This is a genomic window from Micromonospora phaseoli (genome assembly GCF_900109115.1).
Lineage (GTDB): Bacteria > Actinomycetota > Actinomycetes > Mycobacteriales > Micromonosporaceae > Micromonospora > Micromonospora phaseoli.
Map to the genome: position 1 here is coordinate 1 of NZ_FNYV01000013.1, position 57,212 is coordinate 57,212.

52 protein-coding genes and 1 pseudogene (1 of these 53 running past the window's edge) are annotated in these 57,212 nt (G+C 72.7%); 22 read left to right on the top strand and 31 right to left on the bottom strand.

Annotation, left to right across the window (positions count from 1 at the left end):
* From BMY89_RS25430 to BMY89_RS25445, 4 genes are all read right to left on the bottom strand, one after another.
* Positions 1-231: transposase (locus tag BMY89_RS25430; RefSeq protein WP_139218009.1), on the bottom strand; the 231-nt coding region annotated here is incomplete at its 3' end.
* Between the two features lie 166 nt (positions 232-397).
* A complete protein-coding gene (panD, locus tag BMY89_RS25435; protein ID WP_092382610.1) occupies positions 398-817 on the bottom strand; it encodes an aspartate 1-decarboxylase in 420 nt (139 codons plus the stop codon).
* A 29-nt stretch (positions 818-846) separates the two neighbouring features.
* Positions 847-1,695, bottom strand: coding sequence for a pantoate--beta-alanine ligase (panC, locus tag BMY89_RS25440; protein WP_092382715.1), 849 nt, complete (start codon positions 1,693-1,695; stop codon positions 847-849).
* Positions 1,696-1,733: 38 nt separating this feature from the next.
* Positions 1,734-2,696 carry a Rossmann-like and DUF2520 domain-containing protein gene (locus BMY89_RS25445; protein ID WP_092382611.1) on the bottom strand — a complete coding sequence of 321 codons (963 nt, stop codon included), beginning with the start codon at positions 2,694-2,696 and terminating at the stop codon, positions 1,734-1,736.
* 113 nt (positions 2,697-2,809) lie between these two features.
* Between BMY89_RS25445 and BMY89_RS25450 the strand changes: the two genes are divergently transcribed.
* Both BMY89_RS25450 and BMY89_RS25455 read left to right on the top strand, forming a co-directional pair.
* Positions 2,810-3,859, top strand: coding sequence for an SAM-dependent methyltransferase (locus BMY89_RS25450; protein WP_092382612.1), 1,050 nt, complete (start codon positions 2,810-2,812; stop codon positions 3,857-3,859).
* A gap of 49 nt (positions 3,860-3,908) precedes the next feature.
* Positions 3,909-5,090 carry an NADH-quinone oxidoreductase subunit D gene (locus BMY89_RS25455; protein ID WP_175510422.1) on the top strand — a complete coding sequence of 394 codons (1,182 nt, stop codon included), beginning with the start codon at positions 3,909-3,911 and terminating at the stop codon, positions 5,088-5,090.
* A gap of 58 nt (positions 5,091-5,148) precedes the next feature.
* On the opposite strand, the gene BMY89_RS25460 is transcribed toward BMY89_RS25455, so the two are convergent.
* From BMY89_RS25460 to BMY89_RS25475, 4 genes are all read right to left on the bottom strand, one after another.
* Positions 5,149-6,813, bottom strand: coding sequence for a hypothetical protein (locus BMY89_RS25460; protein ID WP_092382614.1), 1,665 nt, complete (start codon positions 6,811-6,813; stop codon positions 5,149-5,151).
* A gap of 121 nt (positions 6,814-6,934) precedes the next feature.
* The gene (locus tag BMY89_RS25465) at positions 6,935-7,936 is read right to left on the bottom strand and encodes a glycine betaine ABC transporter substrate-binding protein (RefSeq protein WP_092382716.1); all 1,002 of its coding nucleotides are present in this window, start codon (positions 7,934-7,936) and stop codon (positions 6,935-6,937) included.
* Between the two features lie 192 nt (positions 7,937-8,128).
* Entirely contained in the window at positions 8,129-8,851 is a 723-nt protein-coding gene (locus BMY89_RS25470) for an ABC transporter permease (protein ID WP_092382615.1), read from the bottom strand.
* A gap of 94 nt (positions 8,852-8,945) precedes the next feature.
* The gene (locus BMY89_RS25475) at positions 8,946-9,632 is read right to left on the bottom strand and encodes an ABC transporter permease (RefSeq protein ID WP_092382616.1); all 687 of its coding nucleotides are present in this window, start codon (positions 9,630-9,632) and stop codon (positions 8,946-8,948) included.
* A gap of 2 nt (positions 9,633-9,634) precedes the next feature.
* On the opposite strand from BMY89_RS25475, the gene BMY89_RS25480 reads away from it, so the two are divergent.
* Positions 9,635-10,630, top strand: a complete 996-nt coding sequence (locus BMY89_RS25480; RefSeq protein ID WP_092382617.1) for an ABC transporter ATP-binding protein — start codon at positions 9,635-9,637, stop codon at positions 10,628-10,630.
* Positions 10,631-10,824: 194 nt separating this feature from the next.
* Here the strand turns inward: BMY89_RS25480 and BMY89_RS25485 are convergent, their stop codons facing one another.
* The 7 genes from BMY89_RS25485 to folP form a co-directional block, all read right to left on the bottom strand.
* The gene (locus BMY89_RS25485; protein WP_092382618.1) at positions 10,825-11,316 is read right to left on the bottom strand and encodes a hypothetical protein; all 492 of its coding nucleotides are present in this window, start codon (positions 11,314-11,316) and stop codon (positions 10,825-10,827) included.
* An 87-nt stretch (positions 11,317-11,403) separates the two neighbouring features.
* Positions 11,404-11,709 carry a hypothetical protein gene (locus tag BMY89_RS25490; RefSeq protein WP_092382619.1) on the bottom strand — a complete coding sequence of 102 codons (306 nt, stop codon included), beginning with the start codon at positions 11,707-11,709 and terminating at the stop codon, positions 11,404-11,406.
* 64 nt (positions 11,710-11,773) lie between these two features.
* Complete coding sequence (locus BMY89_RS25495) at positions 11,774-12,991, bottom strand: ABC transporter permease (protein WP_092382620.1); 1,218 nt, start codon at positions 12,989-12,991, stop codon at positions 11,774-11,776.
* Between the two features lie 186 nt (positions 12,992-13,177).
* Positions 13,178-13,666, bottom strand: coding sequence for a DUF3180 domain-containing protein (locus BMY89_RS25500; protein ID WP_372433300.1), 489 nt, complete (start codon positions 13,664-13,666; stop codon positions 13,178-13,180).
* 106 nt (positions 13,667-13,772) lie between these two features.
* Positions 13,773-14,300 carry a 2-amino-4-hydroxy-6-hydroxymethyldihydropteridine diphosphokinase gene (folK, locus tag BMY89_RS25505; protein ID WP_092382622.1) on the bottom strand — a complete coding sequence of 176 codons (528 nt, stop codon included), beginning with the start codon at positions 14,298-14,300 and terminating at the stop codon, positions 13,773-13,775.
* Positions 14,297-14,662 carry a dihydroneopterin aldolase gene (gene folB / locus BMY89_RS25510; RefSeq protein WP_092382623.1) on the bottom strand — a complete coding sequence of 122 codons (366 nt, stop codon included), beginning with the start codon at positions 14,660-14,662 and terminating at the stop codon, positions 14,297-14,299. The genes folK and folB overlap by 4 nt, the downstream gene beginning before the upstream one ends.
* Positions 14,659-15,564 (bottom strand): dihydropteroate synthase, encoded by a 906-nt coding sequence (gene folP, locus BMY89_RS25515; protein ID WP_092382717.1) that lies wholly within the window; start codon positions 15,562-15,564, stop codon positions 14,659-14,661. Before folP ends, folB begins: the two co-directional genes overlap by 4 nt.
* Positions 15,565-15,909: 345 nt before the next feature.
* Here folP and BMY89_RS25520 point away from each other — a divergent pair, with 345 nt between their 5' ends.
* Genes BMY89_RS25520 through BMY89_RS25550 form a run of 7 tightly spaced genes read left to right on the top strand, consistent with a single transcriptional unit; the run spans position 15,910 to position 24,223 of the window.
* The gene (locus BMY89_RS25520) at positions 15,910-16,227 is read left to right on the top strand and encodes a hypothetical protein (RefSeq protein ID WP_092382624.1); all 318 of its coding nucleotides are present in this window, start codon (positions 15,910-15,912) and stop codon (positions 16,225-16,227) included.
* A 13-nt stretch (positions 16,228-16,240) separates the two neighbouring features.
* The gene (locus tag BMY89_RS25525) at positions 16,241-16,603 is read left to right on the top strand and encodes a hypothetical protein (RefSeq protein WP_092382625.1); all 363 of its coding nucleotides are present in this window, start codon (positions 16,241-16,243) and stop codon (positions 16,601-16,603) included.
* A gap of 49 nt (positions 16,604-16,652) precedes the next feature.
* Positions 16,653-19,958 carry an ATP-binding protein gene (locus tag BMY89_RS25530; protein WP_092382626.1) on the top strand — a complete coding sequence of 1,102 codons (3,306 nt, stop codon included), beginning with the start codon at positions 16,653-16,655 and terminating at the stop codon, positions 19,956-19,958.
* Between the two features lies 1 nt (position 19,959).
* A complete protein-coding gene (locus BMY89_RS25535; RefSeq protein WP_092382627.1) occupies positions 19,960-21,897 on the top strand; it encodes a hypothetical protein in 1,938 nt (645 codons plus the stop codon).
* Entirely contained in the window at positions 21,894-22,454 is a 561-nt protein-coding gene (locus BMY89_RS25540; RefSeq protein WP_092382628.1) for a hypothetical protein, read from the top strand. The genes BMY89_RS25535 and BMY89_RS25540 overlap by 4 nt, the downstream gene beginning before the upstream one ends.
* Positions 22,447-23,616, top strand: a complete 1,170-nt coding sequence (locus BMY89_RS25545) for a M23 family metallopeptidase (RefSeq protein WP_092382629.1) — start codon at positions 22,447-22,449, stop codon at positions 23,614-23,616. Before BMY89_RS25540 ends, BMY89_RS25545 begins: the two co-directional genes overlap by 8 nt.
* Positions 23,617-23,629: 13 nt before the next feature.
* A complete protein-coding gene (locus BMY89_RS25550) occupies positions 23,630-24,223 on the top strand; it encodes a hypothetical protein (RefSeq protein WP_092382630.1) in 594 nt (197 codons plus the stop codon).
* 3 nt (positions 24,224-24,226) lie between these two features.
* Here BMY89_RS25550 and BMY89_RS25555 read toward each other — a convergent pair whose 3' ends face one another.
* Positions 24,227-24,793: a hypothetical protein gene (locus BMY89_RS25555; protein ID WP_092382631.1), complete on the bottom strand. Its 567-nt coding sequence runs from the start codon at positions 24,791-24,793 to the stop codon at positions 24,227-24,229.
* Positions 24,794-24,991: 198 nt separating this feature from the next.
* Here BMY89_RS25555 and BMY89_RS25560 point away from each other — a divergent pair, with 198 nt between their 5' ends.
* Together BMY89_RS25560 and BMY89_RS25565 are read left to right on the top strand one after the other, a co-directional pair.
* Positions 24,992-27,559 (top strand): FtsK/SpoIIIE domain-containing protein, encoded by a 2,568-nt coding sequence (locus BMY89_RS25560; protein WP_092382632.1) that lies wholly within the window; start codon positions 24,992-24,994, stop codon positions 27,557-27,559.
* Positions 27,556-28,263: a hypothetical protein gene (locus BMY89_RS25565; RefSeq protein WP_092382633.1), complete on the top strand. Its 708-nt coding sequence runs from the start codon at positions 27,556-27,558 to the stop codon at positions 28,261-28,263. The genes BMY89_RS25560 and BMY89_RS25565 overlap by 4 nt, the downstream gene beginning before the upstream one ends.
* A 35-nt stretch (positions 28,264-28,298) precedes the next feature.
* Here the strand turns inward: BMY89_RS25565 and folE are convergent, their stop codons facing one another.
* The 4 genes from folE to BMY89_RS25585 form a co-directional block, all read right to left on the bottom strand.
* Positions 28,299-28,967 carry a GTP cyclohydrolase I FolE gene (gene folE, locus BMY89_RS25570; protein ID WP_092382634.1) on the bottom strand — a complete coding sequence of 223 codons (669 nt, stop codon included), beginning with the start codon at positions 28,965-28,967 and terminating at the stop codon, positions 28,299-28,301.
* 38 nt (positions 28,968-29,005) lie between these two features.
* On the bottom strand, positions 29,006-31,021 hold the full coding sequence (ftsH, locus tag BMY89_RS25575; RefSeq protein ID WP_092382635.1) for an ATP-dependent zinc metalloprotease FtsH: 2,016 nt from the start codon (positions 31,019-31,021) through the stop codon (positions 29,006-29,008).
* A gap of 341 nt (positions 31,022-31,362) precedes the next feature.
* A complete protein-coding gene (hpt, locus tag BMY89_RS25580) occupies positions 31,363-31,938 on the bottom strand; it encodes a hypoxanthine phosphoribosyltransferase (RefSeq protein WP_092382718.1) in 576 nt (191 codons plus the stop codon).
* A 99-nt stretch (positions 31,939-32,037) separates the two neighbouring features.
* Entirely contained in the window at positions 32,038-32,235 is a 198-nt protein-coding gene (locus BMY89_RS25585) for a hypothetical protein (protein WP_111313872.1), read from the bottom strand.
* A gap of 92 nt (positions 32,236-32,327) precedes the next feature.
* Between BMY89_RS25585 and BMY89_RS25590 the strand changes: the two genes are divergently transcribed.
* Complete coding sequence (locus BMY89_RS25590) at positions 32,328-33,296, top strand: GlxA family transcriptional regulator (RefSeq protein ID WP_092382637.1); 969 nt, start codon at positions 32,328-32,330, stop codon at positions 33,294-33,296.
* Between the two features lie 76 nt (positions 33,297-33,372).
* Here BMY89_RS25590 and BMY89_RS25595 read toward each other — a convergent pair whose 3' ends face one another.
* From BMY89_RS25595 to dacB, 4 genes and pseudogenes are all read right to left on the bottom strand, one after another.
* Positions 33,373-35,019, bottom strand: coding sequence for a gamma-glutamyltransferase family protein (locus tag BMY89_RS25595; protein WP_092382638.1), 1,647 nt, complete (start codon positions 35,017-35,019; stop codon positions 33,373-33,375).
* Positions 35,020-35,093: 74 nt separating this feature from the next.
* A pseudogene (tilS, locus tag BMY89_RS25600) lies at positions 35,094-36,080 on the bottom strand (tRNA lysidine(34) synthetase TilS); the annotation flags it as partial.
* A gap of 11 nt (positions 36,081-36,091) precedes the next feature.
* The gene (locus tag BMY89_RS25605; protein ID WP_092382640.1) at positions 36,092-37,159 is read right to left on the bottom strand and encodes a zinc-dependent metalloprotease; all 1,068 of its coding nucleotides are present in this window, start codon (positions 37,157-37,159) and stop codon (positions 36,092-36,094) included.
* 60 nt (positions 37,160-37,219) lie between these two features.
* Positions 37,220-38,656: a D-alanyl-D-alanine carboxypeptidase/D-alanyl-D-alanine endopeptidase gene (gene dacB, locus BMY89_RS25610; RefSeq protein WP_092382719.1), complete on the bottom strand. Its 1,437-nt coding sequence runs from the start codon at positions 38,654-38,656 to the stop codon at positions 37,220-37,222.
* Positions 38,657-39,058: 402 nt separating this feature from the next.
* On the opposite strand from dacB, the gene BMY89_RS25615 reads away from it, so the two are divergent.
* A complete protein-coding gene (locus BMY89_RS25615) occupies positions 39,059-39,565 on the top strand; it encodes an inorganic diphosphatase (protein ID WP_092382720.1) in 507 nt (168 codons plus the stop codon).
* 27 nt (positions 39,566-39,592) lie between these two features.
* Here BMY89_RS25615 and eccD read toward each other — a convergent pair whose 3' ends face one another.
* Positions 39,593-40,993, bottom strand: a complete 1,401-nt coding sequence (gene eccD, locus BMY89_RS25620) for a type VII secretion integral membrane protein EccD (protein WP_092382641.1) — start codon at positions 40,991-40,993, stop codon at positions 39,593-39,595.
* A gap of 100 nt (positions 40,994-41,093) precedes the next feature.
* Here eccD and eccCa point away from each other — a divergent pair, with 100 nt between their 5' ends.
* The 3 genes from eccCa to BMY89_RS25635 all read left to right on the top strand — a co-directional run bounded on the left by eccCa (position 41,094) and on the right by BMY89_RS25635 (position 47,244).
* Positions 41,094-45,038, top strand: a complete 3,945-nt coding sequence (gene eccCa / locus BMY89_RS25625; RefSeq protein WP_092382642.1) for a type VII secretion protein EccCa — start codon at positions 41,094-41,096, stop codon at positions 45,036-45,038.
* Between the two features lie 85 nt (positions 45,039-45,123).
* Entirely contained in the window at positions 45,124-46,434 is a 1,311-nt protein-coding gene (gene mycP / locus BMY89_RS25630) for a type VII secretion-associated serine protease mycosin (RefSeq protein ID WP_092382643.1), read from the top strand.
* Between the two features lie 171 nt (positions 46,435-46,605).
* Positions 46,606-47,244, top strand: a complete 639-nt coding sequence (locus BMY89_RS25635) for a phosphatase PAP2 family protein (RefSeq protein ID WP_232521553.1) — start codon at positions 46,606-46,608, stop codon at positions 47,242-47,244.
* Between the two features lie 25 nt (positions 47,245-47,269).
* Here the strand turns inward: BMY89_RS25635 and BMY89_RS25640 are convergent, their stop codons facing one another.
* The 6 genes from BMY89_RS25640 to BMY89_RS25665 all read right to left on the bottom strand — a co-directional run bounded on the left by BMY89_RS25640 (position 47,270) and on the right by BMY89_RS25665 (position 52,498).
* Positions 47,270-48,448, bottom strand: a complete 1,179-nt coding sequence (locus tag BMY89_RS25640) for a MarP family serine protease (RefSeq protein ID WP_092382645.1) — start codon at positions 48,446-48,448, stop codon at positions 47,270-47,272.
* A gap of 63 nt (positions 48,449-48,511) precedes the next feature.
* Positions 48,512-49,228 carry an NUDIX hydrolase gene (locus tag BMY89_RS25645; RefSeq protein ID WP_092382646.1) on the bottom strand — a complete coding sequence of 239 codons (717 nt, stop codon included), beginning with the start codon at positions 49,226-49,228 and terminating at the stop codon, positions 48,512-48,514.
* 10 nt (positions 49,229-49,238) lie between these two features.
* Complete coding sequence (locus tag BMY89_RS25650) at positions 49,239-49,841, bottom strand: TlpA family protein disulfide reductase (RefSeq protein WP_175510423.1); 603 nt, start codon at positions 49,839-49,841, stop codon at positions 49,239-49,241.
* Positions 49,838-50,617, bottom strand: coding sequence for an endonuclease III (gene nth, locus BMY89_RS25655; protein WP_092382647.1), 780 nt, complete (start codon positions 50,615-50,617; stop codon positions 49,838-49,840). The genes BMY89_RS25650 and nth overlap by 4 nt, the downstream gene beginning before the upstream one ends.
* 71 nt (positions 50,618-50,688) lie before the next feature.
* A complete protein-coding gene (locus BMY89_RS25660; RefSeq protein WP_092382648.1) occupies positions 50,689-51,837 on the bottom strand; it encodes a CapA family protein in 1,149 nt (382 codons plus the stop codon).
* A 58-nt stretch (positions 51,838-51,895) separates the two neighbouring features.
* A complete protein-coding gene (locus BMY89_RS25665; RefSeq protein WP_372433301.1) occupies positions 51,896-52,498 on the bottom strand; it encodes an adenosylcobinamide amidohydrolase in 603 nt (200 codons plus the stop codon).
* A 278-nt stretch (positions 52,499-52,776) separates the two neighbouring features.
* Between BMY89_RS25665 and BMY89_RS25670 the strand changes: the two genes are divergently transcribed.
* The 5 genes from BMY89_RS25670 to BMY89_RS25690 form a co-directional block, all read left to right on the top strand.
* Positions 52,777-53,454 (top strand): Crp/Fnr family transcriptional regulator, encoded by a 678-nt coding sequence (locus BMY89_RS25670; protein ID WP_013736306.1) that lies wholly within the window; start codon positions 52,777-52,779, stop codon positions 53,452-53,454.
* A gap of 250 nt (positions 53,455-53,704) precedes the next feature.
* The gene (locus BMY89_RS25675; protein ID WP_092382722.1) at positions 53,705-54,340 is read left to right on the top strand and encodes a TetR/AcrR family transcriptional regulator; all 636 of its coding nucleotides are present in this window, start codon (positions 53,705-53,707) and stop codon (positions 54,338-54,340) included.
* Between the two features lie 33 nt (positions 54,341-54,373).
* Positions 54,374-55,198: a TIGR03084 family metal-binding protein gene (locus BMY89_RS25680; RefSeq protein ID WP_092382650.1), complete on the top strand. Its 825-nt coding sequence runs from the start codon at positions 54,374-54,376 to the stop codon at positions 55,196-55,198.
* A complete protein-coding gene (locus tag BMY89_RS25685; RefSeq protein WP_092382651.1) occupies positions 55,195-57,009 on the top strand; it encodes an acyclic terpene utilization AtuA family protein in 1,815 nt (604 codons plus the stop codon). The genes BMY89_RS25680 and BMY89_RS25685 overlap by 4 nt, the downstream gene beginning before the upstream one ends.
* Positions 57,006-57,212, top strand: the 5' portion of a protein-coding gene (locus BMY89_RS25690; RefSeq protein ID WP_092382652.1) for an acyl-CoA dehydrogenase family protein. Its footprint extends 933 nt past the window's final position; 207 of the gene's 1,140 nt are visible here — the first part of the coding sequence; the start codon lies at positions 57,006-57,008; its stop codon lies off the right edge, out of view. The genes BMY89_RS25685 and BMY89_RS25690 overlap by 4 nt, the downstream gene beginning before the upstream one ends.

A 57,212-nucleotide genomic window follows, 5' to 3' on the forward strand; every position in this document is an offset into this window, starting at 1 on the left:
GCGCTGCCACCGACGGAACAACCCGTACACCGTCTGCCACGGCCCATACGCTGCCGGAACGTCACGCCACGGCGAACCGACCCGCATCCGCCACCGGATCCCGTCGATCAACTGCCGTCTAGTCCATTTCGGCGGACGTCCCGACCGTCCAGGGCGGGGCAACAACGGCTCCAGCGCCGCCCACTGCCCGTCGGTCAGATCGTGTCGCCTCGTCACCGCTAAGGTGGCCACGAGGTCTCCGGTATGAAAGTTCGTCTTGGTCGATGAACCCTCTACCGGAGACCTCGCTGTCTATCGATCACCGACACGCCCACGCGGGATCAGACGGTTTCATTTTTGAAACAGGCCCTAACAAGGGGCCCTTTCACCTCATGAGGCGTTAAGAAGGGGCCCTTCCTTACACCGAGAGGGGGTTGGGGACGGGGGTGCCGGCGGTGCCGGGGGCGGCGGTCGACGGGTCGGTGCCCAGGTCGATCACCTTGTTCTCGGCGTCGACGTGCACCACCCGCGGGCGGTAGGTGCGGGCCTCGGCGTCGTCCATCTGCCCGTACGAGATCAGGATCACCAGGTCTCCCGGGTGCACCAGCCGGGCGGCGGCGCCATTGATGCCGATCACACCGCTGCCCCGCCGGCCCGGGATGACGTACGTCTCCAGGCGCGCGCCGTTGGTGATGTCCACGATCGCCACCTGCTCGCCGGGCAGCAGGTCAGCCGCGTCGAGCAGATCCTCGTCAACGGTCACCGAGCCGACGTAGTGCAGGTCCGCCTGGGTCACCGTGGCTCGGTGGATCTTGGACTTCAGCATCGTGCGGTACATCGGGACGCCTTTCGCGGGTCGGGTGCGGGTCAGGAAGACGGATCGAGCCGGAGCGGGGCGTTGTCGATCAGGCGGGTGCCGCCCACCCAGGCGGCGACGAGCAGCCGGGCCGGGCCGCGGACCGGTCCCGGCTCCAGGTCGGGATCGGTGAGCACCAGATAGTCGAGTCGCGCGCCGGACTGGCCGGCGCCGAAGGCGACATGCGCGGCGGTCAGCACCGCCGCGGCGTCCCGGCCGGCCTCGGCGGCCTCGGCACCGGCTCGCAGCGCCCTGGACAGGCTCAGCGCCACCTGCCGCTCGGCGCCGGAGAGGTAGCGGTTACGGCTGGACAGCGCCAACCCGTCCGGCTCCCGGACCGTGGGCACCCCGACCACCTCGACCGGGATGTCCAGGTCCCGGCACATCCGCCGGACCAGGGTCACCTGCTGGTAGTCCTTCTCGCCGAAGAAGGTCAGATCGGCCCGGGTGAGCTGCAGCAGTTTCAGCACCACGGTGAGCACGCCGTGGAAGAAGCCCGGCCGGCTCAAGCCCTCCAGGTCCTCGCCGAGCGGCCCCGGGTTGACCCGCACCGCCGGCTCGCCGCCGGGGTACATGTCCGCGACCGAGGGGGCGAAGACCAGGTCGGCGCCGGCCCGCCGGCAGACTTCAAGATCAGCTTCGAGGGTACGCGGGTAACGGTCGAAGTCCTCGTTCGGCCCGAACTGCAACGGGTTCACGAAGATCGTCACGATCACGTGGTCGGCGCGTTCCCGGGCGGCCCGCAGCAGCGTCTCGTGGCCCTCGTGCAGGGCGCCCATGGTCATCACCACCCCCACCGTGCCGGTGAGAACGGCCCGCGCCCGCGCCAACTCGGCCCGGGTGTGCAGCAGTTCCGTCACGTGATCCACCTCGCTCGACACCCTCGTCCCGCCCGCCGTCATGCCGCCACCTCGGTCTGGTCCCGACCCAGGACGCCGAAGAGGGGCTGCGCGTCGACGGGACGCAGCCGGCCGGCGGCCACGGCCCGGTCGGCGGTGCGGCGAGCCAGCGCCAGGTAGGGGGCGACCGACTCGGGCGCGGCGACGGCGAGCCGGGAGAGATGCCGCTGCACGGTGCCCGCGTCGCCCCGGGAGACCGGGCCGGTCAGCGCGTCGTCGCCGAGCCGCAGCGCGTTCTCCAGGGCGGCGTGCAGCAGCGGAGCGAGCACCTTCTCGGGCTGGCCCACCCCGGCGTCGCGCAGCCGATCGGCCGCCTCGTTGACCAGGGTCACCAGGTGGTTGGCGCCGTGCGCCAACGCCGCGTGGTAGAGCGCCCGGTCATCCTCGGAGATCCACTCGGGTACGCCGCCGAGATCGGCGACCAGCCGGGCGGCCAGCGGACGCAGTTCGGCCGGCGCGGTCACCCCGTACGAGATACCCGGCAGCCGATCGAGGTCGTCGGGCGTACCGGCGAACGTCATCGCGGGATGCAACGCCAGCGGACGGGCGCCGACTGCGGCGGCCGGGGCCAGCACCGCCAGACCGTGCGCCCCGGAGGTGTGGGCGACCACCTGGCCGGGGCGGAGCGCACCATCGGCGGCCAGACCGGACACCACCCCGGCGAGCGCGTCGTCGGGCACGGCGATCAGCAGCAGATCGGTGGCGGCCCGGGCGACCGAGGCGGCCGGGCGGCGGGAGACGGTGGGCAGCAGCAGCGCCAGACGGGCCCGGGACGCGCCGGAATCTCCGGTGGCGGCGATCACCCGATGGCCGGCGGCGGCCAGCGCGGCGCCCAGGGCGGCGCCGACCCGACCGGCGCCGATGACGCCGACGGTCAGCACGGCCGGGGTGGCGACCCGGGTCGGTGCCCCGGGCGCGGGTCGCCGACGGGCGGTCGGTCGGGTGCGCAGCGGTGCGCTCATGTCACGATCCAGTCCTCGAGATGGGTACCGGTCGAGGGCAAGTATGCGTCGTTGGCACGGACCTGAAACAAGGATGTGTGAAATCGTTCACCGACGTTCGAGGAGGTCCGGCGATGTCGATGCGGTGGCGGGGCGCGATGCAGTCGGCGCTCTACGGAGCCGAGGGCTTCTTCGTCTCCGGAACCGGGCCGGCGGCCCACTTCCGCACCAGCGTGCACGCCTCCCCGATCTTCGCCTCGGCCCTGCTCCGGTTGGTCCACCAACTCGACGCCGCCCTCGGCTTTCCCGATCAGTTCGACGTGGTGGACGTGGGCGCTGGGCGGGGTGAACTGCTCCACGCTCTCTCGGTGGGGGCCACCACGGTCGCCGTCCATACCGCGCCGGTTGCGCTGGCCCGGCGGGTACGGTTCACCGCCGTCGAACTCGCCCCGCGCCCCGACGACCTCCCCCAACAGATCATCTGGACGAACGAGATCCCCGCCAACCTCACCGGCCTGCTCCTGGCCACCGAATGGCTCGACAACGTCCCTCTCGACCTGGCCAGCCGGACCGAGGACCGCTGGCACTACCTCCTGGTCGACCCCGCCACCGGCAACGAGACCACCGGCGAACCAGTCAGCCACGAAGACGCCGCCTGGCTACGAACCTGGTGGCCACCACCAGCACAGCGTGCGGAGATCGGGCGCACCAGGGACGAGGCGTGGGCCGACGCCGTCGGCCACGTCGACCGAGGGCTGGCGTTGGCCGTGGACTACGGGCATCTGCGTGGTGAGCGGCCGCTCGGCGGGACGTTGACCGGATACCGGGGCGGGCGGCAGGTGCGGCCGGTGCCGGACGGCTCCTGCGACGTCACCGCGCAAGTCGCCATCGACGCGGTCGCCTCCGCCGGTGCGCGGGTCGCCCGGTGCGCGTACTCCCTGGGATCGCAGCGGGACGGGCTGCGCGCGCTCGGGGCCGACGGCGGGCGACCACCACTGAGCCTGGCCGCCCGCGACCCGGCCGGTTACGTGCGGGCGCTGGCCGAGGCGTCGGCGGCGGCTGAGCTGACGGACCCGGCCGGCCTCGGCGGGCACTGGTGGCTCTGGCAGCCGGTCGGCCTGCCCACCGAAGAGATCCTGGTACGGAACCGCCCCCCGGAGGACCGTTCCGTACCAGGATCCTGATCGGATCAGGACCGGGCGTCCACCGCCGGAACCGGACGTTCATGGCACGATGGCGGGCATGACCACGGGCGACCTGCGCGAGCTGACCGTCGGTACCGGCGCCGGGCTGGTGGCGGGCGTCGGTGGGGAGCAGCTCGGCACGGACATGGTGCTCAACATCGGGCCGCAGCACCCCTCGACGCACGGCGTGCTGCGGCTCAAGCTCGTCCTCGACGGCGAGCGGGTGCTCGCCGCCGAACCGATCATCGGCTACATGCACCGCGGCGCGGAGAAGCTGTTCGAGGTACGCGACTACCGGCAGATCATCGTGCTGGCCAACCGGCACGACTGGCTCTCGGCGTTCGCCAACGAGCTTGGCGTGGTGCTCGCGGTGGAACGGCTGATGGGCATGGAGGTGCCGGAGCGGGCCACCTGGCTGCGGATGGCGCTCGCCGAGCTGAACCGGGTGCTCAACCACCTGATGTTCCTCGGCTCGTACCCGCTGGAGATCGGCGCGATCACCCCGATGTTCTACGCCTTCCGGGAGCGCGAGACGCTGCAGGCGGTGATGGAGGAGGTCTCCGGCGGTCGGATCCACTACATGTTCAACCGGGTCGGCGGGCTCAAGGAGGAGGTACCGTCCGGGTGGACCGGACGGGCCCGGTCCGCGATCGCCGAGGTACGCCGCCGGATGCCCGACCTGGACAACCTGATCCGGCGCAACGACATCTTCCTGGCCCGCACGGTGGGCGTGGGGGTGCTCTCCGCGGCCGAGGCCGCCGCGTTCGGCGCGTCCGGGCCGGTCGCCCGGGCCTCCGGGCTGGACCTGGACCTACGCCGCGACGATCCGTACCTGGCCTACGACCAGCTCGACGTGCCGGTGGTCACCCGGAACACCGGCGACTGCCACGCCCGTTTCGAGGTGCTGCTCGACCAGGTGTACGCCTCACTCGACCTGGCCGAGCAGTGCCTGGACCGGGTCGACCGGCTCACCGGGCCGGTCAACACCCGGCTGCCGAAGGTGCTGAAGGCACCCGAGGGGCACACCTATGCCTGGACGGAGAACCCGCTCGGCATCAACGGCTACTACCTGGTGTCCCGGGGCGAAAAGACACCGTGGCGACTGAAGCTGCGCACCGCCTCGTACGCCAACGTGCAGGCGCTGGCCACCCTGCTGCCCGGTTGTCTGGTGCCGGACCTGATCGCCATCCTCGGCTCGATGTTCTTCGTGGTCGGCGACGTCGACAAGTGAACCGGGGCGGCCCGCCGCACGTGCGACGCGCCGCCGGTCCGTCGACCTGTGGACCAGGTCAACGCCAGCGGTTGGCGCCGCCGTCCCGGGCCGGGTACCCGTAGTCGGGCTCCTCGGCCTGGTGCCGCCGGCCGTACGGCTCCGGGCCCGACCGCTGCCCACGCACCGGCTCGGCCTGATACCCGTGAGCCGGCTCCTGCTGGTACCCGCCCACTGCTTCCTGCTGGTATCCGTGCTGGCGGGCCGGGCGCCACTGCGGGGGCACCGGCACCCCGCCGGCCGGGAGCGCCGGCGGGCTCTCCGGCTCACCCCAGGCGTCCCGCCGCGCCTCGTCGCCGTTGCCACCTCGGTGCTCGTCGCGGCGCACACTGGCCCAGCGGTCCGCCACCCGGTACTCGGTGCCGCTGGGGTCGGCGTGCAGCTCGGCGCGGCGCTCGCCGACCCGCAACTCGCGGCCCTGCTCGTCGTCCCGTACCGCAGCCCAACGGTCACCGGCGCGCAGCTGCGCCCAGTACTGACCGGTGTCGTCCACCCGGTGCGCCCGACCGACCGGAGCCGCCTCGGCGGGTACCTCCCATTGCGGCGCACCGCCGTCCCAGCCCCGGTCGTCGCGGGGCGCGCCCCAGTCGTGGTCGTCGCGGTTCACCGACGGCTCGTCGTAATGGCCGGAGCGGTCGTCGCGCGGCGCGGACCAGTCATCACGCTCACCGGACCACTGCCGTTCCTCCCTCGGCTGCGGCCAGGAGCGCTCCTCCCCGCGCGGCGAACCGGACCAGGCGCGCTCGTCGTTCACCGCCGCGTCCGCCCAGGCGCGCTCGTCATGCTGAGCCGGACCGGACCAGGCGCGACCACCGTCCCGGCGGGGTCGGTCGCCGCCGTCGGACCAGGCACGGTCGTCGCGGTCCGGGCCGTGGCCGCCCCGCGCGTGCTCCTCCGGCTGCTTCGCCGGCCAGGTGGCCGGGTAACCGCCGTACCGGTTGCCGGACTCGCCGACACCACCGTCCATGATCGTGTGCCGGGTGGTGACGTGCACGGTCTCGGTGTGCCGGACCACCCCCAGCGGGCGCGGCGCCGGATCGCCGGGACGGTTGTCCTGCTCCGGCCGGGCAGCCGAACCGTAGACCCCGGCGGCGCCGCTTGCCGGTCGATCTCCACCGTGCGCCGGCGGGCGGTCTCCGCCGTAGACCGGTGCGCGCTCGCCGGCGTACCCGCCCTCCGGCCCGCGCCCCGACGGCTGGCCTGCGCCGTACACCCCGGCCTGGCCGGCGGGCCGCTCGGCGTGGGGCACCTCCGGTTCCGGCACCGGCACCCGGGCCCGGCCCGGGCCGGGCGGCTCCTCGGACCCGGTCGACCCGGCGCCGCCGGAGTCGACTCGCCGCCGCAGCCCGGCCAACGCCGCCTGCGCCCGCTGGACCTCGTCGAGCGCCTGGTTACCACGTTGGGCGGCGGCCACGATCTCACCGCGCAGCTCCCGCCGCAGCTCGTCGATCTCCTCGCGCAACTCCTCGGCGTGGGCCTGCCCACCGCTCTCGGTACGCAATGCGATGGAAAGCCCGATCAGCACCACCGCCAGGATCGCCAGCACCGCGGCGAAGCGCAGCGGCCCGTTGCCGTCGGCGACCAGCAGTATCAGCGCCGCGACCGGGGCCAGGGCGGCACCACCCCAGAAGAGCACGACAAGCAGCTGGGGGTGGCGCGGATCGGCGGGCACCGGGGCGGGCATGGGTCCGCAGCCTACCGAGAGTTGTGTCACGTGGGAACGGCTCGGCGGCAGGTGTCGGCGGCAGAGACGACGCGGCGCCCCCGGCCAGGCTGGCCGGGGCGCCGCGGTTGATCGAGTCGACTCAGCCCTGTGCGTACGCCGCGTCGGTGGAGAAGACCAGGCCAACGCTGATCGTGCCGTTGCGCAGACCGGTCTTGGTCAGCGGACCGCCCCCGTCGAGCGAGGAGAACGAGCCCACCGTGAGCCCGTAGGTCTGCTCCAGCCCGGGCTTGCAGAACGGGCGCTCCTGGCACTCCGGCGGGCCGCCCAGCACCGTCGCCGTACCTGAGCACTTCTCGGCCAGCTCCGACAGGGTCCGCACGCCGTACTTCTCGGAGAATTCCCTGGTGACGGCGAAGGCGTTCTGGGTCTGGGCGGCGGCCGGCGCGCCGAAGCTCAGGCCCACCTTCTCGCCGAGACCGCGCAACGCGGTGACGGTCTTGTCGACGTCCGGCGAGGAGACCGGCTGGGCTCCGCTGTCGGCCTTGCCGTTGAGGAACTCGGCCATGGTGGCCGCGTACTCCGGCACGACCTGGATCTCGCCCTTCTCCAGCGCCGGCTCGTACAGCTCCCGGTTGCCGATCTGCTGCACGTTGACCTGGTAGCCGGCGGCGGTCAGCTGGATCCGGTAAAGCTCGGCGATGATCTCACTCTCGGTGAAGTTGCCCGCCCCCACCGTGATCCGCCCGCCGGGCCCCTGCTCGACGCCGTCGGTGAGTCCGTTGGCGTCGGCGAACTCCTGCGCGGCGACCTGGGCGCTCTTGCGGTCCACGTCGACCGCCTTGTTGAGCAGCACCAGCTTCGGGGTGTCGAGCACGGCGGAGACCTTGTCGAGCGCCGCGACCAGCTGTGGCGTCGCCACCTCGCTGTTGATGGCCGGAATGATGTTGTCGGCGTTCTGCAGGGACTTGTCGTCTTCGAGCGCAATCAACTGCTCACCGGCAACCGGTGCGCAGCCCTCGCCCGAAGCCGCCTGCTGGGGCGCTTCCGTGCCGGAGGAGCCGGCGTCGCCGCACCCGGTCAGCACCGTCGCCGCCGCGACGGCACCGACGAAGGCGATGGACAGTCTTCTACCTGCGCGCATGAGCCCGCCTTCCGTGTCCCGGCGCGACCCGTCCCGGGCCGGCCGCGTGTCCGACGGGCGATCCGCCTTCCGGCCGCCCGCAGTCTCCACCCAACATCCTGACCGGGGCCACCGACAACTCAACGAGGCGTTCTTCACCGGAACGTCACCATCCGTCCGCGCCGCACCGTCTCCGGTGCCGGCCGAAGCGGTTCAGGAGCCGGTGACCGCGTCCGCCGCGCGCCGCCCGGCACGCCGTCGCACCCGGCGCAGCGGGCGGGGGGTGACCAGGCGCTCGACCAGCGCGAAGAGCAGTTCAGCGGTGAGCGCGAGCCCGGCGACCAGCAACCCGCCGGCGAGGATCTGACCGCCGCCCACCGCGATGCTGAGGCCGAAACCGAAGCGGATGATCTCGCCGAGGCCACCACCGTTGACGAAGGTCGCCAGCGCCGCCGTGGCGACCACCTGAACCGCTGCGGTCCGGAAGCCGGCCGCGAGGTAGGGCACCGCCAGCGGCAGTTCCACCCGGCGCAGCACCTGCATCCCGGTCATGCCCATGCCACGGGCCGCCTCCCGGGTCTGCGGATCGACCTGGCGCACCCCGGTGTACGCGTTCGCCAACAGCGGCGGCACCGCGAACACCGCAAGAGCGATCACCACCGCCGGCCGGCCGAACCCGAGGAAGGTCAGCGGCAGGATGGTCAGCAGGGCCAGCGTGGGCACCGCCAGGGTGAGGTTGGAGACGAGCACCACCAGCCCGCCCCCACGGCCGACGTGGCCCAGCCAGAGCCCGAGCGGCCAGGCCACCAGGCAGCCCAGCAGCACCGCGGCGGCCGACATGCTGACGTGCTCGCCGAGCCGGTCCAGGATGCCGCCCGGGTTCGTCCAGTTCAGCGGGTCGTTGAGCCAGACCACCGCCTGCTCCACCGGGTTCATCGCGGCCTCCGCCTGGTCATGCCCCGCCGGCCGCCCGCCCTGGCGCTCAGCCGGTCACCGCACCTGGCGCACGTCCGACCAGCCGCCCTGGCGCTCATCCGGTCCGTCCTCGCAGCCACGGCGTGAGCAGCCGGCCGGCCCCGATCAGCAGCAGGTCGAGCACCAGGGCCAGCAGGACGCAGAGCAGGGTCCCGGTCATGATCTGTGCCTTGTAGAGGTTGTTCTGGAAGCCCGCGAAGATGATCTGCCCGAGCCCGCCGCGGCCGATCACCACGCCGACGGTGACCAGGGCCACCGTGGAGACCGTGGCCAGCCGCAGACCGGTGAGGATGCCGGGCACGGCCAGCGGCAACTCGACCCGCAGCAATTGCCCCCACCGGCTGTACCCCATCCCCTCGGCCGCCTCGCGGACCTCCGCCGGCACCTGGTTGAGCCCGGCGACGGTGTTGCGGACGATCACCAGCAGCGCGTACAGCACCACCACGGTCAGCACGGTCGCCACGCCGATGCCGAGATAGGGCGCGACGAACGCGAACAGGGCCAGCGAAGGAACCGTGTAGAGCACTCCGGTGAGTGCGAGAATCGGGCCGGTGAGCGGCCGGTACCAGTACGCCACCACGGCCAGCGGGACGGCGATCAGCGCGGCGATCAGCACCGCCCGGACGGTCAGGGTGGTGTGGTCGCGCAGGGCGGCGAGCACCGTGTCAGAGTTGTCCCGCACGTACTGCCAGGAGAACCACGGGTTACCCGGGTCGGCCCGGTAGCTCAGGCGGAAGGACATACGTGGACGTTACCCCGGTCGCGGACGACGGTCAGCGCGCGGCGTCGATCACTCTCGACGGCATCGGCAAGCGTTACCCCGACGGCACCGAGGCGGTCCGCGGCCTCAGCCTGCACGTCGACGCGGGCGAACTGGTTGTGCTCATCGGCCCCTCCGGCTGCGGCAAGTCGACCGTGCTGCGGATGATCAACCGCCTGATCGAACCGACCGCCGGCCGGATCATGCTCGGCGACTCCGATGTCACCCGGGTCGACCCGGTGAAGCTACGGCGGCAGATCGGCTACGTCATCCAGAACGTCGGGCTCTTTCCCCACCAGACGGTGGCCGCCAACGTCGCCACGGTGCCCCGGCTGCTGGGCTGGTCCACCGACCGCGCCCGAGGTCGTGTGGCGGAGCTGCTGGAGCTGGTCGGCCTGGATCCGGCGCAGTTCGGCCGGCGCTACCCGCACGAACTCTCCGGCGGCCAGCGGCAGCGGGTCGGCGTGGCGCGGGCGCTCGCGGCCGACCCGGTGGTGCTGCTGATGGACGAGCCGTTCTCCGCCGTCGACCCGATCGTGCGTACCCGGCTACAGGAGGAGTTCCTGCGGTTGCAGGCCGAGGTACGCAAGACCATCGTCCTGGTCACTCACGACCTGGACGAGGCAGTCCGGCTCGGCGACCGGATCGCGGTGCTCTCCGAGGGCGGCCGGCTGGAGCAGTACGACCAGCCGGCGGTGCTGCTCGGTGACCCGGCGACCCCGTTCGTCCGCGAGTTCGTCGGTGCCGACCGGGGAATCCGCCGGCTGGCGGTCACCCCGATCACCCGGGAGGTGCTCGATCCGCTGCCCGCCGACGGTGGTGCCGAGCTGCCGGCGGTGCCGCTGGGCGGCTCGGCGTACGACGCGTTGGCCGTGCTGCTCACCTCGGCCGGCGGGCACGCCGTGGTGACCGAGGGTGGGCGGCCGGTCGGAATGCTCAGCCGGGCGCGCATCCTGGCGCTGGCCGAATCGGCGGGCTGAGCCGCCGGGCAGCCACCCGCGATGGTGGCGGGCCCGCGACGAGGTCCGGCGGGACCCGGCGTGCGTTGGCCGGACCCGGCACGTCCCGGTCGGGCCCACCTGCACGGCGGACCCGACCGGAACGGCGCGGCGGGCAGTCGGTCACACCCAGGGCGGGCTGGCCCGGAACGCCGATCGCCGGGCCGGCCACGCCGTCAGCGTCGTCCCCGGTAGCCGCCCAGGGCGGCGATGCCGATGATCCAGCCGGTGAAGAGGCCGTACTCGGCGCCGTCGCCAGCGGCCTGGAAGGCGCCCAGCAGCGACGGGTCGGTCCGGATCAGCGTGGTGAGCAGGGCCGCGAAGGCACCCGCGAAGACGTACGCCGCCCAGCCGGCGAAGAACTGGCTGAGCGTCCCCCGGGCGCGGGCAAGTTGGGAACCGGGAAGCAGGTAGAGGAACAGGAAGGTGAGGGCGACCACGAGGATCGCCTTCAGGTCGTCGGCGAAGATCTCCTGGATCGAGTCGGAGGAGTCGAATCGCCAGGCCGGCCAGGCGAGCAGGCGCAGGAACCACCCGCCGGCGCTGTCCGGGTCGGTGTTGTCCCGGGCCCAGTCGACGTACCAGGGACTGCCGAAGACCAGGACGAGGATGAGCGCGGCGAGCGTGCCGGCGCCCGGTGCGGACTTGTATCGATTGGTGAGAGCCATGGCCCCGCTAATTCCCAGCGGATCGATGTGGGCAAACGCGAGGCCTGATTTATGGTGGTACGCCGGGCTCAGCCGGTCGCTGCCACGTCAGTGCTTCATCAGGTAGTCGATGAAGGCGGCGCGCAGCAGCGGCGCGGACTCCTCGTAGCCGTGACCGGTCATCTCCCGCCAGAGGGCGGCCGCCTCGTCGATCGTCGGCCCCACCGAGTTCGGGGCCCCGTCCAGCGCGGCGGCCTCGTCCGCGTTCGGCAGGTGCCGCAGCACCGACCAGAAGAAGCCCACGTCCCGGCGCTCCCGGGCCAGCGCGAACGCCTGCTCGCGCAGCTCCTCCGTGGAGAGTGCGTCCAACTCCTCGAACGACCGGCTGCCGGCGGTCGATGATGTGTCGGTCATGGGCCGAGCCTAACCGCCGAGATCACATTCGGCGCGCCGACGGCGCGCGGGACCTGCCTGCCCCTCACCGTTCCTCGCCGTCCCAGGTTCGCTGGCCGGTCTCCCACCGCCGGGACCCCCACGGGTCGGTGCTGCTCGCGGTGGGCTGGGCCGGCATCACCGGCGGCCAGTCCCCGACCGGCTCGTGCTGCGCCACGCTCCACTCAGCGCCGGTGTTGACGTCCGTGTCCGGCGACGGCGTGACGGGCAACGCCACCGGTCCCGACGCCGGCCGGCCGTACGTCTCGACCAGGCGGGTGGCCGCGAGTCCCACCGCCAGCGCGACGCCGCCGACCGCCCAGCGACTGAACGTCCACCCGCGCGCCTGCGCGTACGCGAGGAACAACCCGATCGAAGCTGCCGTCAGCAGGGTGCCGAACACCCCACCCCGGAGGCCGAAAGCGCTGGTCCCGGCGAGCAGCGCGGCACCGACCGCCAGCACCGTCCAGTCCAGCCCCGCCGCCGGCGTCACCGCGCCGTCGGCCGAGGCGATCAACGCACCGGCGAGCACCGCCAGCACGGTGGAGCAGACGTACCCGGCGGTGGTGGCGACCGCAGCCGCGACACCTCGCCGTCGGGCCGGGTCAGCGACCGGACGGAACCGGCCCACCAGCCGACGGATCGGCCCCACCGCCCCGAACAGCCCGCCGACCACCGCGATCGCGGCGAAGCCGACGAAGAGCTGCCCGGCCGTGCTGAGCGGGTCGTAGTCGCCCTGCACCAGCACGGGCGTGGACCGCTGCTCGACATAGACGATGACGCCGGCCGCGCCGCCGAGACTCGCCGCCCAGCCCGGCACGTGCAGCAGCACGACGACCAGTCCCAGCAGCAGGCCACCGAGCGCGGCCACCGCGGCGGCCGTGCCGACGGTGACGAGCACGCCACGGTCACTCTGCTCGGCGAAGTGCAGTCCGGCCGCGACCGCCACCGGCCCGACGGCGAGGTTCACCGCGGCGGTACGCAGGCTGAGCCCGGCGGCCAGGGCCAGCAGGCCGAGGCCGACCACGTCGACGATGAGACCCCGCAGGCCGTTGCCCCGCAGCAGCGCCGGATCCTCCCGCCACACCAGGTAGACCAGCGCGCCGAAGCCGAGCAGCAGGAGCGTCTCCCAGACGATGTGGACGCCGAAACGGTCCCTGCCCGGCTCGGAGTCCGGGTCTTCGAGAACGGTGTCCACCCCGACGGCGGGAACGGCCGAGGTCGGCTCCGGCTGTCCGCTCCGGCCCGGTTCGTCGTACCCCATTTTTCCTGCCTCCCAGCGGCCGCCCGGACTCCACCGACGCACGGGCGGACCGGCGGCGGGGCGTTGCCCTGCGGTCGCAGGCACCGTACCCGCGCCCCGGAGCCGGACGTAACCCCCCGGCCACGGAGGTGTCGAAGTCGTGCCGTTGGCACGACTTCGCCGGGACGGGGCGACCTCGATACCCGGCTAGCGTCGACCCCGACGGGTCTGCCAGTCGTCGTCCGGGTCGTCTTCGTCGTCGGGCCGGTCCGGGACCCGGCAGGACCGCTCCAGCCACAGCGCGGCGACCACCAGTGCCGCCGCGGCCAGCAGGCCGGCGAGGGCGGCCGGGCGGTCGTCGGCGGCCGCCCGCGTCGCCTGCACGAACAACCAGCCCGCCAGTCCCGCGTACGCGCCGACGAAGATCGCACCGACCAGGGCGGACGCCTTGGCCAGCACGACGAACCGGGCAACCACCAACGGGTTCACCGGTTCGCGGCCGGGTCGGCGATCGATCCGGCCCCGGGTGTTGACCGCCGCGTACGCCTCCAGCACGGCGAGCCCGGCGAGGGTGACCACCGGCAGCCACGGCAGCGGCGGAAGCCCGTCGTAGTAGAAGGTGCTGATCAGCAGCCAGGCTACGGCCGCGGCGCCGAGGGCGGCCACCACCAGGGTCGAGACACGGGTGAGGCCCATCGACCCGTCGGGCGGCGCGGACCGCGTCATGCCGGCCCTCCGCCCCGCTGCGTGGCGGCACCAGGCACCAACGCGCTGCGCCTGGTCATTGGCTGGCCGCGCTCGTTCATGGCATCGACTCTAACGGCAGATCGGGGCGAGGGCTCAGTTCCGGCACCTCGGCGGCGGCCGGTCCCGAGGTGAGCAGGTCGGTCAGCCAGCCCTGTCCGGGCAGTTGGCCGTACGGCTGGATGTCGATCCACGGCCGGAGCACGAAGGCCCGCAGATGCGCCCGGGGATGCGGCAGGGTCAGCTCGGGGTCGTCGCTGAACACCGGCTGGTCGTCGTCGGTCCAGACCGCGATGACATCGACGTCGAGCGTGCGGGGGCCGAGGCGCCGTCGCGGGTCCCGGACGCGGCCGGCGGCACGCTCCGCCGCCCGCGCCCGCGCCAACCAGTCGTACGGCCCGGCGGTCGGATCCACGGCCAGCAGCACCGCGTTCAGGTACGCCGGCTGATCGGGGTCGCCCCACGGCGGGGTCTCGTACACCCCGGAGACCACCAGGACGGCATCGCCGAGCGTGGCCACGGCGGTGCGCAAATGATCAAGCCGGTCGCCGAGGTTGCTGCCGAGGGAGAGCACGGCCCGGGTCATCGGGCACGTGCCCGGCGCATCGTCACGGCCACGTCGGTGAAGGCGTGCGGTACGGGCGCCTCGGGCTTGTGCACGGTGACCGTCGCGGCGGACACCCGCGGATCGGCCAGGCAGACGTCGATCAACCGGTCGGCGAGGGTCTCGATCAGATTGACCGGTTCACCGGTCACCACCGCGACCAGGCGCTCGGCCAACTCCCCGTAGTGCACGGTGTCGGCCACGTCGTCGGAGTGGGCAGCCGGTGCGAGATCCAGTTCCAGCACCGCGTCGACGACGAACTCCTGCCCCCGGGCGCGTTCGAAGTCGTACACCCCGTGCCGGCCGCGCGCCCGCAGGCCGGTCAACTCGATCCGGTCGCTCACCGCCGGGCCTCCTGGTCGGTGCCGCGGCCGCCGCCAGCGGCCACGGCGGGCCGGCTCGACCCGGTGCCGAGACCGGGTCGGCCGGTGGCCTGCCAGACGGCGAGCGCGTCGACGGTGGCGCGAACGTCGTGCACCCGTACGCCCCAGGCACCGGCGGCGACCGCGAGCAGGCTGGTGGCCACGGTGGCCGTCTCCCGCTCGCGGGTGGGCCGTGGCGTGCCGTCGGGACCGGCCAGCAGCAGGCCCAGGTACGACTTTCGGCTGGCGCCGAAGAGCAGTGGATAACCCAGGTCGAGCAGCTCCGGCAGCCGCGCGCTGAGCTGCCAGTTGTGCGCCGCCGTCTTGGCGAAGCCGAGGCCCGGGTCGACGATGATGCGGTCCGGCGCGACCCCGGCGCCGAGCGCCGCGGCCACCCGCTGGCCGAGTTCGGCGCGTACGTCGGCGACGACGTCACCGTAGTCGGCCAGCTCGGTCATCCGCCGGGAGTGGCCACGCCAGTGCATCAGTACCCAGGGGCAGTCGGCGTCGCGGACGACCCGGGCCATGTCCGGGTCGGCGAGGCCGCCGGAGACGTCGTTGACGACCACCGCCCCGGCATCGAGCGCCGCCCGTGCGACGCGGGCCCGGGTGGTGTCGATGCTGACCGGCACGCCGGCCGCGGCCAGTTCCCGGATCACCGGCACCACTCGGGCGGCTTCGGTCTCCGCGTCGATCCGGTCGGCGCCGGGTCGCGTCGATTCGCCACCGACATCAACCAACGCGGCTCCGTCGGCTCGCAACCGGACGCCGTGTGCGACAGCGGCCTCGACGTCGGCGTAGCGTCCGCCGTCGGAGAACGAGTCAGGCGTGACGTTCAGGACGCCCATCACCACCGGGGCCGAGGCCCGTACCAGATCGGTCACGACTAGGACGGTACCGGGCTGGCTGACCGTCCCCATCAGCCCGGGGTCGAGGGTCTGACATGCCAATTGAAACAGGTGTACGATCGGTCGTCCGGGCCGGATCGGGCAGACTCTTCGCGGCTTGTCGCAAAGGGGGGCGGCCCGTACGCTGTGGAATTGCCCAGCATCGAGATGGCGACGCGGTTGAGGGAGGGCCAAAGCGGGACAATCCGCCCAAAAATCGCCACCTTCCGTGGCGAATGACATACGCAGGGTCTCGGACGCTGCGCAGCGTGAGCACCGATCCCGCAAGGCTTGCCTACTGCACCACCGCGGCGCCGCCGGCCGCGACTTGGGGAGGTTCCAGTGATCGCCATCGAGCTGATGGAAGCGGCGTCCACCAACGCCGCCCACCTGCTCTCCACCCTGGCGTCGTCGATCCCGCTCGCGGCAGAGGAGCCGAAAGGGATCAACACCGAGGGCGTCGTCACCTTCTTCGCCAGCAAGATCGCTCCGATCCTGCTCGCCGTGCTGGGCGTCATCTTCATCGGCCGCGCCAGCCGGGGCGAGATTTCCAAGGTGCTGACAAGTTCCGCCATCGCGATCGTCGGGCTGGCCTTCATCGCCGGAGCCGCCACCCTCTTCTTCATCGGTGACTTCCTGATCAACCTGATCTTCCAGTAGGCGCGGGCACGAGATGCGGCTGCGCACCGACGACGACATCTACCGGGCCCGCCTGGTCTATCTCGGGCCGCCCGGCTACACCCTTCCGGTCCACCTGCCGTACGCCCAGTACGGGTTGTTCATCCTGCTCGTTCCCCTCTACATGTTCATCCACTGGCTGTTCACGATGCAGGTCGAGCTCTTCCCCGCCTGGGAGATCGCCCTCGCCATCGTGTCCACCTCGTTCGTCTTCCGGTACGTCGACCCGGACCGTCCGGCGCGGATGGTGATCCGTACCGCGCTGACCGACTGGCGACGCACCCGGGAGCCGGCCGCCGAGCAGCGTGATCCACGCCTGGTCGGCAGCAGGATCAGGATCCGGGAGGAACTGGCATGACCGGCTGCACGCCGTACGGGCCGAACGAGGACACGGGCAGGGCGATCGCATGAGCCGCTCCTCCACGCCGGGATCCCCGGCCGGACATCCTGCCGCACCACACGGTAACCGTGCGCGTTCGTTCGACTACCCGCAAGCCGGCGAGCTCGACGACGCCACCCTGGATCCGGCGCTCGCCGCCACTGCGGGTCACGGTGGTGTCGGCGTATTCCAAGCGCCCCGGCCACCGCAGCGCCGGGCGATTCCGGCCGAGCCCACGCCGGCCACCCGCGACGGCGCCGACATCGACTCGCCCTTCCTCGACCTGTTCGGCGGCGCGTACCCCAGACCCGGCGCCACCCAGCGGGGTACCGCGCTTCCGGCGCGTGCCGTACCGCAACAGGCGATTCCCGCCGCGCCGCCACCCGCCGGGCCCGCACCGGCGACCCACCGGCCGGCGCTGTCCCCGTTGCCGGCGCAAACGCCCATTCCTGCGCCGGCCGCACCGCCCACCCGGCCGGTCGACGACGCCGCGACGGCCACCGGCCACCGGCCACCGGCCACCGCACGACCGGCACCGCCCGGAGACCGGCTGCCCAACGCCCGACCACCGGCCGACGACCACCCCACCCGGGAGGACCACCCGACCCGTAACGAGCGTCCCATCCGGGACGAGGCGCAGCCGACCGAGACCGCAACCCGGACGTCACCCCGGGCAGCGCCACCGGCCACCCGCACCACCTCGGCCCCCCGGCAGCGTTCGGTCGACCACCGCGACCGGCCGGTCAAGCCGGTCCGGGTCCGCCCGCCGAAGATCAAGTTCGGGGACCGCGACCCTTCGGTCGAACTGGCCATCACCGAGATCGCCGGACACCTGACCTTCACCCCCAACACGGTCACCGCCTGGTACTGGCTGCCCGAGGTGCGCTGGGCGTTCCGACCGGACGCGGAACGCGAAGCCCTGCTCTCGGCCATCTCCGAGCAGTACGCCGGCCTGGCCGGCTTCCGACTGCACCTACGCCGCACCACCCGGCCCTTCCCGGCCGACGAGTGGGCCCGCACCATCGACACCAACACCGCCGCGCCCCTGCCCGACGTGCCCGGAACCACCGGCTGGGCCGATCACCTGGTGGCCGCGCAACGCCACCTGCTCTCGGTCAACCACGCCGAGGGTCAGACCTACCTCGGGGTGACCTTCGCCCGCCGCTCGCTCGGCGACTCACTCACCGAGCGGCTGCTACGCACCTTCGGTCGCGGCGTCGCCGATGGCGAGCGACGCCGACTCGGCCGCACCGTCGAACAGTTCGACGAGGTGCTGGGGGCGTTCGGCATGCGCGGGCGCCGGGTCACCGCACAGGAACTCGAATGGCTGCTCTACCGGTCGGTGGCGCTCTGCATGGCACCGCCCGGCACGCTCTCACCCATCACCAACGGGCGCTGGGAGCGCGGCGACCTGCTCGCCCTCACCGAACAGGTCGAGCGCTACCGCACCCCCTACGGCTCGACGGTGAAGCTGGTCAACCGGATGACCGGCGAGGAGCGGCACGTGGCGGTGCTCGCCGTGGGCCGGATGGAGCCGCTGGAGATCCCCGAACGGCACGAACCGTGGCTGCACTTCCACGAGCGCCTGCCGTGGCCGATGGAGCTCTCCACCCGGGTCGACGTCCTCGGCTCCGGTGACTCCTTCCGCAACCTGGAACACCGCCTCCGGATGATCCGGTCGCAGCAACTCGACTACGCCGAGCACGGCATCGACGCCCCGCCGGAGCTGGAACGCCTGGCCAAGCGCGCCCTGGTGATCGGCGACGAGATGACGACCGGGCTCCCGGTCGACTCTGCCCGCGCGCACGGCTGGCACCGGATCGCGGTGGGCGGGCGTACCCGGGAGGAGTGCCTCGAGCGAGCCCGCAGGCTGATCCAGCTCTACTCCCGCGAGCTGCGCATCTCCCTGCAACACCCGAAGAACCAGGACTGGTTGGCCCGCGAGTTCATCCCCGGCGAGCCGATCGCCAACACCGGATACGTCCGACGGATGCCGGTCCCGCTGCTCGCGGCGGCGCTGCCGCAGGCCGCGTCCACGGTCGGCGACCGGCGCGGCGACCTGATCGGACGCACCGCCGGCACCTGCCGCCGACCGGTCTTCCTCGACCTGCACTTCCCGATGGAGATCCGCGAACGCTCCGGCCTGGCGGTCTTCGTCGCCGAGCCGGGCGGCGGCAAGTCGACCCTGCTCGGCGCACTGGGCTATCTGGCCGCCCGTCGAGGCGTACAGGTGACCCTGCTCGACCCCTCCGGCCCGCTGGCCCGGCTCTGCGCGATGCCGGAGCTGCGTCCGTACGCCCGGGTGTTGAACCTGACCGGCTCCGAACACGGCACGCTGGCGCCGTACTCGCTGATCCCGACGCCGCTGCGCAGCGAGTTCGGTGCCGGCGCCACCGGCGACCGGGAGTTCGAGATCGCGGTGTCCAACGCACGCGCCGAGCGGCGGATGCTGGTGCAGGACATCTGCATGATGCTGGTGCCACCGCAGGTGGCCCGCGAAGCCTCCACCGCCACCCTCTTCCGACACGCCGTACGCCAGGTGCCCGCCGAGGAGACCTCCACCCTGGACGACGTGGTCACCTGCCTCGGTCAGCTCGACGACGACGCCGGCCGGGAACTGGCCAACCTGCTGTTGGACACCGCCGAGATGCCGCTGGCGATGCTCTTCTTCGGCCGGCCACCGGAGGGGCTGCTCGGCGCGGACGCGGCGCTCACCGTCATCACCATGGCCGGCCTCCGGCTGCCCGACCTCAAGATCGAGCGCGAGTACTGGTCGGCCGAGGAGGCGCTCGCCCTGCCGATGCTGCACACCGCACACCGGCTGGCGGTGCGCCGCTGCTACGGCGGCTCGATGTCGTCCCGGAAGCTCGTCGGCCTGGACGAGGCACACTTCATGGAGGGGTGGCGCTCCGGCCGCTCGTTCCTCGTCCGGCTTGCCCGCGACTCCCGCAAATGGAACCTCGCCGCGCTGGTCGCCTCGCAGAACCCCCGCGACATCCTCGGCCTCGACGTCCAGAACCTCGTCTCCACCGTCTTCGTCGGACGGATAGCCGAGGATGCCGAGATCGCCTCCGAGGCGCTGCGCCTGCTGCGGGTGCCGGTCGACGACGGCTACGAGGCCACCCTCGCCTCGCTCTCCACCGCCGACGCGACCTCCGCCCACCGGCTCGGTTTCCGGGAGTTCGTGATGCGCGACGTCGACGGCCGGGTGCAGAAGGTCCGGGTCGACGTCTCCTACGTCGATGGACTTCTGGACTACCTCGACACCACCCCCGCCGCCATCGCCGCCGCCGCAGGGGTGCTGCCGACCGTGCTGCCTGATATGGAGGCGTGACATGGCGAGGGCCCGGGCACGGATCACGGCGCTCCTCCTGGCACTCGGCGTCCTCGCCGGAGCCACGATCAGCTGGCCCGGGCTCACCGCCACACCGGCGTACGCGGCACCGCCCGCGTACCAGGCCGCCGCCGACCTGTGCACCACCCAGGAGTGGCAGGCGGACTTCCGCGCCTGTGTGGCCAAGCTCCAGCAGGTGGCGGAGTCGGAGGCGACCTGCCTCAATCCGCCGACGCCGACCGCGCCGGACTCCGGCATCGCCGGCTGGTTCGCGTCCCGCCCCGAGGCCTCCAGGCTGCCCGGCCCGAAGGGCTACTACAGCGACTACGGCTACGCCGGCTACAGCTACAGCACTTACAAAATCGAGACCGGCTGCGCGACCACCCTGCTCCACCCGGATTACAAGTTCACCAACACCATCGCCAACGGCGAGTTCATGATGGCCACGGCGATCATCGGCGCCTCGAACGCCCTGCGTGAGCGTGCCTGGGATCCGGGGACGATGTGGGGCTGGGCGGATCCGCTGGTGGACCAGGCCACGAAGGCGATCTACCAGAAGGTGTTCAGCGTCTTCGGCATCGTCACGCTCTGCGTCGTCGGGCTCTACCTGCTCTGGCGTTCGCGCCAGTCGGACATGAGCAACGCGATGACCACGGCGGGGTGGGCGCTGGTGGTGATGATGGCGGTCACCGCGTTGGCGGCCTGGCCGGTCAAGTCCGCCAACCTCGCCGACGGTGCGCTGGTCTCCACGCTCGGCGTGGTGCACAACGCGGTGGGCCCGGCATCCAAGGACACACCTCCAGACAAATGCGATGACCCAGATCCGGCGGCCTGCAAGGACAACCGACCGCCGGCCGTCAGGGCAAGCGACACCGCGGCGGAGGCGATGCTCTACCGGAACTGGCTGCGTGGCGTGCTCGGCTCGGCAGACAGCGAGACCGCCAAGAAGTACGGCGCGGCGCTGTACGACGCCAAGTCCCTCTCCTGGGAGGAGACGGAGAAGATCCGGGCCAATCCGCAGACTCGCGAGGCCACCATCAATGCCAAGAAGCAGCAGTGGATGACTGTCGCGGCGCAGATCGAGCGGGAGGACCCGGAGGCCTACGAGTACCTGCAGGGCGTCCGGGACATGGACCGGGTCGGCGCCGGATTCATCGCGGTGCTCGCCGCCCTGCTATTCGCGATGTTCGACCTGACCGCGTCGCTGCTGGTGCTGCTGGGCTTCCTGATCTTCCGGTGGGCGGTGATCGCCGCGCCGATCCTGGGCACGATCGGTCTGCTCCGCCCGGCCAGCGCCGGGCTGCGCCGGCTGGGCAACGCGGTGGTGGCGGCGCTCTTCAACATCGCGATCTTCGGCACCGGCGCGGCCATCTACCTCTTCGCGGTCGACCTCATCATGAGCACGCCGGCGCTGCCCGGCTGGCTCCAGGTGGTGCTGGTCTGGCTCTGCGGGGTGGTCGGCTGGCTGCTGCTCCGCCCCTACCGGCGGATCACCCAACTCGGCGGCAAGGACAGCAGCGAGGCGGTCAGCTCGGCGGGCTCCTGGCATCGGCGTTTCTTCCGGGACATGCGTACCGCCGCCCGGCTCGACGTCGCCGAACCCGGTGGCACCGCCGAACCCAACCTGGGACGACGCCGCGCGCCGGCTCCGGACCAGCCGAGGGTACGTCCGGAGGCCCGACCGGACCCGGTGCCCGGCGAGGGCCCCACCCCTCCGAAAGGTCCGGGCGGCCCAGCGGCGCCCGATGTCCCCGACCGCGCCCAGGAACGGCGTACCGAGGGCAAACCCGTCGCTCCACGGCCGCGCCGACGCCAACCCGCCGCCTGGACGGAGCCGGACGTGCCGGATGAGAACCCGTCCTTCGCCATCTACCGCCCGAACTCCCCGGAGCGCTCCCCCGAGAAGGCACCGCCCCGGGTCCGCTCCGAGGCACGGTGAGTGCCGTGCGGCGGGCGGTGGAGTTCCTGGTCACCCGGCTGCTGCGATCGCGGTTGGGCGTCGCGCTGGGCATCGCCGTGCTGGTGCTCGGCGTGGTCGGGGGGGCCCGGCTGGTCGCCGGGCCCCCGGACCCGACCGCGGGACTGAGCAACCGTCCGTCCGAGCCGATCACCACCGTGCACCCCACCACGGGCGACGACGGCGCGATCTCGACGACCACCACACCGTCGCCGGTGACCCGGCCGGGCGAGCCGACCCCGGAACTGGTCGCCGAACGCTTCGTCACCGCCTGGCTCGGCCGTCCGGGCCAGACGGCGGAGGACTGGCACGAGACGCTTCGTCCCCTCTCGACCGCCGCTCTCACCGAGAAGTTCACCGGCGTCGATCAAGCGGACGTACCGACCGGTGCGGTGACGGACGATCCGACTCTCCGCCCGCGTGGCGAGTCGTTCGTGGAGGCGCTGATCCCGCTCGACACCGGGCAGCTCCGGCTCGAGCTGGTGGCACCGGACGGACGATGGTTGGTGGACGCCGTGGACTGGAGCAGGGATGAGTGACGAGAGTCGTCCGCGCCGCCGGCCGGTCCGGCTCGGCGCACTCGCCGCCGCGCTCACCGCGGCGCTCGCGCTGCTCTGCTGCACCGGCGGTGCCGGCGCCTTCTTCCTCACCGAGTTGGGCGGGGACGCCGCCGAGCAACTGACCCCGGCCAGCATGGAGTGCACCGGAGACTTCGAGGTCGATGTCACCGGCAAAATGCCCCGTTTCGCCCAGTACGGCGAGCGTCAGCTACGCAACGCAGCGGTGATCATCAAGGTCGGTCAGGAGATGGAAGTGCCGCCCCGGGGTTGGGTGGTCGCGGTGGCGACCGCGATGCAGGAGTCGCGGCTGCTCAACCTGGCCAACCGCACGGTCGGCGAGTCGGAGGAGATCCCCAACGAGGGCGTCGGTGCCGATCACGACTCGGTCGGTCTCTTCCAGCAGCGGGCCTCGTGGGGCACCGTCGCCCAACGGATGAACCGCGAGTACGCGTCCCGCAAGTTCTACGAGAAGCTGGTCGACGTGCCCGGCTGGGAGAAGCTGCCGCTGACCGTGGCCGCTCAGCGGGTACAGATCAGCGCCTTTCCCGACGCGTACGCCAAGCACGAGGAGCTCGCCTCCCGCATCGTCGACGCGCTGGCCGGCGGCGCGGCCCGGACGGCTCTGATCGCCGGGCAGCAGGTGTGCGACGCCGCGGCGGCGGGAGAGGTCGCCGCCTCCGGCTGGACCGCGCCGATCCCGGGCGGCGTCGGCTCCGGCTTCCGGACCGCCAGCCGTCCCGGGCACAACGGCGTGGACATCGCGGCCCCGAAGGGCACCCTGATCCGGGTCGCGGCGACCGGCCGGGTCCTGGTCGCCCGCTGCGACCCGGACCGGCGGGGCCGCCTCAGCTGCGATGTGGACGGCTGGCCGGGCAAGGGTGGCTGCGGATGGTTCGTCGACGTGCTGCACGCCCAGGGTGTCATCACCCGCTACTGTCATCTGGTGAGTCGTCCCCGATTCTCGGTGGGCGACACCGTTCAGGCTGGTGAGGTGATCGGCGAGGTGGGCAGCAGCGGTCAATCCTCCGGGCCACACCTGCACTTCGAGGTGCACGTCGACGGCGACCGCAGCAGCCGGGGCGCCATCGACCCGGTGCCGTTCATGCAGTCCAGGGGTGCGCCGTTGAAGGGCGCCGGGTGATTCACGGGCCGTCATGACCGAGCCGCTTCCCGACCCGTTCGCCGACCAGCCCGACTGGGCACCGCAGCCGCCCCGGCCAATCGAGATCGTCCCGGCGGTCGGACGCGTCGAGCTGCGCGGGCAACGGGTGCTGGTCGGGCTGCCCGGGCTGGGCTGGCGGGCGGACCTACGCGCCGACGAGCGGGTGGTGCAGAACAGCCGCACCTACGTGCCGGTCATTCCCGAACACGAGTGGTACCGCGCCGAGTCCGAGCAGGTAGAGGTGTTCGCGCCGCTGGTGCCGGTCGAGCGGGTCTGGGTGGAGACGGTGGGCCAGCGGAGCGCCTCGGCACCGGACGGCGGCATACGTCTCGTCTCGCTGGACGCACCCACGCACCCGGCACCGACCCCGGTCTTCGAGGCGGACTCGGTCACCGGGCGACGGGTGGTGCACATGGTCGGCTCCGTCGAGCACCGCGACCTGCGTGCCGTCACCGAGGCCTATTCCGGCGCCGAGGGCGACATCTGCGTCCGCGTCGCGCCCGAGGTGGAGTGGTACCGCTGGGCCTGGCGCGGCCAGTCACCCACCACCCTGGAGGTCCCCGTCCACCTGCTCTGGGTGGAGTAAGGATCAGCGTGGCACCGAGCTACCGCCGCATACTCGCCATCCGTCTGCCTCATCAACAACCTGGAAGATCCAATCTTCGCGCCTGCTGCTTCGCGGCTCACCATCAGCGGAGCTCGAGATCGTCAACGTGGTAGCAACAGACTGCCCCTGTCCAGTCTTTGTCTGGTGTAAAGGACCCCAGCTGACTCGCACTACAACCCCGAACTCGGATTCACGTCGCAAGATCTCCTCGCGAAGAGCCTCTGCTGCATCGAGTGCAGGATTGCCCTCACAGGTGAAGAGGTCCGCGCGGACGTCGTTGCGGTCCACCAGGAACGCACGCAGGTAGTTGTCGACGACAACATCGGGGGCGCTGCGGTCAGGCGCGGTGGCGCGGTCGTAGATGAGGTAGCCGACCACTCCACCGCCCAGACAGAGGGCCGCGATCACCCCGGCGACCACCGTCAGCACCGTACGCAGCCGCCGCCGGGGCGGTGGCGGCGCCGGCGCGATCGCGGGCGGCGCCACGTCCTCTGGCGGGGTCCGTTGCGCCGGTACGCGGGAGACCTGGGAACCGGCGGGGGGCGGCACTGATTCCACCCCCTAAGGCTATCGGCTGAGGGCTGCGGACCCAATGCCCCAGATTCAGCAGATCGTGACGGATCCCTGCCGATCGGTGAGATCCACGACAAGACCGGCGCAGCGCCGCCGCGCATCCCGGAGGTCGGGCCTCCGCTGGGATACCGTCGTCTCTGCCCGGCGATTGGGTGCCGACCTCGGGCGGAGGAGGTGGACACGGTGGGCGGTCCGAAGGCACGGACGCTCCGCGCCGCCGCGCTGCACCGCCGGGCCGCCGCGACGGCTGCGGCGGCGGCGACGGTCCTCGATGAGACCCGGCCCGCCCCGGCCGACCAACGCCGCCAGTACGCGCTTGCCGAGCGGTTGCGCGCCGCGGCGGCCGTTCTCGCACCCGGTTGGGCCGGCTGCGCGTTGGACACCGTGCGGCCGAGCGCCCCCGCTGGAGAGGGTCCGCCGCCCTTCGTCCGGGTCGGGGCCGCCGCACCGCTCGATGACGCGCGTTTTCCCGCACTGGTTCCCCTGCTCGGCACCGGTCACCTCGTGGTGGACGCCGATGTGCACGACCCTCGGGTGGCCGGGCTGCTCCGGGCCGTCCTACTGCGGCTGCTGGCAGCGACACCGGCGGGCTCGCTACTGGTCCGGGCGGTGGACGCGACCGGTGAGACGCTGGCCCCGTTCGCGGCGCTCGGCGACGCCGGGGTCCTCTCTCCAGCGGCCACTGACGCGGCCGGACTGCAGGCGGTGCTGACCGAGGCGGAGCGGTGGGTGGCGCCGGGGTCGTCCGGTCCGCGCCGACATGACCGGTCGCTGCTGCTGGTGCTGGCCGCGCTGCCCGAGCCGACCGGGCCGACCGATCTGGCCCGGATCGAGGCGCTCGCCGAGCGGGGCCCGGCGGCCGGACTGCACCTGGTCGTCGCCGGCTGGCCGTCGACCGGCCGCGACGGGTTGGCCCGCGCCACGACGTTGTCGATGCGGACGGCGTACGCGCTGCTCGGCGACCCGCCCGGCGGGCCCTTCGCGACCGCTGGCACCGGCTCGCCGGGCGGCTTGAACTCACCGGTGTTCGTCGAACCGGACCCACCGGCCGGCCTGGTCGACGCCGTCTGCCGCCGGGTCGCCGCCCAGATCGAGGCCGGCACCCGACTATCCCTCACGGGCCTGCTGCCGCCCCCGGAGGACGACCTGTGGCAGGTCGCCGCGACGGACGGTCTGAGCGGCACGGTCGGTGACGCCGGCGGCCGGCCGGTGTCGCTCGGCTTCACCGAGCTGACCCCGCACTGGCTGGTCAGCGGCCGCTCCCGGGCCTGCCGGTCCGCCTTTCTGTCCACCGCGCTGCTCGGCCTTGCCGCCCGATACGGACCCGACGAGCTGTCGCTTTACCTGGTGGACCTCGGCGAGGGCGAGTCCTTCGCGGAGTTCCTCCAGACCGAGCGGGACCGTACCTGGATCCCTCAGGTCCGGGCCGCCGCGATGTCCGCCGACCGGGAGTACGTGCTGGATCTTCTGGACCAACTGATCGCCGAGGTCCACCGGCGTACCGAGGCGGCTGCCCGGGCGGGTGGGCAGCGTTTCGCGGAGCTACGCCAGCACCGCCCGCTGCCCCGGGTCGTCTGTGTCGTGGACAACCTGCCGGTGCTCTTCGCCGAGCGGGACCGGCTGGCCGTCGAGGCGGCCGCCCGGCTGGACACGCTGACCAGGACCGGCCGAGCCCACGGTGTACATCTGGTGCTGGCCGGCGAGGGTGACCTTGGTCTGGGCAGCCGCTCCGACGGGGGGCCGCGGGATTCGCTGCTCGGTCAGTTCCCGGTGCGGGTCGCACTGCCCGGTGGCGGTGCCGTGCTGGAGCCGACAAACGACTCCGCGGCGGGTCTGCCGGTGGGCAGCGCGGTGGTGAACACCGCAGGAGGGCTCGGTGGCCCCCGGGGTGCGATCCGGGGTCACGAGCGGATGGTCCGGTTCCCCGACCCGCAGGACGAGCCGGAGACCGTGGAGAAGCTGCGCCACCGGCTCTGGGCATCCCGCGCGCAGAAGGCCACCCCGCCGGTGGTCTTCGCCGGGTACGCACGCCCGCTGCTGGGCAACGACCCCCGTTACCGCGCGGCCCTGGCCGGGCAGGCGATGGGCCCCGCCGCACTGCTCGGGCGGGCGGTGGACGTCGCGCGAAGCACGGTGGCGGTGCCGTTCGGACCGGCTGCGGGGCGCAATCTCGCCATCCTCGGCCCTCGGCCGCAGGCGAGTCGACTGCTGGCCACGGCGGGCCGCAGCACCTCGGTCCACCATCCGCCGGGTACGGCGCGGTTCGTGGTCGCCGCACCGGATGTCGAGGCACGGCCGGTGGCCGACGCCCTGGCGGCGGAGCTTGCGGGTCGACACCAGGTCGAGACGGTGGACCTGGCCGGGCTGCTGGCCGTCATCGACGCCGGAGAGCCGGCCTACCTGGTGGTCTTCGGGCTGGACGTGGCGCCGCCCGAGCAGCTGCCACCGGCCCGGCTGCGCACGCTGCTGCGTGACGGACCACCGGCCGGGCAGCACCTGCTCGGCTGGTGGCGAACGGTGCCGTCGTTCGCGGCGCTGATCGAGCAGGACGAGACGGTCGACAAACTGACCGCGGTGGCTGTGGCGGGTGTGCCGGGGGCGCAGCTCACGCCGGTGTTCGGCCGGCCGGTCGAGTGGCGGCCCCGGCCCGACCGGATGGTGTTGTGGGACGGGCCGGGAGAGCGCGGCGTGGTGCTGGTGCCGTACGACGTGCCGGACGACGAGGAGGGGAAACCGGAATGACCCTCAACCAGTCGCGCACCACGGCTGCCCCGGGCCGGCAGCGCAGTGGCGGCACGCCCGAGGATCCGGTGCCGGCCGCGTGGGCCGACTACCTGGCCGCCGCCCGGCAGCTCGACGGGGTACGCCGTGGCGCGGCGACCGCCGCGACCGAGCAGGCCCGAACGGTCCAGTCCGCCCGTGCGGAGTTGGCCGCGGTGCGCACCGTGCTGGCGCCACAGCAGGCACAGCTGCGTGAGCTGGGCGTATCACCGATTTCGCTGGTGCCGACGCCACCGGAGCTGTCCGAGGCGACCCGGTCGATGGTCGGTGGCCCGGCGGCGGTGCTGTCGGCGCTGCGGGACGCTCGGCGGTGTGCTCTCGGCGCGGACGACACGCTCGCCGCCCGCGGCCTGTCGCGGGTGGCGCACTGGCCGTCCCGCCCGCGCAACCTGCTGGTGTACGGGCCACTCGGGCTGTTCGTCCCGCTGCTCCTGGTGGCGGTGTTCCTGCTGGCCGGCACCGGAGCCGTGACCGTCCTGGCGCTGGTGGTGGCGCTGCCTGCGCCGGCGGTGGCGTTCGGCCTGGGTTGGCTGGCGGTAGGGCGGTTCTTTCCGCCCCGGCCTGGGGAACGGGTGGATAGAACCGTCCGATTCGGCGTGCTCGCCTGCCTGCTCCCCGCGGTGGTGACCACCGCGGGGATCGTCCTGGCGATGCTGGCCGGCTGAGACCCCGCTGGTCCGCGGTGCAGGATCAGAGCCGGTCAGCGGTGCAGGATCAGAGCCATCGCCTCGGCGCGGGACTTGGCGTCCCGTTGGAGGGTGCCCCGCACCGCTGACGTGATCGTCTTGGCACCGGATTTCTGGATGCCGCGCATCGCCATGCACATGTGCTCGCACTCCAGGACGACGATCACGCCGCGTGGTGCGAGCCGCTCCATCAGCAGGTCGGCGATCTGCGAGGTGAGCCGTTCCTGCACCTGCGGCCGGCGGGCGAAGACCTCGACCAGCCGGGCCAGCTTGGACAGGCCGGTGATCCGTCCGTCGGGCCCGGGGATGTAGCCGATGTGGGCACTGCCCCGGAACGGCAGCAGGTGGTGCTCGCAGAGGCTCATCACGTCGATGTCCCGGACGAGCACCAACTCCTCGTGGTTGGCCTCGAAGGTGGTGGTGAGCACGGTGGCCGGGTCGACGCGCAGGCCGGCGAAGAGTTCGGCGTACGCCCGGGCCACCCGGGCCGGGGTCTGCTGGAGCCCGTCGCGGTCCGGGTCCTCCCCGACGGCGACGAGGATCTCCCGGACCGCCTTCTCGATCCGCCCGAGATCCATGGTGTCCTCGACCGGGCGGCCGGTGAGCCGGCCGTTGACCAGCCGCGCGGCGATGTAGTCGAGGCTGTCCATGTCGGTGTCGGGCTCAGTGGCGGAGGCGGCCAGCCCCCGCTGTGGAGAACTGGCCGCCGGGTCGTCGGTGCTCAGTGCGAACCGTCCGAATTGTTCGAACTGGCGCCACCGACCGTCGCCTGGGCTCCGTCGGCCTCGGCCTGCACCTTGAGCGCGTCCTTCTCCGACGGGGTGAGCACCGGCGGCTCGGTCGACGGCTGCCGCTTGCCGAAGCCGTTGTACGGTGCCATCGGCGGCCGCTTGACCACTCGGGCACAGATCCGGGCCATGTCGGCGGTGGAGAGCGTCTCCTTCTCCATCAGCTCGAGCACGATGTTGTCCAGGACGTCCCGGTACTCGACCAGGATCTCCCAGGCCTCGTCGTGGGCCAGCTCGATCAGTGCCCGCATCTCGCCGTCGATCTCGGCGGCCACCACATCGGAGTAGTCCCGCTCGTGGCCCATGTTGCGGCCGAGGAACGGCTCGTCACCGCTGGTGCCGTACTTGATCGCGCCGAGCTTGGAGCTCATGCCGTACTGCGTGATCATCGCGCGGGCGAGCTGGGTGGCCTTCTCGATGTCGTTGCCGGCGCCGGTGGTGGGCTCGTGGAAGACGAGTTCCTCGGCGGCCCGGCCGCCCAGCGCGTACGCCAGGGTGTCGATCATCTCGGCCCGGGTCTGGGTGTACTTGTCCTCCGTGGGCAGCACCAGGGTGTGCCCGAGGGACCGGCCGCGGGACAGGATCGTCACCTTGTGCACCGGCGCGGCGTGCGGCAGCGCCCAGGCGACCAGCGCGTGCCCACCCTCGTGGTACGCGGTGATCTTCTTCTCCTGGTCGCTCATCACCCGGGTACGCCGCTGCGGGCCGGCGATCACCCGGTCGATCGACTCCTCCAACGACTCGTTGGAGATCGCCCGCTGCTCCTTACGGGCGGTCAACAGGGCCGCCTCGTTGATCACGTTCGCCAGGTCGGCGCCGCTGAAGCCGGGCGTGCGCTTGGCCACCGCGTCGAGGTCCACGTCGGGCGTGAACGGCTTGCCCTTGGCGTGCACCCGGAGGATGGCCTTGCGGCCCTCCATGTCGGGGGCGTCGACCGGAATCTGCCGGTCGAACCGACCCGGGCGCAGCAGCGCGGGGTCGAGGATGTCCGGCCGGTTGGTCGCGGCGATCAGGATGACCCCGCCCTTGACGTCGAACCCGTCCATCTCAACGAGCAACTGGTTGAGGGTCTGTTCGCGTTCGTCGTGGCCGCCGCCCATACCGGCACCACGGTGCCGGCCGACGGCGTCGATCTCGTCGACGAAGACGATGGCGGGCGCATTCGCCTTGGCCTGCTCGAACAGGTCGCGGACCCGGCTCGCGCCGACACCGACGAACATCTCCACGAAGTCGGAGCCGGAGATCGAGTAGAACGGCACCCCGGCCTCGCCGGCGACCGCCCGGGCGAGCAGCGTCTTACCGGTACCGGGCTGACCGAACAGGAGTACGCCCTTCGGGATCTTCGCACCGAGCGCCTGGTACTTCGCCGGGTTCTGTAGGAAATCCTTGATTTCGTACAGCTCCTCGACGGCCTCCTCAGCGCCGGCAACGTCTGCGAACGTCGTCTTCGGCGTGTCCTTGGTGATCATCTTGGCTTTGGACTTGCCGAAGTTGAGCACCCGGGAGCCGCCGCCCTGCATCTGCGACATGAAGAACAGCAGCAGGAGCACGAGCAGGACGATGGGGAGCAGGTTGACCAGCAGGCTGACCCAGATGCTGTCCGACGACACCTCGGTGTCGGCCGGCCCGGTCACCCGGTTGTTGGCCTTGGCGTCGAGGACCTGGTTCCAGACCTCGTTGCCGACCTCGTACGGGAACTGAGCCTCGATCAGCTTGGTGGTGGTGTCGCCGAACTCGGCCTCCTCGGCCAGTTCGAGCTGGATCGTCTGTTCCTTGTCCTGGAAGACGACCTTTTCTATGCCGCCCTTGTTGAGCTGGTCGAGCGCGACGGACGTGTCCACGCGGTGGTAGCTGGGTCCACCGGTGAACAACTGACTGAGCACGACGGCGCCGAGGATGACCAGGATGACCCAGAACACCGGTCGGCGGAAGAAACGCGTACGTTCCATGCTGTTGTCGAGCGCCGAGACGCCCGCATCCTCCTGATCGACGTCCTGACCGACTGTGGGTGTCGCCGCGCTGGGCGGCTGCCGGAGCCGCCGTGCGGGCCGGCCTCGACCCCGAGGCGCGGATTGCCGCGCCACGGTCATTCGACGGTACACCGTGCGAGACCGATGTGAGCTGGCGAGCCCAGCACTTACGCGCACGGCGAACCTGATGTCAGCCGGCGTGGCTCGGAGCAGACCTCCGACCCACCGGGGTCCACCGTAGTCCGATCAGCTGAAAGTCGGCTGAATGTCGGTCAGGCGCGGTTCGTCGGCGCCCAGGGCGGTGCGGCCGCCGGGCGCGGTCACGAGCGGGCGTAGACCTCCGGCTTGAGCACCCCGACGTACGGCAGCTCGCGGTAGCGCTCACCGAAGTCGAGGCCGTACCCGACGACGAACTCGGTCGGGATGTCGAAGCCGACGTACCTGACCGGCACCGTCACCTTCACCGCGTCCGGCTTGCGGAACAGGGCGACCACCTCGACGCTCGCCGCCGACCGCGATTCCAGGTAGCGCCACAGCCAGGAGAGGGTCAGCCCGGAGTCGACGATGTCCTCCACGACGACGACGTGCCGGCCGGCGATGTCCCGGTCGAGGTCCTTGAGGATCCGGACCACGCCGGAGGAGGTCGTCCCCTGCCCGTAGGACGAGATGGCCATGAAGTCCAGCTCGGCGGGGGGACCCTGTCGACCGAGCGCCCGGGCGAAGTCGGCCATGAACATGACCGCCCCCTTGAGCACGCAGACGAGCAGCAACCCGTCGGTGACATGGGCGTAGTCCGCGGAGACCTGCTTGGCCAGTTCCGCGGTCTTCTCGCGGATCTGCGCCTCGGAAATGATCACGTGGTCGATGTCGGCGTCGTACCAGGAGCCGTCAGCCATGCCCATAGCCTGCCGTACGCCCCGGCTTCGCCGTCGGCGGGGCCGCACCTTTCGGGGCGGCCCCGGCCCGGATTTTTGCGGCACCAGGGACAGATCACCTCAGCAGGGGCGGGATCGCCACCGGCGGCCTCCGTCGGACGGCTTCCAGTCGGCGGAGTCTCGACTGTCGGCCGTCAGCCCGGCGGCGGAGAGCCCGGCAAGGAGCAGGAAGAAGAGCAGGAAGAGCAGGAATCCCATGGCGGCGCTCGCTTTCTGGCGTTCGAGGATGTCTTGTCGCCGCCGGTGCGCACCGGACATCTGCCAGTCTGCGTACCCGGACGGCGCCCGGACAGTGGCAGGAATGCCAACCATGCTCGATTTTCCGCCACCCGCGCGGTTACCCTCGTCACATGCTCCGCTCAGTCGCAGTACTCGTCCTGGATGGGGTCGCCCCGTTCGAACTCGGCGTGCTCGCCGAGGTGTTCGGCACCGACCGCACCGCCGACGGACTGCCCGGCTACCGCTTCGACGTGTGCGGCCCGAACGGTGCCGCGGTACGCACCTCGGCCGGTTTCCACCTGGTACCCAATGCCGACCTGGGACCGATCGAGGAGGCTGATCTGGTCGCGGTCCCCGCGCACGACCCCAGGACCACCGCTCCGGCGCAGGTGCACGAGGCGCTGCGCCGGGCCGCCGAACGGGGGGCCTACCTGTTCAGCGTGTGCGCGGGCGCGTACCTGCTGGGCGAGGCGGGACTGCTCGACGGCCGGGAGTGCACCACGCACTGGCGGCATGTCGACGAGTTGCAGCGTCGGCACCCGAGCGCCCAGGTCCGCTGCAACTCGCTCTACGTGCAGGACGGTCGGCTGCTCACCAGCGCCGGCACGGCCGCCGGCATCGACGCCTGCCTGCACCTGGTACGCCAGGAACACGGCTCGGCCACCGCCACCCGGCTGGCCCGCCGGATGGTGGTGCCACCACACCGCGACGGCGGGCAGGCCCAGTACGTCGAGGCGCCGATCCCGAAGGCGCCTCAGGCCCCCACCCTGGAGCCGGTGCTGGAGTGGCTGATGGGGCGACTGGACCGACAGACCACCGTCGACGACCTGGCCGCGCAGGCCGGGATGTCCCCGCGCACGTTCGCCCGCCGGTTCCGGGCCGAGACCGGCACCACCCCACACGACTGGCTGACCAACCAGCGGGTGCTGCTGGCCCGCCGGCTGCTGGAGGACACCGGCCTCTCCGTGGAGGCGGTCGCCGACCGGGCCGGCTTCGGTGACGCCGCAGCGCTACGGCACCACTTCACCCGCCGGGTCGGCGCCACCCCGCACGCGTACCGCACCACGTTCCGCGACCGCGACCGCGCGCCGGCCGGCTGACCGGCCGGTACCGGTCGCCGCGCCGACGAGCAGGATCGAGGGCGACCGGTACGCCGACCCGAAAAGCTTGAAAGCCTCAGCAGCCGGCGACGCCGCCGTCGACCCGGGACTCGGATCCGGCGACGTAGCCGCCCTCGGCACGGCGCCAGATCGCCTGGCCGTACCCGAAGACGGCAGGCTCGGGCGCGACGGCGAGTTGGTGGCCCCGGGACCGCAGGTCGGCGACGATCCCCGCGCCGCCGGGCCCGGAGGCCAGCTGCTCCTCGACGAGCAGCGCACGGCCCGCGTGCCAGTACCAGCGCGGCGCGTCCAGCGCCGCCTGCGGGTCGAGCCCCGCGTCCACGGTCGCCGTGATCAGCTGGACGTGGCCCTGTGGCTGCATGTGCCCGCCCATCACCCCGAACGGCCCGACCGGTGCTCCCTGCCGGGTCAGGAAGCCGGGGATGATGGTGTGGTAGGGCCGCTTCCCGGGGCCGACCACGTTCGGGTGGCCCGCGTCGAGCCGGAAGCCGAGGCCACGGTTCTGCAGCGCGAAGCCGTATCCGGGCAGCACCACGTGCGAGCCGAACGCCAGGTAGGTGGACTGGATCAGGCTGACCATCATGCCGCCGTCATCGGCCGTGCAGAGGTAGACCGTGCCGCCGCGCTCCGGTTCGCCGGCCACCGGGTCGGCGGCGGCCTCCGTGATCGCCTCCCGCCGCCGCGCCAGGTACCCGGGCGCGAGCAGCGCCGCCACCGGCACCGGCGTCCGGTCGGGGTCCGCGACATGCGCGTGCGCGTCGGCGAAGCCGAGCTTGACCGCCTCGATCTGCCGGTGCGTCCACCGCGCCGGCTCGCCCGGCTCGCCCGGCTCGAAACCGTCCAGGATGCCCAGCGCGAGCAGAGCGGCCAGCCCCTGTCCGTTCGGCGGCAGCTCCCACACCTCGTGGCCCCGGTAGCGCACCGACACCGGGTCGACCCAGGTGCTGGTGTGCGAGGCCAGGTCGTCGGCGGTGAGCAGCCCGCCGGTACGGGCGGCGTGGTCGGCCAGGGCCGACGCGATCCGTCCCCGGTAGAAATCCTCGGCCCGGCTCTGCGCGATCAGCCGCAGCGTCCGCGCCGCGTCCGGGTTGCGCCACCGCTCCCCCGCCCGGGGTGCCCGGCCGCGCGGCGCGAAGATCCGGCCGAATTCCGCGTACTCGGTGCCGGTCGGCTCGGCATGTCCGGCCACCGCCCGGGCCCAGGTTGCCGCGGTGCCGGTGGAGACGGGATGCCCCTGTTCGGCGTAGCCGACGGCGTCGACGAAGAGGTCGGCGAAGGGCACCGAACCGAACCGGTCGTGCAGGTCGCGCCAGCCCGCCGGCACGCCCGGCACGGTCACCGGCAACCAGCCTCGGGCCGGCATCGCCCGGCCGGTGGCCTGTGCGCCGCCCAGCGCGTCGGTGGGCTCCGCGCCCCGGCCGCCGGTCGCGGCGAGCACCAGGTCGCGGGTCAAGCCGGCGGGTGATCGACCGGAGGCGTTCAGACCGTGCAGCCGCTGCCCGTCCCAGACGATGGCGAACAGGTCGCCACCGATGTCGTTCGAGGGCGGCTGCACCACCGTCAGGGTGATGGCGGTGGCCAGCGCGGCGTCGACAGCGTTGCCGCCGCGCCGCAGCACGGCCAGCCCGGCCGCCGCGGCCAACGGCTGGCTGGTGGCCACCGCGGCGTGCGGGGCGAACAGGGGTTGCCGGGGGTACGTCATCCCCCGCCCTCATCGCCGGCCGGCGGCTGGCCGGACGGGGGTCTCGGGACGGCCGGACCGCCGAGCGCCGTCCCAGGGTCCTCCGACACCAGCCGGTCGGCTCGGCGGAGCACCCGCAGCCCGCCCGGCAGGTAGGTCGCCCGTTGCCCCCGCCACGCGGTGACCAGCATGTCCAGGGCGGCGACGTGCCGATGCGACAGGGCGGCCGGCGGCGCCCCCAGTTCGTGGGCCCACGAGCGCAGCACCCGGCCACGTAGCGCGGGAGCGAGGTCGGCCAGCACCTTGACGGCCAGCCCCCCGTCGGGATGCCGCGCCCCGGTCAGCGCCCGGCCGGCCAACTCGTCCAGCAGCTCGTTGTCCGCCGCCATCAGCCGGGCGGTACGGGCGAGGTTGTCGAGCACCCCCGGACCCAGCGTGCGGACCAGCACCGGCAGCACGTCGGCGCGGACCCGGGAGCGGGCGTACGCGGGGTCGCGGTTGTGCGGGTCCTCCCACGGCGTCAGCCCGAGCGCGACGCACGCCGCGCGGGTCTCCTGCCGACCGATCTCCAGCAGCGGTCGCACCAGCGGTACGCCCGCAAGGTCCCGGCGGGCCGGCATGCCGGCGAGTCCACGCGGACCGGCGCCCCGGGCCAGGGCGAGCAGCACCGTCTCCGCCTGATCGTCGCGGGTGTGCCCGGTGAGCAGGGCCGACGCGCGATGCCGGACGGCGACCTCGGTCAGCGCCTGGTAACGAGCCTCGCGAGCCGCCGCCTCGGGGCCGCCCGGCCGACCGGCCACCTGGACCCGGACCACCTCCACCGGCGCCAGACCGGCCCGCTCCGCCCACCGCGCCACCGCCTCGGCCCGCTGCGCCGACCCGTCCTGCAGCCCGTGGTCGACGGTGACCAGACCTGCGGTGCGACCCGTCCGGGGCGCCACGAACGCGGCGGCTGCCGCCAGCGCCAGCGAGTCCGCCCCGCCGGAGCAGGCAACCAGCACCGGCCCGTACGCCGGCAGGTCGGCGATCGCGCGGCGGACCGCGACCCGGATCGCGGCGACCGGCGGGGCGAGCGCAGCCATCGACGCCGCGTTCAGCCGGCGGTCGACACCGGGCCGACCGATCCGTGTACCCGCGCCACCCAGGCGTCCGGATTGCTCAGCTCGGTCAACCGGGGCAGGGTCAGCGGCGACTCGAAGATCCGGTTGAAGCCGGCCATCCCGACCCGGTCCACCACCGCGTGCACGAACTTGCGGCCCTCCGCGTACTGCCGCATCTTGACGTCGATGCCGATCAGCCGCCGGACCGCCTTCTCCACCGGGTTGCCCGCCTCGCGGCGCCGGTTGAAGCCGGCCCGGATCCGTTCGACGCTCGGGATCACCTGCGGCCCGACGCCGTCCATCACGAACTCGGCGTGCCCCTCCAGCAGGGTCATCAGCGCGGTCAACCGGTCCAGCACGGCCCGCTGCCCCGGTGTCTGCACGATGTCCAGCACGCTGGCCCGGCTCTGCGGGTCGCGGACCACGTCGGCGAGGGTGCTCACGCTCCGGCGCAGCCGCTCCACCAGGTGCTCGCCGCCCTGCGCGGCATCCACGAACGCCTGCACCTCGCCGAGGAAGTACGCCCGCATCCACGGCACGGCGGTGAACTGCGTGCGGTGGGTCACCTCGTGCAGGCAGACCCAGAGCCGGAAGTCGCGCGGGTCGGCCCCCAGCTTGCGCTCCACCTCGACGATGTTCGGCGCGACCAGCAGCAACTGCCCCGGGTCGGCGGAGAAGACCTCGTACTGCCCGAGCACCCGGCCGGACAGGTACGCCAGCACGGTGCCGGCCTGCACCCCGGTGACCCGGGAGCCGATCGCCTCGGTGAGCGCGCCGGGCTGCTTGTCCTGCGAGAGCCGGCCCACCAGCGGGGTGATCACCTCGCGCAGGCCGGCGATGTTGGTGGCGGCCCAGTCACGCCGGTCGACCACCCGCACCGGCGGATGCGTCACCTGCGAGGTGAGCCCGGTGTAGTCGGCGACGTGCCCGGCCGCCTCGTCGGTCAACCGGCGCAGCTCGCCGACCACCTCGGTGGCCTCGGCGTACGTCACCCGGGGGCCAGACTTGCCCAGGGCCCCCGCGGTAGCGGTGGCCAGATCCCAGTCCACGAACTGCGCCATGCGACCCACCGTACCCGCGCCGCGACACCCGGCCCCGCCCGCCGACGCGGGCGGGGCAGATCAGCGGCAGCCGCAGGCGGCGAGGGCGGCGGCGATTCGGTCGAGTGCCGCCCGCGCCGGCTCCATGCCGTCCGGCGGCACGTCGTCGGTGAGCACGGCGAAGGTGAGCAGCCGCCCCTCGGCCGTGGTCACCACGCCCGCGATGGCGTGTACCCGGGTCAGCGTGCCCGTCTTGGCGCGGACCACTCCGGCACCGGCGGTCGTTCCGGGAGTGGCGCCGTACCGGTCGCGCAACGTGCCAGACCAGCCGCCCACCGGCAACCCGCCGAAGATGCCACCCAGTTCGGGCCGGTCCGGGCCGGCCGCGAGCACCAGGAGCTCGGTCAGCAGCAGCGGGCTGATCAGGTTCTTCCGGGACAGGCCGCTGCCGTCGGCGAGGGTCAGCCCGCTCGCCGGCAGGGCCAGCTCGGACACCACCTCGGTCATCGCCTCGGCGGCACCGGCGAAGGAGGCGGGCCGCTCGCGGGCCAGGGCGACCTGCCGGGCCAGCGCCTCGGCGACGATGTTGTCGCTCTCACTGATCATGATGTCGACCAGCCGGATCAGTGGTGGCGAGTACACCGTGCCCAGTTCGGCGCCGGGCTCGGTACCGCCGGCCGACGGCTGGGTCGCCCCGGTCGCGGCCGGCGGGGCGGTACCCTTGCGCACCGCCTCGGTCGGCACGCCGAGCAGTCGAGCGAAGGCGCGGCCGGCGGTCAGGTCCGGCTGGGGCACCCGCTCGGCCCAGCCCCGGCCGGCCTTCGGGTCCTTACGGGCCCCGTCGAGCATCAGCGCGGTGATCGCGCCGCCGAATCCGCCGGTGGGGATGTCGTCGTCCCAGCCGGGCCCGTACACCGGGCCGGGATAGAGCGAGGAGTCCACGATGATCTTGGTCGGCGCGGTCCCGCCCAGCGCCGTCCGCACCTGCTCGGCGAGATCGGCGAGGCTGGCGGCCCCCGGATAGAAGCCCTTGGTGTCGGTCGCCAGGGTCGGGTCCCCGCCGCCGACGATCACCACCTCGCCCGGCTGGGCACCGGCCACCGCCCGGGTCGGGATCCGGTGGCCGGGGCCACGGGCGGTCAGCACCGTCACCGCGGTCAACAGCTTGGTCACCGAGGCCGGCACGGTCCCCGTACCGCCACCGCGGTCGAAGACCAGCTCCCCGGTGAGCGCATCGGCCACCGCCACGTTGACCCGGCCACCGAGGGCGGCGTCGCCGACCAGCGGGTCGAGCACCGCCTGTAGCCCCGCCGCGCTGGGCAGCGGTGCGCCGATGTCGGCGGCGGCCAGCACCGCGACCGGGGCGGGCTCCACCGGCTCGGCGGTCGCCGGGGCGGAGTTGTTCTCGCCCAGCCACCGCCCCACCGGGCCGGGCCGGACCACGACCAGCCCCACCGCGACCAACACCAGCACCAGGGCGGCGGCGAGCACCAGCGGCAGCCGCCCGCGCGTGGACATCGGCGGCACCGCGTCGGTCGGCGGATGCTCAGGCGGGGCGACGGGGGCGGCACCCCGGGCCGGAATCGTCGCGGACTGCGTGGTGGGAGTGGAAATCACCGGGGCCGGCGAGGTGGGTGGCGTCGAGGATTGCGGCCGGAGGACCTGCGCGTCCGGCACCGGCACCCGCCCGGCCGCCGACCTGGCCGGCGGCTGGTCGGTACCACGTTCGGCGGCGTCGTCCGGACGGTTGTGTGAATCTTCCCTCCCCACGACCCCCTCCTCCCCCACTGGGAACCGGCCTGGGTGACACTACTTCGGTCCGAAGACTATGCGGCGGCCGGCGTCGGTGGGTGAGCATTGGCCTGTCCGGCCGGTCGCCGGTCCCGTCATGCCAGCGTGGGCGAACGAGGGAGCGTGCAGATGGATTTCGACGTCACGGTTGAGATCCCCAAGGGTCACCGCAACAAGTACGAGGTGGACCACGTGACCGGCCGGATCCGGCTGGACCGCACGCTCTTCACCTCCACCCAGTACCCGGCCGACTACGGCTTCATCGAGGGCACCCTCGGCGAGGACGGCGACCCGCTGGACGCCCTGGTGCTGGTGCCCGAGCCGACATTTCCGGGTTGCCTGATCCGGTGCCGCACCATCGGCATGTTCCGGATGACGGACGAGAAGGGCGGCGACGACAAGGTCCTCTGCGTCCCCTACGAGGACCCGCGGCAGGAGCACCTGCGCGACATCCACCACCTCGGCGAGTTCGACCGGCTCGAGATCCAGCACTTCTTCGAGGTGTACAAGGACCTGGAGCCCGGCAAGTCGGTCGAAGGCGCGACGTGGGTGGGCCGGATCGAGGCCGAGGCCGAGATCCATGCGTCGTACCGGCGGGCCAAGGAGGCCGAGGAGCGCGGCGAGTCTCCGCACTGACCAGCCCCGGACGGGCCCGGAGGCCGCTCAACCGAGCAGCCCTCGGGCCCGTTCGTACAGGCCGAGCACCGCGCAGGTGATCGGCACCACGGAGACCACCAGGGCGGTGTCGGCGAGGTCGGCGGCCCGCCCGACGTACGGGGAGACCGGCCGGCGGGCGTAGCTGGTGCCACCGGCCACCACCAGCAGTGCGATCAGCACTCCTGCGGCGACCAGGGCGAGCCGCCCCGCCGGGCCGGCCCCACCGGCGAGCAACGCGCCGAGGACCGCGTACCCGGCCAGGCCGGCGAGCAGTGGTGGCACCCGGTGCCGGACCGCGACGAAGAGTCGGGCGCGCAGCAGCAGCACCGCCGAGGTAACCGCGACGAGCAGCCGGCCCGCGGTCCCGCCGGTGGCGCCGAGGACCACCGCGGCGGCCACCGCCAGCACGGCGTGGCCGATCAGCATGCCGGTCAGCATCTCCTCGGTGCGCGCCACGGCCGCGTACACCCGCCCTCGGTCCGGCAGGTCACGGGCCCGGTCCGGATCCTCCGGATTTCCGGTCGGCAGGGTGATGGGCGGCAGTGGCACCTTGCCCAGCCGGATCGCCAGCAGCGGGATGGCCCCGATCGCGAAGGCCAGCACGCAGAGCAGCGTGGCGGCGGCGCCGGCCGGTCCGAGCAGCAGCCCACCGAGCGCGGCCAGACCGCCGGCCGCGCCCACCACCACGCCGGCCACGAAGATCCTCAGTCGGGCGGCGACGCCGAGCAGTCCGAGCACCGACACCAGCAGCAACGCCACCGAGCCGGCGAGCAGCTCCGCAGCGCCGATCCAGCGCAGCGGGCCGACCGGGCCCACCGGGTCGCCCGAGCTGACGGCGAGGGCGCCGGCCACCGCGGCGTACGGCAGCGCGTACCCGCCGACGGTGGCGCCGGCCGGTCCGTCGCCCTGGGCTCGGGAGAGCACGGTGCCGGCCAGCACGAGCAGCGCCGCCACCACGGTCGCGACCAGCCAGCCGGCGGCGTCACCTGGTCCACCGGCGGCCAACGCGAGCAGGCCGACGGCGAGCAGTACACCGGCGCCGGCGAACGCCGCCGCCCGGGTGGCCGGGGGTGACCAGGCGTCGCCCCGTCGGCGGGCGCCGTCGGCGATGGCCTCCACCACGTCGTCGTACTCCAGCTCGGGCCACTGCGCGCGGGCCGGCACCAGATGCAGCACCTCGCCGTCGCGGACGCCCTGGGCGAGCAGGGCCTGCCCGGTGGCCAGCGCGCTGCCGTCGGCCCGCCGGAGCAGCCAGCCGCCGTGCCGTTCCCCGTCGTCGGCGAGTCCCACGCCGGCGTGGCGCAACAGCTCGGGCAGCAGTTCGGCGAGGGGTACCTGCTCCGGCAGAGCCACGTCGACCCGCCGCTCGGGTGCGCTGACGGTGACCCGGGCCAGCCCGACTGTCATCGACCGATCTCCATCTCAAGGGCGGCGACTGCTGCGCGGACGAGAGGACTTTACCTACCATGAGCCAGGCTCGGGTTACCCTGCGCTGTCGGGAGGTTGCGTGTCCACTGTCGTCATCCGGCGGCCGCCGCGGCGTCCGGCACCCGAGATTCCGATCGGTGAGCTGTCGGTGCAGGCCCCTCCGGAGATCCCCGCCGTCACCGGCGCGCGCTGGCACCAGATGCTGATGGTGCTGCCACTGCTCGGCGGGACGGTGGCGATGGCGATGATGTTCGGCCGCGGCGGCGGTGCGTACTCGTACCTGGTCGGCGGCATGTTCGGCCTCTCCTCGCTGGCGATGCTGGCGACCTCCTGGGGCAGCGCCTCGGGCACGCCGAAGAAGTCCGAGATGATGGCGGCCCGCCGGGAGTACCTGCGACATCTGAAGACGCTGCGGCGGCAGGTACGCCAGACCGCGGTGCGACAGCGGGCCGGTCTCTGCTACCGGCACCCCGATCCGGCCCTGCTCTGGTCGACCGTGGACAGCCACCGGGTCTGGGAGCGGCGCCCCACCGATCCGGACTTCGCGGTGGTCCGGATCGCTGTCGGGCCGCAGACCCTGGCCACGCCGCTGGTGCCGCCGGTCACCCGTCCGTTGGAGGAGCTGGAGCCGATGACCGCCGGGGCCTTGCGTCGCTTCCTGGACGCGTACTCGGTGGTGCCGGACCTGCCGGTGGCCCTGTCGCTGCGCAGCTTCGCCCGGGTCTTCGTCCGGGGCACGCCGGCCGGCACCACCGGGTCGCCGGCCGCGCAGGCGCTGGTCCGGGCGATGCTCACCCAGCTCACGGTGTTCCACGCACCGGACGAGCTGCTCGTCGCCGTCTGCGCCGGACCGGAGCGGCGGAGCCTCTGGGAGTGGGTCAAGTGGCTCCCGCACGCCCAACACCCCACCCGCAGCGACGCCCTCGGCCCGGTACGGCTGGTGACCAGCTCCGCGGTGGAGTTGGAACGCCTGCTCGACGAGGTGCTGAGCAGCCGGTCCCGATTCAGCCCGGCCGGGCCCGCCACCGACGGGCCGCACCTGGTGGTGGTGCTCGACGGCGGTGACCTGACCGGCGCCACCGAGTTGGCCGGGGACGGCGGCATCGACGCGGTGACCCTGATCGACCTGGACACCCCACCGCCCCGGCTGCTCGACCGGTTCGCGCTGCGGCTGGAGCTACGGGACGGCCGGCTGCACTCATTCTCGGCGGACGAGACCGTCGAGGTCGGCACGGTCGACGCGCTGACGGTCACCGAGGCCGAGGCGGTGGCGCGCCGGCTGGCACCGCTGCGGCTGGCCGCCGCCCGGGGAACCGAGGCGTCCCCCGGAGCCGAACCCGGCCTGCCGGAACTGCTCGGTATCGGTGACCCGGAGGGCTTCACCGCCGAGCAGGGCTGGGCGCCGACGTCGGCGCGCGAGCGGCTGCGGGTACCGGTCGGCGTCGGTGTGGACGGCGGCGCGGTCGAGCTGGATCTGAAAGAGTCGGCGCAGGACGGCATGGGCCCACACGGGCTGCTCATCGGTGCGACCGGTTCCGGCAAATCCGAGTTGCTCCGCACCCTGGTGCTCGGGCTGGCGGCCACACACTCCTCCGAGCAGCTCAACTTCGTGCTTGTCGACTTCAAGGGCGGGGCGACGTTCGCCTCGTTCGACCGGCTGCCGCACACCGCCGCGGTGATCACCAACCTGGCGGACGCGCTGCCGCTGGTCGACCGGATGGTCGACGCGATCAACGGCGAGCTGGTCCGGCGGCAGGAGCTGCTCCGCCGGGCCGGCAACTTCGCCAGCCTGCGCGACTACGAGCGGGCCAGGACGGCCGGCAGCCCGCTGGCCCCGCTGCCGTCGCTGCTGCTGATCTGCGACGAATTCTCGGAGCTGCTGTCGGCCAAGCCGGACTTCATCGACCTCTTCGTCCAGATCGGCCGACTGGGCCGATCGCTCGGCGTGCACCTGCTGCTGGCGAGCCAGCGCCTTGAGGAGGGACGGCTTCGAGGGCTCGACACCCACCTGTCGTACCGGATCGGTCTGCGCACCTTCTCCGCGCTGGAGTCCCGCACGGTGCTCGGTGCGCCGGACGCCTACGAGCTGCCCCGCTCGCCGGGGCACGGCTACCTGCGCTTCGGCACCGAGCCGCTGGCGCGGTTCAAGGCCGCGTACGTGTCGGGCCCGGTGCACCGGCGCGGCGCGGCGGCCGGCGCGGCCGGTTCGGGCCGACCGCGGCCACTGGCCTTCTCCACCCACTTCACTCCCGAGCCGCAGCCGCCCGACCCGCCGGCCGTCGTGGACGAGGAGGACGGCCGGGAGACCCTGCTGGATCTGCTGGTCGCACGGCTGGCCGGGCAGGGGCCACCGGCGCACCAGGTGTGGCTGCCGCCGCTGGCGGACGCTCCCGTACTGGACGAGTTGGTCGGTCCCCTCACCACGCACCCGGCCCGGGGACTGACCTTCGGCAGTCCCGAACTGCACGGCGCGTTGCAGGTGCCGGTGGCGGTGGTCGACAGACCGTACGAGCAACGCCGGGACCTGCTCTGGCTGGCGCTGGACGGTGCGGCCGGCCACGTCGCGCTGGTCGGTGGCACGCAGAGCGGCAAGTCCACCGCGCTACGTACGCTGATCTGCGCGCTGGCGCTCACCCACACCCCGGCCGAGGCGCAGGTCTACTGTCTCGACTTCGGTGGCGGCGGACTGGCCGCGCTGCGCGACCTGCCGCACGTCGGCGGTGTCACCGGGCGGGCCGATCCCACCGGCGTACGGCGCACCGTGGGCGAGATCTCCACCCTGCTGGCCGATCGGGAGCGCGCCTTCGCCGAACTCGGTGTCGAGTCGATGGCCGCCTGGCGGCAGCGGCGCGACGCCCAGACCGGGGCCGGCGAAGCTGACGCCGACCGGTTCGGCGACGTCTTTCTCGTCGTCGACGGGTGGGTCACCCTGCGCGGCGAGTACGACGACCTGGAGCCGTTGATCACCGACCTGGCGACCCGGGGGCTCTCCTACGGCGTGCACGTGGTGGCCACCGCGGTGCGCTGGCTGGACTTCCGGCCGGGTATCCGGGATCTCTTCGGCTCCCGGCTCGAACTGCGGCTCGGTGACCCGTCCGACTCGTTGGTCGCCCGGCGCGCCGCCACGCACGTACCCGAGCAGAGGCCGGGTCGGGGCATCACCTCGGAGAGCCTGCACTTCCTCACCGCGCTGCCACAGCTGGCCGGAACGGACACCGCCGGCCTGGTGAGGCAGGTGAGGGAGAGCTGGTCCGGGCCGGCCGCGCCCCGGGTGCGGCTGCTCCCGGCCGTGCTGCCGTACGCCGACCTCGATCTCGAAGCCGCCACCGGCCTGCGGATCCCGGTCGGCATCGCGGAGGCGGACCTGCGCCCGGTGGTCCTCGACTTCGCCACCGAGCCGCACTTCGTGGTCTACGGCGACGCCGAGTGCGGCAAGTCGTCGTTCCTTCGCGCCCTGGCCACCTCGATCATCACCCGGTTCACGCCGGAACAGGCCCGGGTGATCCTGGTGGACTACCGGCGCAGCCTGCTCGGTGCCATCTCCACGCCGCACCTGATCGGGTACGGCACCGCAGCCGCGCACACCGCCGAGCTGGTCGAGTCGGCCGCCGGTTACCTGCAGGCCCGGATTCCCGGTCCCGAGGTCAGCCCGGTACAGCTGCGCGAGCGGTCGTGGTGGTCCGGCCCGGAGCTGTTCGTCCTGGTCGACGACTACGACCTGGTGGCGAGCGGGCCGGCGAACCCGCTGCGGGCGCTGGAGGAGCACCTGCCGCACGCCCGCGACGTCGGGCTGCACCTGGTGCTGGTCCGGCGCTCCGGCGGCGCCGCCCGAGCCCAGTACGAGCCGGTCGTGCAGCGGCTGCGTGAACTGTCCACCTCGGGCCTGGTGATGTCGGGCAGCCCCGAGGAGGGTGCGCTCGTCGGCCCGGTCCGGCCCGGCCCACTGCCGCCCGGGCGTGGCCGGCTACTCACCCGACGTGAGGGCGTACGCCTGGTTCAGCTGGCCCATCTGCCGCCACAGTGACGCCGACTCCACGGAACGTCCCTAGAGGCAGGGTGGAACCGGTAATCTCCGATCGTCATGTATCCCGCGACGAACGGCTGAGGATGTGACCAGGGTGCGGCACAGCGGCCCGCCAGGGGCCCGACGGTTCGCTCACCGGGCGCTGCTCGCAGCGGCCGGCACCGTACTGTCGGCCGCCGTCGCGGTCGTTCCCGCCGCCGCCGTGCCGGTCACCGCGCCCGCCCTCGGCGTACCGGTGGCCCACAATCCGGACTCGGTGGCCCGCGCTGACCAGGTCCGTGACGACCAGTGGCAGCTCGACAAGCTGGGCGCGCAGATCGCCTGGCGCACCTCGACCGGGCGCGGTGTGGTCGTCGCGGTGATCGATTCCGGGGTGGACGGTTCCCATCCGGATCTGGCCGGTCAGGTGCTGCCCGGCCTCGACCTGGTCACCCCCGGCGGGGCGGCCGAGCCCGATCCGGTCGGGCACGGCACGACGGTGGCGGGGCTCATCGCCGGCCGCAACGACGACCGGCAGGGTGTGGTGGGGTTGGCGCCCGACGCACGGATCCTGCCGGTGCGGGTCCTCGACGAGGAGAACCGCTACGACGACGCGCTGATCGTGGCCAAGGGTGTGCGGTGGGCGGTCGACAACGGCGCCGACGTGATCAACCTGTCCCTTGGTGGCGGCGGCGACAGCGCCGCGCTGGCCGCGGCGATCGACTACGCCTTCGCCAAGGACGTGGTGGTGGTGGCCTGCACCGGAAACCTCGCCACCTCGCCCGACGCGAAGGTCTGGTATCCGGCTCGGGAGCCGGGTGTCGTCGCGGTCTCCGGTCTGGAGCGCAACAGCGACAACCTGTGGAATGGTGCGATCACCGGTCGCGCCACGGTCCTCGCCGCCCCGGCGAGCGGACTGGTCGGTGCTCGCCCTCCCGGCGGGTACTGGCGGGTGCAGGGCACCAGCTTCGCCGCCCCACTGGTGGCCGCCACCGCCGCCCTGGTCCGGGCCCGCTATCCGCAGCTGTCCGCCGGGGATGTGGTGAATCGGCTGCTCGTCACCGCCAAGGACATCGGCCCCACCGGTCGGGACGACCGGTTCGGCTACGGCCTGGTCGACCCGATCGCGGCGCTGACCGCGCAGGTGCCGCCGACGTACCAGAACCCGCTGGACGACAACGATCCGCCGGGGGTGGCCGGGTTCGGCCCGGCGCCGGGCTCGATGCTGGCTGGGGACCCCGACGCCGAACAGCTCGGCCTGACCGGGTCGCGGCAGCAGACGCAGTGGCGGGCCCAGGCCGCCGGTGCTCAGGACGACGCCGAGTCCGAGCGGCTCTGGATCGGCTCGGCCATCTTCGTCGCTCTGCTCACCGGAGCGGCCCTGATGGTGCGTCGATTCCGTCAGTCGCACCGCTGACCGGCGCCCGGGTTCCGGCCCGGGCCGCCCGACGTGGACATAATTCGCCGGAACCTGGCTACCGAGGCCCGCACAGCGGGTAGAACCATCGCCGTGGACGACTACGGCGGGCGCGGCGCGGCGCCACCATCGGAGCGGGTCCTTCCGGTACGCCGGGACGATCCGCCGAACCTGTCCGCCCGCACCACCTCCGGCGTGCTGCTGCTCGTGCCGTTCACACTGCTCACCACGCTGGTGGCGGGTGACTGGTCGCCGCTGCGCCGACTCGACGTGGCGGTCACCGCGCACCTGCACGGGTACGCCCTCGACCATCCGTCCTGGGTGTGGGTGATGAGCGGATGGACAGACATCTTCGCCCCGATGCCGCTGCGCGCCGCGGCGCTGGCCCTGGTGATCTGGCTGGCCCACAGCGACGCCCGGCGACTCGCCACCTGGGTCACCACGACCATGGTGCTCGGCGGCCTGCTCGGGCCGCTACTCAAACTGCTCGTCGGCCGGGACCGACCGGACCTGCCGGACCCGGTGGCGCAGGCGCCCGGTCTGGCCTTCCCCTCGGGCCACGCGCTGAACGCGGCACTCGCCGCCGGAGTCCTCGTGGTGGTCTTCCTGCCCCGCACCAGGGCCCGCTCCGCGGCTCGCGCGGCGGTGTGGTCGGGCGCCCTGCTGATCGCCGTGGTGACCGGGTTCAGCCGGGTCGCGCTCGGCGTCCACTGGACCAGCGACGTACTCGCCGGCTGGCTGCTCGGGGCAGCGGTCGTCGCCGCCACCTACGCCGCCGTCAACTTCTGGCCACGGGTACGGGCAGGCTGAGGGCGCGGGGGTACCGGCGCTGCCGTCAGGTGCACTCGCCGGTGCCGACGCCCCGGGTACGCTCCGCGCCGGCCAGCGCGACCGGTCGGGCCTCGGCAGCGGTGACCGCGAAGCCGGTGTTCGGGTCGTCGGCCGCCGCCGCGAAGATCACCCCGAGCACCAGGCCGTTCGAGGAGACCAGCGGCCCGCCGGAGTTGCCGCTGCGGACCAGCGCCCGGATCGTGTAGATCTCCCGGTTCACGCTTCCGGAGGAGTAGATGTCCGGCCCTTCGATCCGGTCGACGTCCCGCACCCGCGCCGACTGGGCGTTGTACGGCCCGTCCAGCGGGAACCCGAGCACGATGGCGTCCGCGCCGGTGGCGGCGTTGCCGGCGGCGAACCGCATCGACGGGCCGGGCAGCCCGGGCACGTAGAGCACCGCCAGGTCCCGGTCCGGGTCGTAGACGACCACCTCGCCCTCGTACCGGTCGCCGCGCAGCTCCACCGCCACCGAGCGGGTGCCGGCGACCACGTGCGCGTTGGTCATCACCCGGTCGTCGGCGTACACGAAGCCGGAGCCCTCGATCCGCCGGGAACAGCTCGGCGCGGAGCCGAGCACCTTGACCACCGAGCGTTGGCCGCTGGACACCACCGCCGAGCCCGCCAGTGCGGGGTCGGGCGGCTCCACCTGCCGGGCCTGGGTGCGGCGCAGCCCGTCGAAGACGTCCGGGAAGCCGTTGGTGTCCACGGTGTCCCGCAGTGCGGTGGAGAGCTGCTGGGCCTGGTCGGGCATGACCCGGTCCACCACATTGAGCAGCGCGCTGCTCTTTACGGAGGCGGCGAGCCAGGGCAGTGAGGAGGAGCCGAGCGGCACCGCGACCAGCCAGGCGACCAGGAGCACCGCGAAGAGCGAGACGAATGCGCCGCCGACGTCGTCGGCTCGTCGCCCCACGTCACTGTTGATGGTGCGGCGCAGGTGGGAGCCGAGCCAGCCGGCGAGCGCCTGACCCACCACGGCCAGGCCGAAGATGGCGACCAGAGAGATCAGCACCCGGGTTCCGCCGTCCACGAACTGCTGGGCGAAGAGCGGCCCGACCTGGAGGCCGATCAGGGCGCCCAGGAAGAACCCGGAGAACGAGAGCACCCCGATGACGAATCCCTGTCGGTATCCGCTGACCGCGAACACGAGCATGAGCAACAGCAGTACGAGATCCACGGCCGACACGGCTCAAGCGTACGGGCCCGGAGCTCGTGGAATGACGATCGCTTGCGGAAGGTGACGGTCAGATCAGCGCAGGGCGCTCTCGTCGACGCCGTCCGTGCCGGCCGACGGGGCGGGCCACGCACCGATCGGCGGAAGATCGACCAGCCGGCCGGTGGGCCACGGCCGGCTCCAGCCGCCCATCTCCAACAGCGCGGCCAGCACCCCGGCGGTGAATCCCCAGACGAGCATCCCGCGTACGGAGAAGGCCGGCCCCACCCAGCCGCTGGGGTGGCGTACCCGCACCCGGTTCTCCGGCTCGACCAGCTCGGCGATCGGCAGGCGGGCGACGTGCGCGACCTCGGCCGGCTCCCGCGAATCCACCGGGTGCGGCGCGTGCCACCAGGCGAGCACCGGCGTCACCACGAACTCGCTGACCGGGATCCACAGCCTCGGCAGCTGTGCCAGCAGGGTGACGCTGGCCGGGTCGAGACCGACCTCCTCGTTCGCCTCCCGTAGCGCCGTCGCGGCGACGTCGGCGTCCTCCGGGTCGGCGGCACCACCGGGGAACGCCGGCTGGCCGGCGTGGTTACGCAGCGTGGCGGCCCGCTGGAGGACCAGCACGTCCGGGCCGGTGACGGCGTCCTCACCGAGCAACACCAGCACCGCGCTCTCCCGGCCACCGCGCTCGGGCGTACGCAGCTGGGTGAAATCCTCGGTCCGGGCGGTGCCGAGCCGCCCCAGCAGTGGCTGCAGCCAATCCGGCGGCGGCTGATGGTGGTTCGCTCGCTGATGATCGTTCACTGGCGCTCGCTCACGCCGGTACCGAGATGTCGAGGTGCTGCTGGACGAGCCCGGACAGGCGGGTGTCGTCCAGCGCGCCGGAGCTGTCGATGTGCCGGATGCCGCCCTGGGCGTCCACGAAGATGGTCAGCGGCACCGCGTTGCGACGCAGCGCCCGCTGCATCGCCTCACCCTGGTCGAACAGCATCGGGAAACGTACGTCGAAGTCCTCGCCGATCGACTGGGCGGCGCTGCGGCTGTCCCGGCTGTTCACCCCGATCACCCGCAACTGCCCTTCGGCGCGTTCGCTGAGCCGCTGGAAGGCGGGCAGTTCCTTGCGGCAGGGCGGGCACCAGGAGGCCCAGACGTTGATCACAGCAGGCCCGGGTATGTCTCGCAGCGAGACCGGTGCGCCGCCGGTGAAGCAGGTGAGGGTGAGTTCTGGTAGGGGGTCACCCGCCGCGTCGTCGGTGCCGGCCGGGCCGCCGGTCAGGCCGGCGCAGTCCTGGAACGGCGACGGCCGGGCGGCGACCGCGTCCTGCCGGTTCGGCGCTGGTGTCTCGGTGTCAGCGGTGCAGGCCGTCGTGGTCAGTAGCAGCAGCGGCAGGGTCAGCAGGGCGAGCCGGCGGATCACGGCGCCTCCGCCCGGATCGCCTGCACCGGGACCAGTACGGGATCGACTCCGGCGGCGGCCGCGAGGTCGCGGGCCCGGGGGCCCTTGAGCAGCCTCGCCGCGGCGGCCGGCTCCGTCGGCCCGGTGCCGTACGACGGGCAGAGCTGGGTCAGCGTGCACGCCCCGCAGGCGGGCTTGCGGGCGTGGCAGACCCGGCGGCCGTGAAAGATGATCCGGTGCGACAGCATGGTCCAGTCGCGCTTCGGGAACATCGCCCCGATCGCATGCTCGATCTTGACCGGGTCGCTCTCGGCGGTCAGCCGCCAACGGTGCACCAGCCGTTGGAAGTGGGTGTCGACGGTGATGCCGGGCACGTCGAAGGCGTTGCCGAGGATGACGTTGGCGGTCTTGCGCCCGATCCCGGGCAACGTGACCAGGTCGGCCAGCCGGCCGGGGACCTGGCCGTCGTACCGCTCGACGAGGGCCTGACCGAGGTGGATCAGAGAGTTGGTCTTGTTGCGGTAGAAGCCGGTCGGCCGGATCATCTCCTCCATCTCGCCGCGATCCGCCCCGGCGTAGTCGGCGGCGGTCGGATAGCGGGCGAAGAGCTTCGGGGTGACCTCGTTGACCTTCTTGTCCGTGCACTGGGCCGAGAGGATGGTGGCGACGGCGAGCTCCAGCGCGTTGCGGTGGTCCAGTTCACAGTGCGCGTCGGGATGCGTCTCGGTCAGCGCGCGGCCGATCCGCCGCGCCCGACGCGTACGACCCAGGTCGGTCTCGGTGGCGCTTCTGGTCACAACGGCCAGCCTACGTCGCCGGGGTGACTCTCTTGCGGCCCCTGCCCGCCGGCAGCGGCTGGAGCGGGCGCTCAGTCCGCGGCCGGCAGGTTGATCTTTCCGGAGTCGGTGAACCGGGCACCGGTCTCCGGGAAGTCCAGCTCGGTGAGGTCCCGGAGCAGTCCGAGGCCCCGGTCGTCGGGATCCATCACCGGCTTGCGGACGCCGTCCATGTAGGTGGAGGCGAAAGAGCCACCCGCGTAGGTGCCGTCCGCTTCGAGCGACACCTTGAGGACCCCACCCCAGCCGAGGCGGCCGTTGTTGCTCAGCGAGTTGCCGCCGCCGGCGAAGTTGCCCAGGCTGTACGCGATCAGCCGGCCCTTGTAGAACTCCATGCCGCGCAGCACGTGCGGTCCGTGGCCGACGATCAGGTCGGCACCTGAGTCGATCATCGCGCGGGAGAACTTGATCGGGTCGCCCCGGTTCTCGCCGAGGAACATCTCGGTGCCCGGGCGTACCCGGGTCATCTCCGACCCTTCGGCCCCCATGTGCACCTGCACCACGACGATGTCGGCCAGGTCGGCGGCCTTCTCGATCACCTTCTTGGCGGCCGGGATGTCGACCAGGCTGTTCGACCAGCGGTACGACGAGAAGCCGGCGACGGCGACCTTGACGCCCTTGACCTCGACCACCGTGATCTGGTCGGGCGCGCCGGTGTGTGCGAGATCGTGCTCCTCCAGCGCCTTCTGGGTGTTTTCGTACCCCTTCGGCCCGAAGTCGTAGCCGTGGTTGTTGGCCTGGTTCAGCAGGTCGAATCCGGCGTCGGCGAGATGTGCGGCGTACTCCGGCGGGGCCCGGAACTGGAAGCAGCGGGTGGAGTTGGCCCCGCACTTGCCGGTGCCGGTGTCCACCGTCAACGGCTCTTCCAGGTTGCCCATCACCAGGTCGGCGGCGAGCGCCTTCTTGACCGAGTCGAAGAAGCCCTTGCCGTTGTTGGGCGGCAGCCGGTTGGGGGCCATGGCCATGACGATGTCGCCGGTGGCGGAGAGCGAGATCTTCTTGACCTCGGGGGCGCTCGATTCGACTGGCGCGCCCGTGTCACCGCCGCCCGCGCCGGCTTGCCAGATCGGGCCCTCGTCGGTCGTGGCACAGCCGGCGAGCAGGATGGCGGCGAGCAGCGCGGCGAGCGCGGCCACAGCGTGGCGGCGCGGTCGGGACGCGAGGGGGGCGCGAGCGTACATCGTGGGCGACCCTACCGTGCGGCAAACGCCAGGACGACGGCCAATCGGTCGGGGAGTTTCAGCTCCGAAGCCGATCCGACCATGGGACGACGGTGTCGACGCCGACCGCCAGCACGGCGGCGTGCACCGCTCTGGCCAGCGGCGCTCCCCAGGTGGAACGCGGCCCACCGTAGGCGTGGACCGGGCCGTCCGGGGGGCAGAGCACGACCACGGCGTCCGTCGGGGTGCCGGTGCCGGGGAGACCCAGCTCCGTGATCGCCTGGGTCTTCGCCTCGGTGGCCGTGGCCACCGCGTTGACCAGCGCCGCGTCGCCGAGCCGGGCCGGGACGTACGCCACGATGTTGACCGTGCCAACCGGCTGCGCGGCCGCGGCCACCGTGGGGGCGGCGGCGGGGATCGGGGTACCCAGGCCGACGGTGGCCCAGACCTGCACGCCGGTGTCGGTGCGGGCCACCACCTCGCCGACGTCGACACCGGTCAGCAGGCCCACCCCGGGTCCGTCGAGGCCGAGGTCCCGGGCCATGGCGGCGAGGTGCTCGGCGGGGTCGTCCCGGTCGTACGACATGGGCACCGTCGCGTTCAGCACCCACCGCCGTATGCCGATTCCGCCGCCCAGTGGTGCGGAGCTGACCGCCCGCAGCGATCGCCCGAAACGCCACATGAGCAGTGGGATGTCCCGTTCGCCCTCGCGGCGGGTGATCAGCAGCGGCTCGTTGCGCACATCGCGACCCTACGGCCGGGCCCGGACACGCCTGTACCCTGCCCGACCAGGCGCGCGATCCTAGTAGGCGTTCACAACGGGCACGTTACGCCCAACGATCAAGATTCCAGGGGTGGACCTCTGATTCCTGCTCACGTGCGCCTAGACTGGTCGGCGCGCGAGGGATCAGCGGACGGCGGACCCGGCCGATGGACGGCATGCGCAACCGGAGGTGCGCGATGGACGAGGTACTGGCTCGCAGCGGGATCTTCCAGGGGGTTGACCCTGAGGCTGCCGAGGCGCTCGCCAAGGAGATGGAGACGATCGAGGTCCGCAAGGGCGAGGTCGTCTTCAACGAGGGCGAGCCTGGCGACAGTCTCTACATCCTCCTGTCCGGCAAGATCAAAGTTGGTCGCCGGGCGGCGGACGGACGGCAGAACCTGATCGCCGTGATGGGTCCGTCGGACATGGTCGGCGAGCTGTCGCTGTTCGACCCGGGTCCGCGTACGGCGACCGCCACCGCGGTCACCGACAGCCGGCTGGCCCGACTTCGTAAGCAGGCCCTGCGGCCGTGGCTGAACAACCGGCCGGAGATCGCCGAGCAGTTGCTGCGGGTACTCGCCCGCAGGCTGCGCCGGACCAACGACGCGCTGGCCGACCTGATCTTCACCGACGTGCCCGGCCGCGTCGCCAAGAACCTGCTCCAGATGGCCGGCCGCTTCGGCACCCGCGACGGCGGGGTGCTGCGAGTGACGCACGACCTGACCCAGGAGGAGATCGCGCAGCTCGTCGGCGCCTCCCGGGAGACGGTCAACAAGGCGCTGGCGGACTTCGCCTCGCGCGGCTGGCTCCGGCTGGACGGCAAGAGCATCATCATCCTCGACCCGGAGCGCCTGGCCCGCCGCGCTCGGGTCTGACCCGGTCCGTCCGGAGCGGGGCGCCTGCCGGGCGCTGCCCGGCGCGGGCGTCCAGCAGAGCCGGACAGCCCACGACGTCACGGCGATTTGCTCTGCTTCAACCCAGGCAACAGTGCGCGGCCCAGACCGTCGCGCGGGTTGAAGCAGAGCAAAGACGCCAGCAGGGGTCTTTCCCTTCCAGCCCGGCCCTTCAGCCCGGCCCATAAAAGTCAGTCTTGACTGTTTGTTTTGTGCCCGGCAGGCTGTGCCCGTGCCCGCCGCATCGACCCGCGTCCCGCAGCAGGAACGCAGCCGCGCCACCCAGGCCCGGCTGCTGGAGGCGACCGTCGAGTGCCTGGTCCAGCACGGCTGGTCCGGTACCACCACCACGGTCGTGGCGGCCCGGGCAGGCGTCTCCCGGGGTGCCCAGCTGCACCACTACCCGACCCGGACCGCCCTGGTCACCGCTGCCGTCGCGCACCTCACCGAACGCCGGGCGGAGGAGTTGCGCACCGAGGCCGAGGCGCTGCCGGCCGGCCCGAGCCGGCTGGACCGGGTGGTCGACCTACTCGCCGCCGCCTTCACCGGACCGCTCTTCGTCGCCGCCCTCGAACTCTGGGTAGCCGCCCGCACCGACGCCGAACTGCGCGCCGCGCTGCTCCCGCTGGAAACCCGGGTCGGCCGCGAGATGCACCGGCTGACCGTCGAGCTGCTCGGCGTTGACGAGCGGCAGCCCGGCGTACGCGAGGCGGTGCAGGCGACCCTCGACCTGCTGCGCGGCCTCGGCGTGGCCAACCTGCTCAATGACGACTCGGCCCGCCGCGCCGCCCTGCTGCACGCCTGGAAGCGCCAGTTCACCAACCTGCTCACCCCCGCCGACGACCCGCCCGGGAGCGAGCGGCACTGACATCCTGACCGGTCCAACCCGCCCGGAGGCACCATGGTCGACCTGACCGCACTGCTCACGGATCTGGCCGCCGAATCCGAGCAGCTCGACGCGCTCGTCGCGCCACTGCCACCACCGGACTGGGGCCGACCGACCCCGGCGGCCGGCTGGACGATCTCCCATCAGATCGCCCACCTGGCCTGGACCGACCACGTGGCCCACCTCGCCGCGACCGACGCCGACGCGTTCTACGCCTCGGTCACCTCCGCCCCCGAGGTGTCCCGCCTGGTCGATGCGGGCGCGGAGGCGTTCCTCGCCCCGCCGGCCGCGCTGCTGGAGCGCTGGCGGGCCGGCCGCTCGACGCTTGCGGCGTCCCTTGCCGCAGTCCCGTCCGGGGAGAAGTTGCCGTGGTACGGCACCCGGATGTCTCCGGCCTCGATGGCGACCGCGCGGATCATGGAGACCTGGGCGCACGGCGAGGATGTGGCCGACGCGCTCGGCGTTTCCCGCCCCGCCACCGCCCGACTTCGACACATCGCGTACCTGGGCTTCCGTACCCTCGGGCACGGTTTTGCCGCCCACGGCCGGGCGGTGCCGACGACGCCGGCCCGGGTCGAGCTGGTGGCACCGACGGGCGACGGGGAGATCTGGGCCTTCGGGCCGCCGGACGCGACCGACCGGGTCATCGGCCCGGCGCGCGACTTCTGCCTGCTGGTGACCCAGCGCCGGCACCGCGCCGACCTCGCCCTGGTAGCTGACGGGCCGGTCGCCGACGAGTGGCTGGACGTGGCGCAGGTGTTCGCCGGCCCACCCGGCACCGGCCGTGCCCCACGGTCCGCCGCTGCCAGCGGCGACGACGACGCCAGGACGCCGGCATGACTGGGGTGCTGCGGGTGGGCAACGCCTCCGGCTTCTACGGCGACCGGTTCTCCGCCTGGCAGGAGATGCTCGACGGCGGCGAGCTGGACGTGCTGACCGGCGACTACCTGGCCGAGTTGACCATGCTCATCCTCGGCCGGGACCGGATGCGCGACCCCGACCTCGGCTACGCGAGGACGTTCCTCCGACAACTGGAAGGCTGCCTGGGCACCGCGCTCGACCGGGGGGTCACGCTGGTCACCAACGCCGGTGGGCTCAACCCGGCCGGGTTGGCCGCCGCGATCCGCTCGCTCGCCGACCGGCTCGGCCTGCCCGTCCGGATCGGGTACGTCGAGGGCGACGCCCTGGCCCGGCCGGACGCGCTCACCGCCAACGCGTACCTCGGTGCGTTCGGCGTCGCCGCCTGCCTCGACGCCGGGGCGGATGTCGTGGTGACCGGCCGGGTCACCGACGCCTCGCTGGTCGTCGGCCCGGCCATCGCCCGCTTCGGCTGGCGGCGCGAGGATCTCGACGCGCTGGCCGGCGCCACCGTCGCCGGCCATCTGATCGAGTGCGGGGCCCAGGTCACCGGCGGCAACTTCAGCTTCTTCACCGAGCTGCCCGACCGGGGGCACCGGCCGGGCTTCCCGATCGTGGAGCTGCACCCGGACGGCTCCGCGGTGCTCACCAAGCATGCCGGCACCGGCGGGGCGGTCACCGTCGAGACGGTCACCGCCCAACTGCTGTACGAGGTGGGCGGGCCGGCCTACCTCGGGCCGGACGTGGTGACCCGGCTGGACACGGTGCGGTTGGGCCAGGACGGGCCGGACCGGGTACGCGTCTCCGGCGTCCGTGGCACACCCCCACCGGAGACGCTCAAGGTCGGCGTCAACAACCTGGGCGGCTTCCGTAACTCGATGACCTTCGTGCTCTGCGGGCTCGACATCCCGGCCAAGGCGGCCCTGGTCCGGGGGCAGTTGGAGGAGGCGGTCGGCAAGGAGGGGCTGGAGTTCACGCTGGCCCGCACCGACCACCCCGACGCCACCGACACCGAGTCGGCGAGCGCGCTGCTGCACGTACATTTGCGCGACGGTGACAAGGCGCGGGCCGGGCGGGCCTTCTCGGCGGCGGCGGTGGAACTGGCGCTGGCCTCCTACCCGGGCTGCACGCTGACCACGCTGCCCGGTGACGCCACCCCGTACGGTGTCTTCACCGCCGAGACGGTGCCGCAGGACGCCGTCGCCCATGTCGCCGTGCTGCCGGACGGCACCCGGCGACCGATCGCCGCACCGCCGGTGACGTGTTTGCCGGGGCCCCCTGTACAACACCAGGCGTTAACCGGGGGCCCCTCCTCACCCGCCGGCGGCGCGAGTCGGCGGGCGCCGCTGGGCGAATTGGTCGGGGCGCGTTCGGGAGACAAGGGCGGCGACGCGAACCTCGGTGTCTGGGCACGTACGGACGCGACCTGGGCCTGGTTGCGCGGCTGGCTCACCGTGCAGCGGCTGGCCGAGCTACTGCCGGAGACCGCCCCGCTGGCCGTGGCCCGGTACGAGCTGCCGAACCTGCGGGCGGTCAACTTCGTGATCGAAGGGCTGCTCGGGCAGGGGGTGGCCGCCTCCACCAGGTTCGATCCGCAGGCCAAGGCGCTCGGTGAGCTGCTCCGCTCCCGGATCGTCGACCTGCCCGCGGAGCTGCCCCTCGGGCCGCCCGCCGCCGAACCGGCGTCGACCACCCCGCCCACGCCCGCCGCCGAACCGGCGTCGACCACCCCGCCCACGCCCGCCGCCGAACCGGCGTCGACCACCTCGCCCACCGGACAGGTGCGGCCGTGACCATCGTGGACACGCCGGAGCGCCGGCAGCTGCGTGAGCTGACCCGGGCCTTCGTGACCCGGGAGGTGCTGCCGCACCTCGCCGACTGGGAGCGGGCCGGCGAGGTACCCCGTGAGCTGCACGCCAGTGCCGCGACCGTCGGCCTGCTCGGCATCGGTTTTCCCGAGTCGGTGGGCGGCAGCGGCGGCGACCTGCTCGATTCG

Bases quoted from the DNA above. Each gene is read 5' to 3' on its own strand.
- panD (WP_092382610.1), bottom strand. From the start codon at position 817: ATGTACCGCACGATGCTGAAGTCCAAGATCCACCGAGCCACGGTGACC.
- BMY89_RS25445 (WP_092382611.1), bottom strand. From the start codon at position 2,696: ATGAGCGCACCGCTGCGCACCCGACCGACCGCCCGTCGGCGACCCGCG.
- BMY89_RS25450 (WP_092382612.1), top strand. From the start codon at position 2,810: ATGTCGATGCGGTGGCGGGGCGCGATGCAGTCGGCGCTCTACGGAGCC.
- BMY89_RS25455 (WP_175510422.1), top strand. From the start codon at position 3,909: ATGGCGGGCATGACCACGGGCGACCTGCGCGAGCTGACCGTCGGTACC.
- BMY89_RS25460 (WP_092382614.1), bottom strand. From the start codon at position 6,813: ATGCCCGCCCCGGTGCCCGCCGATCCGCGCCACCCCCAGCTGCTTGTC.
- BMY89_RS25465 (WP_092382716.1), bottom strand. From the start codon at position 7,936: ATGCGCGCAGGTAGAAGACTGTCCATCGCCTTCGTCGGTGCCGTCGCG.
- BMY89_RS25470 (WP_092382615.1), bottom strand. From the start codon at position 8,851: ATGAACCCGGTGGAGCAGGCGGTGGTCTGGCTCAACGACCCGCTGAAC.
- BMY89_RS25475 (WP_092382616.1), bottom strand. From the start codon at position 9,632: ATGTCCTTCCGCCTGAGCTACCGGGCCGACCCGGGTAACCCGTGGTTC.
- BMY89_RS25485 (WP_092382618.1), bottom strand. From the start codon at position 11,316: ATGGCTCTCACCAATCGATACAAGTCCGCACCGGGCGCCGGCACGCTC.
- BMY89_RS25490 (WP_092382619.1), bottom strand. From the start codon at position 11,709: ATGACCGACACATCATCGACCGCCGGCAGCCGGTCGTTCGAGGAGTTG.
- BMY89_RS25495 (WP_092382620.1), bottom strand. From the start codon at position 12,991: ATGGGGTACGACGAACCGGGCCGGAGCGGACAGCCGGAGCCGACCTCG.
- BMY89_RS25500 (WP_372433300.1), bottom strand. From the start codon at position 13,666: ATGGGCCTCACCCGTGTCTCGACCCTGGTGGTGGCCGCCCTCGGCGCC.
- folK (WP_092382622.1), bottom strand. From the start codon at position 14,300: ATGACCCGGGCCGTGCTCTCCCTCGGCAGCAACCTCGGCGACCGGCTT.
- BMY89_RS25525 (WP_092382625.1), top strand. From the start codon at position 16,241: ATGCGGCTGCGCACCGACGACGACATCTACCGGGCCCGCCTGGTCTAT.
- BMY89_RS25530 (WP_092382626.1), top strand. From the start codon at position 16,653: ATGAGCCGCTCCTCCACGCCGGGATCCCCGGCCGGACATCCTGCCGCA.
- BMY89_RS25535 (WP_092382627.1), top strand. From the start codon at position 19,960: ATGGCGAGGGCCCGGGCACGGATCACGGCGCTCCTCCTGGCACTCGGC.
- BMY89_RS25545 (WP_092382629.1), top strand. From the start codon at position 22,447: ATGAGTGACGAGAGTCGTCCGCGCCGCCGGCCGGTCCGGCTCGGCGCA.
- BMY89_RS25550 (WP_092382630.1), top strand. From the start codon at position 23,630: ATGACCGAGCCGCTTCCCGACCCGTTCGCCGACCAGCCCGACTGGGCA.
- BMY89_RS25565 (WP_092382633.1), top strand. From the start codon at position 27,556: ATGACCCTCAACCAGTCGCGCACCACGGCTGCCCCGGGCCGGCAGCGC.
- ftsH (WP_092382635.1), bottom strand. From the start codon at position 31,021: ATGGAACGTACGCGTTTCTTCCGCCGACCGGTGTTCTGGGTCATCCTG.
- hpt (WP_092382718.1), bottom strand. From the start codon at position 31,938: ATGGCTGACGGCTCCTGGTACGACGCCGACATCGACCACGTGATCATT.
- BMY89_RS25585 (WP_111313872.1), bottom strand. From the start codon at position 32,235: ATGTCCGGTGCGCACCGGCGGCGACAAGACATCCTCGAACGCCAGAAA.
- BMY89_RS25590 (WP_092382637.1), top strand. From the start codon at position 32,328: ATGCTCCGCTCAGTCGCAGTACTCGTCCTGGATGGGGTCGCCCCGTTC.
- BMY89_RS25595 (WP_092382638.1), bottom strand. From the start codon at position 35,019: ATGACGTACCCCCGGCAACCCCTGTTCGCCCCGCACGCCGCGGTGGCC.
- BMY89_RS25605 (WP_092382640.1), bottom strand. From the start codon at position 37,159: ATGGCGCAGTTCGTGGACTGGGATCTGGCCACCGCTACCGCGGGGGCC.
- dacB (WP_092382719.1), bottom strand. From the start codon at position 38,656: ATGTCCACGCGCGGGCGGCTGCCGCTGGTGCTCGCCGCCGCCCTGGTG.
- BMY89_RS25615 (WP_092382720.1), top strand. From the start codon at position 39,059: ATGGATTTCGACGTCACGGTTGAGATCCCCAAGGGTCACCGCAACAAG.
- eccD (WP_092382641.1), bottom strand. From the start codon at position 40,993: ATGACAGTCGGGCTGGCCCGGGTCACCGTCAGCGCACCCGAGCGGCGG.
- BMY89_RS25660 (WP_092382648.1), bottom strand. From the start codon at position 51,837: ATGTACGCTCGCGCCCCCCTCGCGTCCCGACCGCGCCGCCACGCTGTG.
- BMY89_RS25665 (WP_372433301.1), bottom strand. From the start codon at position 52,498: ATGTGGCGTTTCGGGCGATCGCTGCGGGCGGTCAGCTCCGCACCACTG.
- BMY89_RS25670 (WP_013736306.1), top strand. From the start codon at position 52,777: ATGGACGAGGTACTGGCTCGCAGCGGGATCTTCCAGGGGGTTGACCCT.
- BMY89_RS25680 (WP_092382650.1), top strand. From the start codon at position 54,374: ATGGTCGACCTGACCGCACTGCTCACGGATCTGGCCGCCGAATCCGAG.
- BMY89_RS25685 (WP_092382651.1), top strand. From the start codon at position 55,195: ATGACTGGGGTGCTGCGGGTGGGCAACGCCTCCGGCTTCTACGGCGAC.